Raw genomic sequence first — 55,410 nt, forward strand, 5'->3', positions numbered from 1 at the left:
CCAGCGCGCTGCTCGCCAATGGCCTCGACAACCTGTCGGACGCCGCCGTCTATGCGCTGAGCCTGATCGCGCTCAGCCGGGGCACGAAATGGAAGACCCGCGCCGCAGGTGTGTCGGGCGTCATGCTCCTGATCTTCGCCGGCGGCATCCTGCTCGATGTGGGGCGGCGATACCTTCAGGGAAGCGAGCCGATCGGCGGCACCATGATGGCGATGTCGGCGGTCGCGGCAGTCGTGAACTATATCTGCCTCCGGCTGCTGCAACGGCTGCGCAAGCCCGACGTCAATCTGCGCGCGGCGACCACATTCAGCTTCAACGATTTCATCTCGAACGGCGGGATTCTGGTCGCCGGACTACTCGTTTGGTGGCTGGGTTCCAACTGGCCCGATCTGCTGGTTGGCTTCCTCACCGCGATTATCGCCGTGAAGGGCGGCATCGAGATCCTGCGCGACACGCGAAAGGAAGCGCGTCAGGCCAAGGAAGAAACCCGATGAGCGCCAAAGTTATCGGTGGCCGCACAAAAATGGCGGGCCTCTTCGCTTCACCACAAAATCGCGCTCCGCGAAGGAGAACATCATGATCGAAAAACTTCGGCTCGATATTCCTGTCCTCCTCCCCGACGTTACGAACGCAGCCGACGCCTGTGTCAAAAGGCTCGTCGGCTCGTTGGAAGGACGTCCCGGTGTCGAACAGGCCCATGTGGTAGCGCCCGAAGCGGACGCTCCCGCAATGCTCTGCATCCACTTTGATCCCGAAGTGGTGTCGCTCTCGCGCATCCGTGAGCTAGCGCACGCTTCGGGCGCAGAAATTGGTGATCGCTTCGGACATGCGATCTGGCAGGTCGACGGCATGACCCATCAACGCCGCGCTCGCACGCTGGGCGATCGGCTGCGCGGCCTCCCCGGCGTCCTTGAGGCAGAGGCCAATGTGTCGGGTCTGGTGCGGGTGGAGTTCGATCGGTCGGCAACATCGCAAGAGTCGATTTTGAAGGCGCTGCGCGACGCTGGCGCTCGACCGACCTACGAGAAGGCTGCCAAGCTCGTGTCGACCGCGCCAGAGCGCGATTATGCAAAGGATCATGACCATCCTCCGGGGAAAAAGCATGACCATGATCACGGTCATGGCGGTCTGCTCGGGCCGAATACTGAACTGATCTTCGCGCTCGCCTGCGGCGCGGCGCTGGGCATCGGCTTTGCACTCGAAAAGCTGGTCGCCGGCGCACCAGACTGGCTGCCGTTCGTGCTCTACGTTGCCGCCTACGCGTTTGGCGGTTTCTACACGCTGCGCGAGGCGATCGAAAGCCTTCGCCTGAAACGATTCGAGATCGACACGCTGATGCTGGTGGCCGCCGCCGGTGCGGCGGCGCTGGGGGCATGGGCGGAAGGGGCGCTGCTGCTGTTCCTGTTCAGCCTTGGCCATGCGCTCGAACATTATGCCATGGGCCGCGCCAAGCGCGCGATCGAAGCGCTGGCGGAGCTGGCGCCGCGCACCGCGATGGTGCGGCGTCCCGACGGCGCCACGAGCGAGGTTCCAGTCGAGAACCTGAAGCTTGGCGATATTGTCATCGTGAAGCCCGATGAGCGGGTCGCCGCCGACGGCTTCATCGTTAAGGGCATAACCGCGATCAACCAGGCCCCCGTCACCGGCGAGAGCATGCCGGTCGATAAACGCCCCGTACAAGACGATGCGGCCGCCCGCCAAAATCCCGATAGCGTGGACGCGGCAAGCCGCGTTTTCGTCGGCACTATCAATGGCAGCGGGCTTGTTGAAATCGAAGTCACCCGCCTGTCCAACGAAAGCACACTTGCCAAGGTGGTGAAGCTGGTCAGCGAAGCCGAAACTCAGAAATCGCCGACACAACGCTTCACTGACCGTTTCGAGCGCTTCTTCGTGCCGGCGGTGCTGGTGCTCGCCTTTGTGTTGCTGTTCGCTTGGGTAGTGGTGGACGAACCTTTCCGCGACAGCTTCTACCGCGCCATGGCGGTGCTGGTAGCGGCGAGCCCCTGCGCGCTCGCCATCGCGACACCCAGCGCCGTTCTATCGGGGGTCGCACGCGCTGCGCGTGGCGGTGTCCTCATCAAGGGGGGCGCACCGCTCGAACTGCTCGGCTCGCTGGACGCGATCGCGTTTGATAAGACCGGCACGCTCACCAAGGGCGAGCCCCGGATACAAGAGATCATCACCGCCCCAGGGGTGACCAAGGAAGACCTCATGGCGGTCGCCGTAGCTGTCGAGAGCCTGAGCGATCATCCTCTCGCGCAGGCGATCGCGCGCGACGGCCGCGAGCATATTGGCGATAAGCCGATACCGCAGGCCGACAACCTCAAGAGCCTGACAGGTCGCGGCGTTTCGGCTCTCGTCGGCCAGGAGGAAGTCCTGATCGGCAAGGCGGAGATGTTCGGCGCCGACGGCATCGCGCCGCTGTCGGCCGAAATGACGGCCGCGATCGAGAGGCTCCGCGAAGGCGGGCAAACGAGCATGGTCGTGCGCCGCGACGACAAGGACATCGGCGCGATCGGCCTGCTCGACACGCCGCGCGAAGCGGCACGGACAGCGCTCGATGAGCTGCGCGCGATCGGCATCAAGCGAATGATTATGATTTCCGGTGATCACCAGCGCGCAGCCGATGCGATCGCCAGAAAAGTCGGAATTGATGAGGCATGGGGTGATCTTATGCCTGAAGACAAGGTAGACGCGATCAAGAAACTCCGTGCCGAAACCAAGGTCGCCATGGTGGGCGACGGTGTCAACGACGCACCTGCCATGGCGACGGCGACGGTCGGTATCGCCATGGGTGCTGCCGGGTCGGACGTCGCATTGGAAACGGCTGACGTTGCCCTTATGGCGGATGATCTTTCTCATTTGCCTTTCGCTGTCGGGCTCAGCCGGCGCACACGCTGGGTCATCCGTCAAAACGTCTTTGTGAGCCTTGGCGTGGTCGCCTTCCTCGTCCCCGCGACTATCTTCGGACTTGGCATTGGTCCCGCGGTCGCGATGCACGAGGGTTCGACATTGCTCGTCGTGTTCAATGCCCTCCGGCTGCTTGCCTACCGCGACCGCGCAGACGCGATCTCGTAGGCTAGATGGAGGTTGTTGACCGGATACAGCAATTTCCTGATAGTGATGGGAGCGGCGCGACACTGTCGGCCGATCCGCGGACCGGCTTCAACAGCCAAGCAACATATGGCTGAGGGAAGATCTATCCTCAGCCGGCTACCGCCCAGGGTTCTTTCTTAGACCAAGCGCGACGCCAAGTTTATTGGCGGCGTGGTCGGGGTCGTCGCAGTGCCGCGACTGAAGGAAACTGAATGCGGCGCGTAAGATCAGATCGACTGCTCGGCGGTTGGCATCGAATTTCCGATTGATGGCTTCGAGCTTCGCAGTTCCAGGCTCGCCTGACGGATGATTTGCGCACCCCCCCATAATCCCAAGGTCGCCATGATCCCTGCGACGATGATATCGGGAAATGCCGATCCCGTACCAAAAACGCCTAGCGCCGCGAACAGTACGGCGACATTGCCGATGGCATCATTGCGCGAACAAATCCAGACCGAGCGCATGTTCGCATCTCCGCTGCGGAAGCGATACAGCATGAGGGCGACGCCGCCGTTGGCCAGAAGAGCAACGAAACCGACGATACCCATCACCTCGGCATGAGGCACGGTGCCCTGTGAGACGGCCCAAAGCGCGCTCAGCAACACGTACAATCCAAAGCCGAAGATCGTCGCGCCTTTGACCAGCGCGGCACGGGCTCGCCAGCCAAGCGCGAGCCCGGCCACGCCAAGGCTGATCGCATAGTTCGCGGCATCGCCGAGGAAGTCGAGCGCATCTGCCTGCAACGCCTTGGAGCCCCCCAATATGCCGGCGGCCAGTTCTGCTGCGAACATCAGAGCATTGACGGCGAGCGCGATCCACAGCGCGCGCCGCCAGGCGGGGCTGTTTGTGGGGCCGCCTTTGTCAGCTGCGCAGCTGGAACATGCCATCGGTCGGGCTCTCGCATTCTTAGGACGGCCCTCTATATGCACCCTATAGCAACTACAGGGTCAAGAGGATTTCTGATGCAGATTGGTGAACTGGCCCGAACTACCGCGACGAAGGTCGAGACTATCCGCTTCTATGAAAAAATCGGGCTTCTTCCGGAGCCGGGCCGTACCTCTGGAAATTACCGCGACTATGGAGCGGCGCACCTCGCACGGCTTTCCTTCATTCGAAGGGCCCGCGACCTCGGATTCACGCTGGACCAGGTGCGCGAGCTGCTCACTTTGTCCGACGATCGTAGTCGGTCGTGTAGCGCAGTCGACACGGTTGCCCGGGCCCACCTTGCGCAGATCGACCAAAAGATCGCCGATCTTCGTGCGCTACGCCGGGAGCTCGACGAATTGATCGGCCAATGCAGCCAGGGTGCGATTTCCGATTGCCGGATTATCGAAGCGCTCGGTCCTTCGGCCCAGAACGGGCATTGACCCTGTAGCGACTAGAGGGTGCAGAATTCCGCTGCGACTCGCTGCGGAGACAATCGATGAGCGACTGTGGATGTGAAACGGACACCGCCCGCGCCGGAACAGATCCCGGCTACAAGCGTGCCTTGTGGATTGTTGTAATCCTCAATCTGGGATTTGGAATCTGCGAGCTTGTGGGCGGCTTTGTCGCAGGCTCTCAAGCTCTCAAGGCGGATTCGCTGGACTTCATCGGCGACGGATCGATCACCCTGGTGGGCCTTGTCGCGCTTGGTTGGTCTGCCGTGGCCAGGAGTCGGACCGCACTTATTCAGGGCCTGTTCCTCGCCACACTTGGGCTCGGCGTGATCGCGTCGGCGCTTTGGCGCATATTCAACGCCGTGCCGCCCGAAGCCGATCTGATGGGCGGGCTTGGCATTATTGCGCTCATCGTCAACGTGTCTGCCGCGCTGATCCTCGCCCGTTTCCGCGATCAGGGCGATGCCACCTCGCGGGCAATCTGGCTGTTCTCGCGCAATGATGCACTGGCCAATGTTGCGGTCATCGCGGCGGCGGCGTTAGTGGCGTGGACCGGGCAGGCATGGCCCGATCTGCTCGTCGCGGGAGTTATCGCACTGCTCTTCTTGCACTCCGCCTATGACATCATCCGCGATGCCCGTAAGGAGATGACGGAGCATGGCAGGCGGGTCGTGCAGTGAACGCGCGTGCTTACACCCCGCCGCTTGGAAAGGGCAGAACTGCCGATTACGACCGCGCGATCCGGCTCTGGACGCGCGAGACGCTCTGGCGCCGGGCTATGCTTGAGGAATTGGCAGCCCGGCCGGGCGAAACAATTCTCGACGTCGGCTGCGGTACTGGCAGTTTCGCTGTCAAGCTCAAGGCTTCCCAGCCCGCTGTGCGCGTGATCGGTATCGATCCCGATGAAGAGGCGCTGACCATTGCGCGCGCAAAGGCGGATGTTGCGGGCCTGAACGTTGAGTGGGAGCAGGGCTTCGCCCGCGATCTCGGCGTCAGAAGCGCCGATGCGATCGTGTCGAGCCTGATGTTCCACCAAGTCCCGATGACGGAGAAGCGGGCCGGCCTGAGCGCAATGTTTGCGGCAGTGCGACCCGGCGGACGGATCGTTATTGCCGATTATGGCCGGCAAAAAGGGTTGATGCGGGTGCTGTTCCGCCTGACTATTCAGCGGCTCGACGGTGTCGCCGATACCCAGCCCAATGCGGATGGGATCCTGCCCGAATTGGTCAAAGCTGCGGGCTTTCGCAAGGTGCGCGACGTCGCACGCTTCGACACCGTCACCGGCACGATCGGCCTTATCGTGGCGAGCCGGCCTGACTGAGATCGAGGCGAGGGTGATGGATCTGGCAGGAGAACAGCGGCAAATCCGGAAACGATCGGCGCTGGCGCTCCTGCTTTGCGGGGCGGTTTCGGCCGGGAGTGTGCTGCTTCTTCCAGAGGTTGTGTCCTTTCCGGAAGCGCTTGCCGAGCGTCTCGCCTTCGCAATCCAAGCCAGCAGCATCCATTTCCTGCTCGTGCTGGTGGCGGTGCGGCTTGTTTCGAGCGGACGCTATCGTTCGGAGGCCGACATTGGCGGTGCGGCCAAAAGCACGCCCAGCCCGGCGCTAGCGATCAAGGTCGCCTTCCTGCAAAATACGCTCGAGCAGTCCTTTCTGGGGGTCGGCGCCCATTTGCTCCTTGGTTCGATCGCGCAGGGCCGATGGCTGGGACTGTTGATTGCCTCGCCTGTGCTTTTCGTCATCGGCCGCGTGAGTTTCTATCGCTGTTATTCCAGGGGCGCTGGCGCCCGCGCCTTCGGGATGGCGACGACCGCGCTGGCTACGGTCACCTGCTATTCGGTCGCTGCGGTGTTGATCGCCGCTCGGCTATTTGGCGGGTGATGCTCGCGATCCGGCCGCCGCCGAACTGCGGCCGCTGAACCAGAAGCCGGCGGCAAGCACTACGATGGCGGTGACCTGCGCGAGCACGCTCTCCCTGGTCGGAAAGAGACCCAGTATCTCGATACGTGGCACGTCCACCAGCGGCCTCACGCCGAGGATACCGGCCTCCTGCAAACCGGCGATGCCCTTGCCGGCGAGTACGACGGCAAGGATCGCGATCAGGACCGAGCTCCAGGAGAAGAACTGGGTGATCGGCAGGCGAGCGCTGTAACGCAACATCATCCACGCGACGAGGGCGAGCAGACCCGCTGCGGCGCCTGCGCCTGCGAGCATCGCTGCGCCATTCCCTTCGGCCCAGAGAGCCGCGTAGAACAGGATCGTTTCGAAGACCTCCCGGTAGACGACGACGAACGATAGCAGGAACAAGAACCAACCCGAGCGGCGGGAGAGGGCGGCGCTGACCTTCGCCTTCACATAGCGTTGCCATGCTTCGGCATTGCTCTTGCCATGCATCCAGATGCCGACGCTGAGCAGGATTATCGCAGCGAAGAGGGAACCGAAGCCCTCGGTCAGTTCCCGCGATGCGCCGCTCACGGTAATGAAGTAGGTTGCCGCGAACCAGGTCGCGACACCGGCTGCGAGGGCGACCACCCATCCGCCGTGAACATAGCCGAGGACGTCCGGTCGATCAGTTTTCTTCAGAAAGGCCTAGTCGGCCCGAAGCTGCGATTTCGGCCAAGTCGGAGAACGTTTTGGGAACGTGGCATTCGGTATTGACGATGGAAATCATGGGAGAGGACAGTTCGCTCCATCATAGGGAGTGGGTTGATGGATCGGAGTATTTCGGGCGGGGATTTGATCGGACGATGGAGCCTGAGCTTTGCCGATATTGATTTTGTAAATTCGAAGCCGGCCCTGACGCGCCTCGGCCTCGCCGCGCAGCTGAAATTCTTCGCTTCCCTGGGGTTTTTCGCGACCGATCCCGGCTCAATCCCTACCGATGGCCTCTCGTATCTGGCCGAGCAACTCGGTGTCGAGGCTGGCGAGATAGCTGGTTATGACTTTTCCAGTCGGACAGCACGACGGCATTGTGCGGAGATCCTGATCCATCTTGGATATCACCGCATGAAGCGGGTGGATCGCGAGCAATTGACGGAATGGATTGCTGGCGAGCTGTGCCCGGGCGGCCAGTCGATCAATGCCATGCTTGAGCATGTTTTCCTGTGGTGCCGGGACCGGCGTATTTATGGGCCGTCGCGCAAGGAGCTTGAACGTGTCGTTCGCTCACAACGGCAAGATTATCTGGACACCTGGCTGATCGGAGCCAGTGACCGGCTTTCGTCAGATGCGGTGGCGTTATTGGAAGCCTCGCTTGCCGATCCGGACAGCTTGACCGGATTCAACAGGATGAAGGGTGACGCCGGACAGGCAACGCTCGACAACATTCTCGACGTGACCGAGAAACTCGCCTTTATCCAGAGACTTGATCTTCCCCATGATCTCCTGACGGCTACGGGCAAGCCATGGGTCGATCAGATTGTTCGCCGCGTTGCCGGTGAAAAGGCCTCGGAGATGCGCCGGCATGCGCCGGCGCGACAGCTCGGCCTTTATGCGATTTATCTAATGTCGCGGGAGGCGCAACTCACTGACGCGATGATCGACCTGCTGATCGAAACCGTTCACAAGATCGGAACGCGCTCGAAACGCAAGGTGGTGGGCGATATCGCGAAAGACATCGAGCGGGTCTATGGAAAGGAGCGCTTGCTGGTCGAGATCGCCAGCGCCTCGATCAATGAACCATCGGGGCGCATCTGCGATGTCATTTTCCCGATCGCCGGTAAGGACAGGCTGGCGGCGATCGTCAAGGAGAGCCATGCGAAGGGCGCTCTGGACCGGCGCATCTACAAGGTGATGCGTGGTTCCTGGGCCAATCATTACCGGCGCATGCTGCCAAGCCTGCTTTCCGTACTTGGGTTCCGGTCGAACAACGCGGTGTGGCGGCCGGTCCTGGCGGCCCTCGACTGGATCAGGAGCAAGGTGGATGACGGATGCCGCTTCGTGCCATTGCAGGATGTTCCGATCGATGAGGTGATTCCAGCGCGATGGCGCAGTTCCGTCATTGATGACGATGGGCGGGTAAACCGGATCAGCTATGAGCTTTGCGTCCTGACGCAACTGCGCGACCGCATCCGCTCCAAAGAAATCTGGGTGGTCGGGGCGGATCGCTACCGCAATCCCGATGACGATCTTCCCAAGGATTTCGAGATCAGGCGAGAGGCGTATTATTCCAGCCTCAGCCTGACGCCAGATGCGCGGGCGTTTTGCGCCTCGATCCGGGAGGAGCTTGAACAGGAGCTGTTGCTCCTCAATGCCAATATTCCACAAAACGACAAGGTTCGGCTCCTGTGGCGCGGCGACAACCGGATATCGATTACACCGTTCAAGCCCTTGCCCGAACCGAAGGGCCTCGCTTCGATCAAAAGCGAGGTCGGTCAGCGCTGGCCGATGACCGGACTGCTCGACGTGCTGAAAGAGGCTGCTCTGGACACGGGATTGATGGAGGCTTTCGAAACGTCGGCCTCGCGGGTTACTCTACCGAAAGCAGCCCTGGATCAGCGCCTTTTGCTGTGCCTCTATGGCTTGGGCACGAACGCCGGGCTCAAGCGGATCGCTGGCGCCACACCCGACGTGAGTTACGAGGAATTGTTGCATGTCCATCGCCGTTTCATTCACGCGCCAGCGCTGAGAGAAGCGTGCGCGCGGGTGGCAAACGCAACACTGGCAATCCGCAATGCCACAGTATGGGGAGACGCGGGCACGGCTTGCGCGTCCGATTCAACGAAGTTCGGCGCGTGGGACCGCAACCTGATGACGGAATGGCACGCCCGCTATGGCGGCCGTGGCGTCATGATCTACTGGCATGTGGAGAAGCGCGCGACCTGCGTTTATTCCCAGCTCAAGCGGTGCTCTTCCTCGGAGGTCGCCTCCATGATCGAGGGCGTGCTACGCCATTGCACCGACATGGAAATCCAGCGTCAGTACGTCGATAGTCACGGCCAGAGCGCGGTCGGCTTTGCGTTTTGCCGACTCCTTGGATTTGAGCTTGCCCCGCGGCTAAAAGCAGTCGCACGCCAGAAACTGGCCCTTCCCCAAGCCGGCATGCGCACGCGGCTTTCCAATTTGCTGCCGATCCTCTCCAGTCCGATCGACTGGGACGAGATCGAGCAACAATATGACGAAATGGTCAAATATGCCGCTGCCATGCAATCGCGCACCGCCGATCCGGAAGCGATCCTGCGCCGGTTTGCCAGAGCCGAAGTGATGCACCCGACCTACAAGGCGCTGAGTGAACTCGGCCGCGCGATCAAAACAATCTTCCTATGCCGGTATTTGCGTCAGGAGGCATTCCGCCGCGAGATCCACGAAGGGCTGAATGTGGTTGAGAACTGGAACGGCGCTAATGGTTTCGTGTTCTTCGGCAAGGGCGGCGAGATCGCCACCAACCGCATCCATGAGCAGGAAATCTCCGTTCTGGCGCTACACCTCCTGCAAGCGTCGCTGGTGTATGTGAACACCCGCATGCTTCAGACCGTACTGGTTGAGCCGAAGTGGGCGGGGCGGATGACGCCGGAAGATTATCGTGGTCTCACGCCGTTGATCTACAGTCATGTGAACCCTTATGGCCGCTTCGACCTCGACCTGAACGACCGGATTGATTTTGGACGGCTTGCGGCGTGAGGCGGCTGATCGGCATATAACATTTGGGTACACCCCAGAGTGATAGGGCCGAGTGACACCATTCGTCTGTCACAAAAGGGTGGGTTTGCGCTCAATGTGACGATACACTGCAAGAGCCACCCTAATGTGACGGATTTTGCACTTGGCTCGTATCGGATATGCCCGCGTCAGCACCACGGACCAGGATCTGGATATCCAGATTGGCCGCCTCAAGAATGCAGGTTGCGAAATTATCCGTTCCGAGACCGGATCGGGGGCCTCGCGGAGCGGGCGCACGGAACTGGAAACGATCATGCAGTTTATGCACACCGGCGACGAGCTGGTCGTGCTGCGGCTCGACCGGCTCGGCCGCTCCACGCGCGATGTCCTGAACCTGGTGCATGAGCTTGATGAAAAGGGAGCTTCGCTGCGCATCCTTGAGCCAGAGGTGACGACGGCGGGCGACATGGGGCGAATGGTCATCACCATACTCGGCATGGTCGCCGATATGGAGCTGAAGTTCATCAAGGATCGTCAGCGCGCCGGGATCGAAGCGGCGCGCGCCGAAGGCGTTTACAAAGGCCGGAAGAAGAACGTCGATGACGATGAAATCCGCCGTCGCCTTGCCGCCGGCGCCAGCAAGGCCCGCGTTGCCCGCGACCTGAAGGTCTCACGAATGACCGTCTATCGGGCGCTCGACATTATTCCGTCACAGACCAAACTGCCGGAAAAGCCGCCCACTGCCAGCATCGCCCTGCATCTGATTATCGAGAACTTCAACAAGCGTGGAAGAGGTAGAAAACCCGCTCGGGAGCGGATTGAGGCGATGCTGGAACGCGACTACGCCATGGTAAAAAACGGCAATTGTGATTACAAACTGACCGTCGCCTATGACCCCGATCCGGATGGCATTTCCCTTGATGAGGAAATCCAAAGCCTCCTCTCCGAGATGTTCAACATCGCAGAGAGCTACAATTGCTCCATGGAAGCCGATATCTACGAGGTCGGTGGTCAGCAACGGTCCTGGTAGAATCAATCAAGCGTTCAGTGTTCGTTCTTCAACCTGGCCAAAATCGCAGCTTCGGGCCGACTGGGCCAGAAAGGCGATCATCGCAACGACGATCAGAAGCGCTTCGAGCCCCTCGCGCAACAATACGCCGAACGCCCCCAGGAAGCTGGATGCTCCACTTGCTCGTTCCGGCGCCAGTACGGCCTCGGCCTCCGCAAAAAGATTGGCGAGGGAACGGTTCGCCGCTTCCACCTCGGCCGTAGGGCGCCCTTGCCCGATGGCCGCGCGAAGCTGCGCCATCCCTGTCTCGATCCGCGCCATGAGCGCAGCGTCGCGTGCGGACAGCACCGGCTCAACCGGCTCGAAGCCGTCGAGATAGGCCGAAAGAGCCAATTCGGCCGCGGCTTTGCGATCGCCGGCCCGATAGGCGGTCAAGCTTTCGGCGAGGCGTTCGCGCGTAAGCGCAAGCGAGCCGTCGGGACGAGCGGTGACGGCATCCGGATGTCGGCGCAGAAAGGCCGTGAGCATCGCAGCGTTTTTGGGGCCGAGGTCGCGGGCCAAGGCGGCCGGTGTCGTCCCGACCAGAGCCGCAAGATTGGGATATTTTGAACGTATGTCGGCGCGCTCCCGCCAAAGACGCTCGCCTTCGCTGGCGGCAGCGTCAGGATAGGCGAAATGGCCGGCATAGAATGCCAGGGCCCAGCGGTCTGCTTCCGGTAGCGCCTCGAAGCTCTGCATGGCGGTGCCGTCCAGACCCTGGCTGATGACTTGGTAGAGACCGAAGAGGCTGCGCTGGTCGGCACGTTCCTTGTCGGTGAAGGCGATGGGTGGCGGATCGAGCTTGGCCGCATCCCGCCCGCGCCCGTCGCCGTTCACGCCATGACAGCTCGCGCAATTTTCGGCGTACAGCTTAGCGGCCCGGTTTAGATCGGGGGGAGTGCCCGGTGCTAGCGGCACCGGATAGGCCGCCAGGAGTGCCGAGGCGAGAAGATGCGATTGCTCGGCGACGACCGCGGGTGCTGATTTCGCGGCGATCGCGCTTCGCAGCGTGGCCGATCGGCGGAGAAGGTCTGCCTTCGCCGGCTTTGCTGGCAGGGCCTTGAGCCGTGTCTCGACCTGTGCCGCGAACTCGGTCATTTCCCCATATTCGGCCGAGCTTATCACTTTCCCGTCAGCGACAGCCCCGGCGTAATCCACCCCGATATAATCGAGCAGCCGCCAGCTGGTCTGAACGTCCGCATCGCTCGCCAATGCTCGTCCTGGGAGCGAGACCATCACCAGGGCCAGTGCGAATGCAAAAAGATGCGCTGCCCGGCGCCAGTTGAGGGCAAGAGCGGCGAAAATGGCGGCAGGCGATCGAGGATACATTTGCGAGTCTCTGATAAGAATTGTTCGCAACTTGCACCCTGTAGTAGCTAGAGGGTCAAGTGGTATCAACGGGCGCGGCAGCGCGTCCAACACCCCGGCATGCTTGGTCGTTCATGAGCGTGATCCGACGGCGCGCGCAATGAAGCTCGAGGTTCCATGACGGGGCATCCGGCAAGGGCAAAAAAGCTGGAACTGGTAAGGGGTAGCTGCGTCGCGCATGATCGTGGCTCGGCATGATGTGCGCTTACGTCGTTGGCTGAGCTGCGGCCCAATTATGGTCTTGGGAAACTTGACTCAATTCGGCATCAGGCAGAGAATGCGGACATGAGACAAGCGCACAAATTTGCGCTGATCTTAGGCGTCCTTCTCGGCCTGTTTGGACAGATAGCCACAGTTGCCGCAAGTCCCGCTGTGGCAACCGCCATAAGCGAGAACGCGGCAGCAACGATGCCCATGGACTGTGTCGGGATGACGCAGGACGATGGCGAGAAACCACTCCTCTGCCAGGGGATGACGCTCGCTTGCCTGGCAGGTATGGGGTGTCTCCCCTTATATGCGCTCGAGAGCCGGGGACCCCTCGCGGCTGAAATAGTGAGCGCGGATGTGCTTGTTGTCTTTCCATGTTATCCGGCGCTACACGGACGGTCGGCCCCGCCGGAACAGCATCCACCCGACACCTTGGCCTGACAACTCGCCAGGCGAACCCTCCCAAGCGCTGGACGGCCATAGGCTGCCCAGCCCCTCGGAGCCAGTTTGCCCACGGCACCTTCAGTCCGAGGAGAGAAATCATGAAGACCTTGATATTCACCGCCGCCGCGGCCGCATTCACAGTGCTCGTCGCCACCCCGGTTCCGGCATTGGCGCAGGCTGATGTCGAGAAACCGGCCACCGTCAAATGCGAGTGGCAACCCCAAGCTCCTGGTCCGCGTGCACCGTTGAGTGCGAGGGTCTGCAAGAAGGTTGGCGACCAACGCGACCAGTGGACTGGCAAAGGCGGACCGGAATGCGATCCGGCCTATACCGGCAAGACCGGTCGCTATGTGTGGCGGATGCGGCCGCAATATGGTCCGCGCGCGCCGTTGCAGGGACCGGTCCGCGTTTGGGTCGACGGGAGCGATGTCTGCTGAGGCCGTGAAGTGATGGCGAGGGGCTAACTTGCCCTCGCCATCGATCATGGATCTGACGAAACATTTGCCTGTCCCAACTGTCGGAACTCTTCGGGAGGCGCTTCCACAGTGCCTCCCGACGCCTCATCGAATTATTTGTTGCTGATGCTGGTGACCTCGCCGGCATTGCCGTCGAGCTTCAGCTCGAAATTCACCTGATCGCCGACTTTCAGGCTGTCGATCATGGTCGCAGCGATGCCGCTCATGACCTCCACGCGGGGGCCGGACCCGAAGAGTATGGAGTTCGGCGTACAGAAGGCGTCGCCCAGGCGGAATTTAGCGAGCCGCAGATAATGTAGTGATCAGCGGGCACCCGAAATGGTCGCCGGAATTGCAGGCCCGCACGGTGTCGGCAAGGACCCGCTCCATGCGCTTCAAATCCGCGATCCGCGCGCGAATCTGCGTCAGATGCAAGGTCGCGATTTCGCGGGCATCGTCGCATGAGACATCATCGGCGGTGGCAATGCCGAGCAGCGCGCGAATCTCGTCGAGCGTGAAGCCCAGCTCCCGCGCGCGCCGAACGAAATGCAACCGCGCCACGTCCGCAGGGCCGAAGCTCCGATACCGGCCCCGCCGCGCCGCCTCGGGCAGGAGCCCGATCCGCTCATAATAGCGGATCGTCTCGATATTGCAGCGCGTGCGCCGCGACAGTTCCCCGATTGCGATAGTCTCCGATGTCGCCATTTGCTGCTCGAAATTGGGGGTTGAGTCTGTAGTGGCTACAGACGGTAGGATGCGATTCCGTTGATCACAAGGAGTCGCCCATCATGTCCGAACCGCCTGAGCTGCGCCGTTCTTTGGGAGCGGAGGGTGCTGCTCTTCTCACGGTCGGTGGAATCGCGGCGGCCTTCGGCGTGGCGTCCTGCTGTGCGCTGCCGATATTGCTCACCACCGCCGGCCTGGGCGCCGGATGGCTCGGCGGCATTGCCTTGGCGGCCAGCCCGTATCGGACGCTCCTGCTGTGCTTGAGCGCGCTCTTCCTGATCGGCGGCGCGATCATGCTCTGGCGGCAGCAGCGCATGGCGATGACCTGCGGACCCGGGGGCGTCTGCACACCGCCTGCCGTGCGCGCGGTCCTTCTCATCGGCTTGCTGCTGGGCGTGACGCTCCTCTGGCTTGGCTATTCCTATGTCTGAGGGTGTTTTCGTTCCTCAATCGGTCCTCACCTGTCCGCTGTGCGGCACGACGAAGACGGAGACGATGCCGACGAACGCCTGCCAGTTTTTCTATGATTGCACCGGTTGCGGAGCAGTCTTGCGGCCGAAGTCCGGCGATTGCTGCGTATTCTGCTCCTACGGGACCGTGCCGTGCCCACCGATTCAACTCGCCGGGCCGGACGCCTCCTGCTGCACCTGACAATCGTTGGCCATGGCGGGCCGCCGGCATTCCGGCGACCCGCCCGGAGCAGGTCTGGAACCGATTACTGCTTTGCGATCGCGGTCACCTCGCCGGCATTGCCGTCGAGCTTCAGTTCGAAATTCACCTCATCGCCCGCTTTCACGCTGTCGATGAGCGCCGGCGCGGCCTTGAACGCCATCGTCATCGCCGGCCAGTTGGCCTCGGCGATCGGGCCATGGTCGAGCGTGATCGTTCCGGCGGCCTTGTCGACGGCCGTCACTTTGCCGGTGCCCTTGGCCATCTTGGCTGTGGGGGACATCGCCATATTGCCCATGTCGCCAGCCATCGCGTTGGTTTCGGTAGCCGCCGGTGCCGCCGTATTCGTCGCTGCCGCCTCATTGGTCTCGGTCTTCGAGCCACAGGCAGCAAGGGTAGCGGTCAGGGCCAGGACGGACAGAGCGTGAACTTTCATTGCAGGTTCCTTTCGTGGTGCTTCATTGGGATAGAGGGTTGAGAAGACCGCCGCCTCAGAAGCAGATAGGCGGCGGGGATGACGAACATGGAGAGAAGCGGCGCGGTCAGCATGCCGCCGACCATGGGCGCGGCGATCCGACTCATGACTTCCGAGCCGGCGCCAGAACCAACAAGGATCGGCAAAAGCCCCGCGATAATGACGGCGACGGTCATCGCCTTGGGCCGGACCCTGAGCAGCGCGCCTTCGCGCACCGCTTCTGCAATATCTTCGTGCGACGGCCTCTCGCCCCGCGCCTCAAGGGCATCCCTGAGATAGATCAGCATCACGACGCCGAACTCGGCGGCCACGCCGGCAAGCGCAATGAACCCGACGCCAGTCGCGACCGACTGGTGATAGCCGAGCAGGTAGAGGATCCAGAAACCGCCGGTGAGCGCGAAGGGGAGCGTGCCCATGATGAGCACTGCCTCGTCGAGCCGCCGGAAGATGAGGTACAGCAGCAGGAAGATGATCGCGAGCGTCGCCGGCACGACGATCTTCAGCCGGTCGATCGCGCGCGCGAGATATTCGAATTGGCCCGAATAGGCGAGGCTGACACCCGACGAGAGCTTGACCTCGCGGGCCACCGCATTCTGCAGATCATCGACCACGGAGGCGAGATCGCGTCCCCGGACGTCGACATAGACCCAGGTCGATGGCCGTCCGTTCTCGGTCTTCAGCATCGGCGGTCCGTCGCTGATCGCGATCTGCGCGACGCTGCCCAGCGTGATTTGCTGGCCCGATGGCGTGAGCACCGGAAGAGCGCGCAGTGCGTCCGGACTGTCGCGCAACTCGCGCGGGTAGCGGACATTGATGGGATAGCGCGCCAGCCCCTCGACGGTTTGGCCGACATTCTCGCCGCCGATCGCGCCCGCGACGATCGCCTGGACATCGGAGATGTTGAGGCCATATCGCGCGGCGGCGATCCGATCGATCTGCACATCGACATAACGCCCGCCGGTCAGCCGCTCGGCGAGTGCGGAGCTTACTCCGGGCACTCCCTTCGCGACCCGTTCCACCTCGCGCGCGATATGGTCGATGGCGGCAAGATCCGACCCAGAGACCTTGACCCCGATCGGGCTCTTGATGCCGGTCGCCAGCATGTCGATCCGGTTGCGGATGGGCGGCACCCAGATGTTGGCGAGGCCGGGTACTTTCACGGTGCGGTCGAGCTCTTCGACCAGCTTCTCCGGGGTCATGCCGGGCCGCCATTGCTCGCGCGGCTTGAAGCGGATCGTCGTCTCGAACATTTCGAGCGGGGCGGGGTCGGTCGCGCTCTCCGCGCGCCCCGCTTTCCCGAACACGCTCTGGACTTCAGGCACCGACTTGATCATGCGATCGGTCTGCTGGAGCAGCTCCGAGGCCTTGGCGGCAGAGAGCCCCGGCAGGGCCGAGGGCATGTAGAGAAGATCGCCCTCGTTCATCGCCGGCAGGAATTCGCCGCCGAGCCGGGACAGCGGCCAAGCGGTCGTCAGGAAGACCAGCCCCGCGAGGACGAGGGTCGCCTTGGGTTTCTTCAACACCCAGTCGATGGCGGGACGATAGGCCCGCGTCAGCGCGCGGTTGACCGGATTGGCCTGCTCGGAAGGAATCTTGCCCCGGATGAGCCAGCCCATCAGCACCGGAACCAGCGTCACGGACAGGATCGCCGCGGCCGCCATGGTGTAGGTCTTGGTGAACGCGAGCGGCGCGAAGAGACGCCCTTCCTGTGCTTCCAAAGTGAAGACGGGCACGAAGGACAGGGTGATGATGAGGAGCGAGAAGAAGAGCGCGGGACCCACCTCGCGCGCCGCGTCGGTGATCACGGTCCAGCGCGCCGCCCCGGCCAGCTCTTCACCGGGATGGTCATGCTCCCATTGCTCGATCCGCTTGTGGGCGTTCTCGATCATCACGATCGCGGCGTCGACCATGGCGCCGATCGCGATCGCGATCCCGCCCAAGGACATGATGTTGGCGTTGACGCCCTGGAAATGCATCACGATGAAGGCGGCGAGGACGCCAAGCGGCAGCGTGACGATGGCGACAAGTGCCGAGCGCACGTGCCAGAGGAACAGCGCGCAGACGATCGCCACAACCACGAACTCTTCGGCAAGTTTGTGCGTGAGGTTCTCAATGGCGGCATCGATGAGGTGGGAGCGGTCATAGGTGGGCACGATCGCGACGCCGTGCGGCAGGCTCTTCTTTAAGAGCTCGAGCTTGTCCTGCACCGCCTGGATAGTGGCACGTGCGTCTGATCCCGAACGCAGGATGACGACTCCGCCCGCCACTTCGCCGTCGCCGTCGAGCTCGGCGATACCGCGGCGCATTTCGGGGCCAAGCTGGATGGTCGCGACGTCGCCGAGCGTTACCGGCACGCCGCCGGCCGCAGTGCGCAGCGGTATGGCGCGGAAGTCGTCGAGCGACTGCAGATAGCCCGAAGCGCGCACCATATATTCGGCCTCGCCCAGCTCGAGGACCGAGCCTCCGGTTTCCTGGTTGGCCTGCCCGATCGCCGCGACGGCCTGCGCGTGGGTGATGCCGTAACCGGCAAGCTTCACCGGATCGAGCACGACCTGATATTGCTTGACCATGCCGCCGATGCTGGCGACTTCGGCCACCCCCGGCAGGCTCTTGAGCTCGTAGCGGAGGAACCAGTCCTGGAGCGACCGCAGCTGCGCGAGGTCGTGTCCGCCGGTCCGATCGACCAGCGCATATTGATAGACCCACCCCACCCCGGTGGCGTCGGGGCCGATCGCGCTGCGCGCGGTGTCAGGCAAGCGGCCCTGGACCTGGTTGAGATATTCAAGGACGCGCGAGCGCGCCCAATAAAGGTCGGTCCCATCGGCGAAAATGACATAGACGAAGCTGTCGCCGAAGAAGGAATAGCCGCGCACGGTCTTCGCCCCGGGCACCGACAGCATCGTCGTCGCGAGCGGGTAGGTGATCTGATTTTCGACGATCTGGGGGGCTTGGCCCGGATAGCTCGTGCGGATGATGACCTGCGTGTCCGAGAGGTCGGGCAGGGCGTCGATCGGCGTGCTGCGCAAGGCAAGGAGTCCGCCGAGGACGAGCGCCAGGGCGCCGAGCACTACGAACAGGCGGTTGTTCGCCGACCAGTCGATGAGACGGCCGATCATCGCGCCGCCTCGCGGCTGAGCGTGCGAACGATGGGGCCTTCCGCCGCTTGGTCGAAGCCGAAGACGACGCGGTCGCCCTTTTTGAACCCCCGCGCGTGCGCCGGGCTCCCCAGCTTGAACGTCATCGTCATCGCCGGCCATTTGAGGGCGGGGACAGGAGCGTGACTGAGGGTAATCCGGTCGCCCGCGATGCTCTCGATCCGCCCGTTCGTACGATAGGCGCCGGTCGAAGGTGCTTCTGCTCGCGGCGTGGCGGCTGGCCCACTGATCGGGCGCGCTTCGATGCCGGAGAGGTTGGCCTCGGAATCGATCAGGAACTGGCCGGAAGCGACAATCTTCTCCCCCTCGGCAAGGCCGGCAAGGATTTCGGTCTGGCCTCCTGCTTCTGCACCGGTCTGCACCTCGGCAGGGCGGTAGCGCCCTTGCGGCAGCGCCAGCATGACGAGCGCGCGCTTGCCGGTGCGGATGATGGCTTCCGAGGGCACGAGCAGCGCCGAGCGGGCAGCGCGGCCGAGATCGACCGAGGCGAACATGCCGGGGCGCAGGCGCCCGGCTCGATTGGGAAGTTCGATCCGCACGGTGAGCGTCCGGCTTTCGGCGGCGACGCTTGGGAGAATCGCGGCAATCCGGCCCATGAAGCGTTCGCCGGGATAGGCGGCGAGGGTCGCGGTCGCGCTCTGCCCCGGCCGGAGCCTCCCGGCCATCGCCTCCGGCACTGCGGCATTCAGCCACACCGTACGCAGCCTAAGCTGCATTTATGGAAGAAAAGCACGAAAAAACAAATGCTTCAGTTGTGGAAGGTGGCGAGCAAGTTGGTGGTAGCCAAGGCTCAGTCGTAGCCTCGCGAAGACGCTCCCACCGCCTCAAACTGACCGGCTATGTCGCACGTCGAAAGTCGCTCCCGATCGGCATCACATGGGATACCGAGCTTCCCGGCTTCGGGCTGCGCAAGCGAAAGTCAGGACATCTCACCTGGATTGTGAAGCACAGGCCGCGAGGCGTTCAGCGAATGGTGACGCTGGGAAGCGCGGGAGTGGCGCCAGGCGCGCTGAGCGCTCCCGCCGCGCGCGCTGCCGCGCGCAGATTGCTAATCAGGGCAATGCTTGCCGATCTACCCACCGCTCCCGAGCAAAAGCGGGTGCCGCTCTTTGCCGACTACGCCGAGGAATTCTGGCTCGACTACTCGCCGCACTGGAAACCGTCCACTCGCCGAACCTCGCGCTCGCGTATCGACCAGCTGCTGGTGCCGCGCTTCGGCGACCTGCCGGTCGATACGATTGCGCGTGCCGACATCAACCGCTGGCGCGACAGCATGGCCGCCAGGGGAGGGGCCTTCAACCGCGCGATCCCGATCATGTCGGTGATGATGCAATATGCCGAGAAGCTCGGTTATCGCCCGAGAGGTAGCAATCCCTGTCGCGGCGTTTCGCGCTTCAAGCGCGATCTGCCGGAACGGTATTTGTCTGCCGACGAGTACCGGAGACTGGGGAGAGTGCTGGCCGAGCCCGAGGGTGCCAACCCGTTCATCGCCCCGGCCCTGTTGATGCTGATCTACACCGGGGCGCGTGTTTCGGAGATTGCGACGCTGCGCTGGCGCTCCGTCCAGCCACCCCGCCTTGCGCTGCCTGACAGCAAGACCGGTCCGAAGACGATCTATCTCAACTCGCAGGCGATCGCTGTTCTCGATGAGCTGGAGCGGCGCGGTGACGATCAGCTGGTTTTTCCGGCGATGCATCGCGAGGTGCCGATCAATCTCGGTCAGCACTGGGCCAGGATCAGGCGCAAGGCGGCGTTGCCCGATGTGCGCCTTCATGACCTTCGCCATAGCTTTGCCTCCGTCGCCATCGCGCGGGGCATCCCGCTCGCGACGATCGGCAAGCTGCTCGGTCACGCCCTTCCCGAAACGACCGCTCGCTACGCGCACCTTGCGGACGAGGTGATCTCGGAAAGCGCCAATCGCATTTGCTCCAGTCTCGCAAGTTCGATGGGGATCGCCGTATGACCAGCTACGACCTTAAGCAGATCCTGGCTGAGGAACTCGCGCGCGTCATTCCCGGCGAAGCTGGAAGGCGCCGCTCGAAATTCGACTATGTGCTCCCCGGCTTTGGCGAGCGCGTTCATCCCTCGGGCCGCAGGAGCTATGTTCTACAGCGCACGATAGGCGGGAAACAGCGGCTCATCACCATCGGCGATAGAGCGATCCTGACCGAGCGGATTGCCAAGGATGTGGCGCGCCGACTTATTCTTCGCATCGAGCTCGGACAGAACCCGGCCGACAAGAAGCAGCGCGGCAGGAAGATGCCGACCTATGCGGCGTTTCTCAAATCCTATTGGGATGTGGCGGCGCCGACCTGGAAACCGTCGACCCGCGAGATTCATGACATCTACCGACGCACTCATCTGGACCATGCATTCACGGGCAAGTTCATTGATGAAATCAGCCATGCCGATGCGGTTCGCTGGCATGCGGCGCTGACGCGCTCGGCTGGGCCGGGTGCCGCCAATCGCGCCATGGAGATCCTGAAAGCGATGTTCGGCAAGGCAGAGGCCTGGGGCTATCTACCCGAGCAATCGAACCCCTTCCGGGGCGTGAAACGGAACAAGGGGCGCAAGATCGAGCGCTTTCTTTGCGAAGCCGAAATGGCGCGGCTTGGCGAAGCCTTGGCCAGTTATCGCGCAGAGAAGCCCGTCGAGGTTGCTGTTGTTTCACTGCTGGCACTCACAGGATGTCGGCGAGGTGAGATCCTCAATCTCACTTGGGGCGAGGTCCAAGGGCGAAAGCTGAAACTGACGGACTCGAAAACCGGACCGCGCATCGTCTGGCTGGGTCAGGAGGCGAGGGCGGTGCTCGACAGTCTGCCGCGTGATAGAAAGGAGGCACGCGTATTTGCGTTTGAGGTACAGCCTGCCTCTGCGCTCGCTTGGTTCTGGTGCAAATTGCGAACCGATGCCGGCCTTGAGGATGTCAGGCTGCATGACCTGAGGCACAACTATGCCAGTCTCGCTGCCCGGTCATCCGAAACGTTACCGATGATTGGACGCCTGTTGGGGCACAAGGAAACTCGCACGACGGCCCGTTATGCGCATTTCGATGACGGCGCACTTATTGAAGCTGCCGCTGCGATCGGGGGGGAGCTTGCCGAACAGCTTTCAAGAGATTGAAAGGATTGATGCATCATGGCTTCCGGACCAGCCTTGCGGTGCAGTTCTTGTTGAAGTCTATCGAAGGGGGAAGCTAACAACTGTTCCATCCGACCGCTTTGCGCCCCAATTTCGGCCGCTAAAACTCGAACGGGCAACTCCTAAAAGCGGACGAACGGCATTTCGATAATTTCACGATCAAGAGATAGTCCGAATCTTTCCGGGCCCACCAAATGCCGCCGCATGCCGCTATTTCACGCCTAACGCCGCTTGGGCTACGCCCGCTCATCGTAGCTTTAGAAAACCACGGAACATCGGGTCAGATCTTTGGTCGCTGGACTGCTTTGCGTCCGGCTTTCCGAAGGTAGCGTCACAAGAAAACCAGTTGCGAAGGGCGAGTTGAGAATTCTCAGCGAAGTCCCTTCTCTTAGCCCAGCGCTTTCTTCCAGCGCTTCGCTTGGGTCCCGCAATGACAATCCAGCGGGGATGCTGTTTCCCCACAAGCCCGCCGGATTATCTCGCTATGAAGATTCAGGAATTCCTATGTTAGCGACAGCAGGCATCGTTCCTGGTTCACTCCAACCGAGACCCAACGACTTTTGGATTGCGATCCAGCTGTTGGTCATGGCGGCGATCGAACGATTTAAATCGACCGTCGCCTGCTGCCGTTGCCGCAAGGAGGTATTCAGGTCTGCCTGGGAAATTGCGCCAGCTTTGTATCGTTGTTGATTGAGTCCAGCCGCGGTGTCGGCCTGCCGCTTGACTTGCGCCAGAGCAGCCACGTTGGCGCGTTGCTGGCTGAAGCGGGCAAGCGATTGCTCTGCGTCCTGTAGCGCGCGCAACACAATCTCGCGATAACGCTGCAAGGCCTCTTCCCGCCCGGCCTCGGCCTGGTCGATCGAAGCTTCGGTTCGACCGAAGTCGAGCAGGTTCCACTGCAATTGCGGCAATGCTATCGCCGAGAGGTTGCCCAGATCGAAGATGTCATCGGGCTGGGTGCCTCCGAGGCCAAGAATTCCCATGAAGGAAAGCTTCGGAAACCGCGCTGCCTCGGCCACGCCAATACGGGCATTGGCTGCCGCGAGCGTCCGCTCGGCCGCGCGAATGTCGGGCCTCCTCGCGATCAGCGCGGCAGGGTCGCCCACAGCTACGCGCGTTGGAGGCAAGGGGATTGCCGAGTCTTTTGAGAGCAGCTGATCAAGACTGCCGGGTGCTTCTCCGGTGAGCACCGCCAAGGTGTCTTTCAGGACCGCAACATCGGCAGTCGCTTCCGCGATCTGTGACTTGAGCAGCTCAAGCTCGGCATTTGCGTTGCCGACCGGAAACAAGGCGAGCGCGCCTTGCGTATACCTCTGGTAAGTCAGCTCCAGGGTCTGCTGCTGCAATTCGCGCTGCTGCTCGACAAGGTCGAGGCGCGACTGGGCTTCCCTGAGACCGACGTATGCCCTGGCGACTTCAGCCGCGAGTTGGACCTGCGCATCCTCGGCGTTCGCAACGCTTGCCGCGGCCTGCGCATTGGCGGCTTCGATGCGCCTCCGCTGCCCTCCGGCAAAGTCTATTTCCCAGTTTGCATTGAGACCCACGTTGTAGACACTCAACGTTTCCTCATCCTCGGTTTGGCCGGGCGTCCCTGGCGTTCCGGACGGTGGACCGTTCTGAAGGTCGAGACCGGGTATTTTGGCTTGGATCGTAGTTGCCTGGCCAGCGGCCGAGGGAAGCCGGTTGGCGCGTTCCTGCCGCAGCGAGGCACGCGCCTGGTCGATCCTGGCGCGGGCGGCAGCGACGCCGGGATTTCCGGCAAGCGCGCGCGCTTCGAGGTCGTTAAGCACCGGATCGCCCAGCAGCAACCACCAGTCGCTGGAGAGCGGCGCTTGCGAATCCACATCGGAACCGGCCCGCAGGAAGCCATCCGCCCCGACCGAGGCAACCCGGGGCGGCCCGGCATAATCGGGACCGGCAGTGCACGCTCCGAGAAGAGCGAAAGTGAAAAGAAGCGGGATGAGCTTGCGCATGAAGGTCTCAGTGCATCGAGAGCGAGGCGTTCTTGGGCAGCGCCCGAAGAAACATCACGAGTGGAACGGTTGCGAGCGTGATCGCGCCCATCGCGAAAAAGACGTCGTTGTAGGTCATGACGAAAGCTTCGCGCTGGATTGTGCCTGAAAGCATTTGCAGAGCAGCTTGCGGGCTGCCCAGCGAGGTAGTGAGACCATCGATATAATCCTGCAGACGTCCACCGTTCGCATTGAGCGATTCTTCCATGCGTCTGCTGTGATGCCACAGTCGCTGGTCTTGGAACGAGGCAAGGCCGGCCAGCGCAAAAGACCCGCCCAGATTGCGTGCGGCGTTGAAGATGCCAGAAGCATCGCCAGCGTCTTCTCTTGCGACAGAAGCAACGGTCGCCTGATTGAGGAACATCATCGTTAGGATCATACCGACGCCACGCAAGAACTGGCTTTCAGTGAAAACGCCGCCACCTGACTCCGCGGTCAGATTGACTGATATGAAGCAGCTGAGCGCCATAATCAGCATCCCGGCTCCCACGGCGAAGCGGATATGAATCCTGCGGATCATAAACGGCAGGATGGGCATCAGCAAGAAAGCGGGCACCCCCATCCAGAAGATGACGAGACCGGTCTGCAAGGCGTTGTAGTCGGAAATGATCGTCAGAAACTGCGGGATGACATATGTCGAGCCATACATCACCATACCAAGCGCTAGGGCCATGACGACGACGCTGGCGAACTGTCGGCTCAACATCAGACGAAGCTTCAAGACCGGCTTCCGGGCGTAGATCTGTCCATAGGTGAGCAGCGCGAAGCCGATAACAGTGACAATCGTGAGCTGGACGATCAGCGCCGATTCAAACCACTCTTCGCGGTGCCCTTCCTCGAGCACGACGGTCAGACCGCCCAGACCGAGGATCATTCCCAGAATACCTGCCCAGTCCGCTTCTCGCAGGTAAACCCAGTCCGGCTTTTCGTGCGGCAGTCCAATGAATAGCAGCAGGAGAAGAAGGGCGCAGACCGGAACGTTGACGAAGAACGCATAGTGCCAACTGAGATTTTCGGTCAGCCAACCGCCGACCAGCGGCCCCATGACCGGCCCCAGGACCACCGTCATGCCGAACAGTGCCATGCCTATCGGCTGCTGCGATGGCGGCAGTCGCTTTGCGACAATGGTCATTGCCGTCGGTATGAGCGCGCCGCCCATGAAACCCTGGCCCACACGCCCGATGATCATGGTAGTTAGGTCTGTCGCCACGCCGCAGAGAACGGAAAACGCGGTGAATGAGCTTACCGCGACGATCAGGAGGGTGCGAAGCCCGAAAAGCCGCTCCAACCAAGCGCTAAGCGGGATGACGATGATCTCAGCGACCAGAAACGCCGTGGCGATCCAGGTGCCTTCGGTGCCGGTCGCGCCGATTTCGCCCTGGATCGTCGGCAAGGCTGAATTTACGATCGAGATGTCCAGCGTGGCCAGCATCGCGCCAAGGGCACCGGCAGCCACGGCAATCCACGCGGTTGCATCAGCGCGCTCGGGGGTACCGGTGACGCGTGTAGGCGAGGCCGCTTGCATTTCTTGTCAGCGCCCGCGCGTGCGGAGCGCGTCAAGTTCGCCCTTCGCGCCACGGGTATCGACCGTTGCCACCACTGACATGCCCGGAACCAGCAGGCGCTGGACCTCCGGCGTTGCCTGTATCGAGATGCGGACGGGGACGCGCTGCACAATCTTCGTGAAATTGCCGGTGGCGTTCTGCGGTGGCAGGATCGAGAACTCGGCACCTGTACCGGGTGCGATGCTTTCGACTCGACCCTCGATTTCGAGTTCGGGCAGTGCGTCGATTTCCAAAGCGACCGGCTGTCCTCGACGGATCAAGCCGAGTTGGGTTTCCTTGAAATTAGCCGTCACATAGATCCTGTCAGTCGGCACCACGCTCATGAGCCGTTGCCCCGGTTGGACGTACTGGCCGGCGCGAACAGTCAGATCGCCAATCCGCCCCGTGATGCTTGACCGCAATGTCGTCGCTGACAGGTTCAGACGCGCGGCCTCAAGCTGAGCGCGCGCTGCGCTAGCCTGTGAGACAGCCTGCTGGATTTGCTCGCCTAGAGTGCCTTGTCGCCTCTGTGCGGCCAGAAGCCCCGCCCTGGCGGCGGCGACCTGTGCCTGCGCTTCGCGGGCTTGCGCCTGTAGCTGGTCCAGCTTTTCCCGAGGTTCTGCCCCGCTCGCCGCAAGCGGACGATAGCGCGAAACCTGTTCCCCCGCGAGCGCCGCCTGCGCCGTCGCCGCTGCAAGCTGTGCGCGGGCTTGATTGATCGCAGCGTCCTGTTCCCGCTGCTGCGCACGAATGGTATCGGCGCCAGCCAGTGTCGCGGCAATCTGCGCAGTGACCTGATTCGACTGCGCGCGATAGTCACGAACATCGAGCTGAGCGAGGGCGTCGCCTTCCTTTACCGGCTGATTTTCCGTGACCAGCACGCGGTCGATGTAGCCAGCCACCTTCGGAGCGACCACCACGCTGTCGGCCGCGATATAGGCGTTGTCAGTCGACTGCTGGTATTTTCCATATGTCTCATGGCGATAATACCAAATGCCGGCCGCGATCAGGACGACGAGCCCAGCGAGAATCAGAGCGCGCCGAACCTTCGGATTGGAGAGCGCCTTGGGCTTGTCCCTTTCCTTCTCGGCTGCAGGATCGATTGCCTGCCCTATGCTATCGTCCATTTGCCCTCGTACTCCAAAGCTGCGCCCGCGACGCTTCCGCGCCACATAAGCCTTCTTCGGAGATATGAAAGCCCTTTACTAATTCCAAAGCGTAGGTAGCTTCCTTTGATGACTGGTAAGATGACCGGCCCCGATCTCCAAAACGTCGTAAACGATAATGATCGCGCCATTTTCCTGATGGACGAAATCAGCCGGGCGGCCCGAAGAGCATTCGACGAACGCACACAGCCGATTGGCCTGCACCGCACGCAGTGGAGGGTGCTGGCTCAGCTCATCAAGGACCCGTCGCTGAATCAATCCGACGTCGCCAGGCAGCTCGAACTTGAATCGGCTACGGTCGGTCTCGCTGTCTCGGCGTTATGTAATCAGGGGTACATCATCCGCCGCCGCGACTTGAGCGATGGCCGGGCTTGGCAGCTTGAGCTGACGAAGAAGGTCGAGGACATCCTCCCCGAACTCCGAAGGGCCGCGGACGCGACGCACGAAAAGTTGTGGGCAGGGGTATCGCCAGCACAAAAGAGGTCGCTCACCGACGTGCTGGCGATCATGAGCGCAAACGCACGTGGATTGCTTTCCGATGCCTGACCTCCATAATCTCACGTTGAGCGAGAGCCGACGCCTCGCGCAGGTGATTGGCATACTTGGCAGGCACGGTCTGAGCGGACTTTCGGCAAGTCTGGGGATCGGGGCGAGCCGCGGCGAACCGGTTTCTCCGCGACCGGACCAGCTCGTTACTGCGTTGCGCGAGATCGGCCCGGTCGCCGTCAAGTTCGGGCAGGTCTTGGCAATGCGGAGCGACATGCTCCCATCGGAATGGACCAGTGCGCTCGCGACCCTGCAGGATCGCGTGCCAGCCGTGGCATTTGCCCAAGTTCGACATTCGATAGAGGCGGCGTTGGGCGCGCCGGTGTCCGAATACTTCGAACGTTTCGACGAGACGCCGCTTGCTGCAGGTTCCATCGCGCAGGTCCACGCCGCGGTGCGCAAGGATGGTGTCCCGGTCATCGTGAAGATCAGGCGCCCAGGCATAGAGGAGATCGTAGACGCCGATCTTCGCCTGCTTCGGCGGGTTGCCCGTCTGGCGCAGCGAGTCAATCCGTCCGTCGCCCGCCAGCGCCCCGACGAACTCCTGCGTTTCTTCGCCGAAAGCCTCGACCGCGAAATGGACCTTTCAGCGGAAGGAAGCGCCAGCGAGGAGATCGGAACATTCCTTGCTGATTTCGGCGTGGAGACGGCCCAGTTTGACTGGGACGCGACGGGGCGTAGCATCAATATGCAGGAGCGCGTTGATGCGCTTCCTGCGACCGACCTGGATCGGCTCCGCGCCGCAGGGATCGACCTGTCCCAGGTGGCCCGCACCTACGCCCAGGCGGTCTTGCGAATGATCGTGATCAACGGCCGTTTTCATGCCGATCCCCATCCCGGCAACTTGTTGGTCAAAACTGACGGCACCCTCGTGTTCATAGATTTCGGCGCCGTTGGGACATTGTTGCCGCACCGCCGAGACGAACTCGTCGAGCTTTCCCTGGCGATCGCGGCCGAGGACACCGCTAGCCTCGCCGATGTGCTCCTTGGGTGGGCGGGCGATCCTGCCGTCGACCGGGAAGCACTCGTCCGGGCGCTGGCGGGCCTGATTGACCGGTTCAAGGCGTCCGTGCTGGCCCAGATCGATCTAGGTGAAATTTTCGCCGAGGTGTTCCGCCTGTTACGGGAGTTTCAGCTATCGCTGCCTCCGGATCTCGCGCTAATGTTGCGCACGCTCCTTACCGCGGAAGGATTCGTGCGGCGCATCGACCCGCGCTTCGACATCGGCGCGGAACTGGCCCCTATTGCGCGGCAATTGCTTCGTGAACGAGCTGGATTTGGAGAGCTGCGCGACAAGGCGCGTCGCACAGTCACGCTTCTGGGACGGGCAGCGCTGAATGCGCCCGAGCTGATTTTGGCGCTGGAGAAGATCGTGCGATCCGGCCGACTGCCGATCAACCTAGACCGGCGGGATCTAGAGTTGCTGGCGAGAGGTGGTCGCCAGCAGTCTCTCGCTGGTCATCATGTCATCTCTGCTGCCCTCATTATCGCGGCAGCGCTATTATTGGAGGGGCAGCCAACGTTGGCTGGAGGGTGCGCATTACTGTCGGGGTCTCTGATCGTGGTCAATTGGTTCCGTCGTGAATGAGAACGCGCGCCTGCCCGCCGTGAATCGCCCGATTAGGCGACGTATGCACCTCGGCCGCTGGCGAGTAGTCGCTTATCGGAGCCCTCGATTCTGGCCTCCGCAACGCTCAACTGCTTGCCCAATTTGACCACCTTGCCGATCGCGCGCAGCGGCCCGGACGTGGCAGGACGATGAAAATCGACACAGAGGTCTGCCGTGGCCCGTCCGATGCCGCCAAGAGCGTTGACCGTGTAGAGCCCGGTAAGGTCGATCAGCGTGGACAAAATACCGCCATGCGCCGCCCCGATTATCGGGTTTGAGACGATCTCATCCCGCCAAGGCATCTCGATGATTAGCTCGCGCTCGGTAAGATCAACAATATTGAGACCGAGCCAGCGATGAAACGGAGCTATGTGGAGCTTATTTCGCAGTTCGGCGAGATCGGGTCTTTCGGTGCGACTGCTCATCCTGCATCGCTCACGGCATGAGTAAGAGTCAAGAAATCGACAATCGCCGCTCCAAAGACATCGTTTTGGTCGCCGACCACCATGTGGGTGGCATCGGCGATGTCGCTGTAAGCGGCATGCGGGACCAGTTGCTTGAAATGCTCCGCCGCTTCCGGTGAGACGAGATCGCTGGAACCGCCTCTAACCAGGTGCACCGGGAGCGTTAGCTTCGTCGCGGCCTCGCTAAGCTCGCTACGCCCGTGATCACCCAAGTCGCCGTTCTGCGCTTGGCGACGCATTATTCCGTCGATGAAGGCCGGATCCCAGTGCCAGTAATAGCGCCCGTCAGGCTTCTCGCGTAAATAATGCGCGAGGCCTGCCGATGCCTTACGGCTGGGGCGATGCGTCAGATATTCGGAAATGACCCGCGCGGCTTCATCCGGGGACGCGAAGCCTTCGCGCGCATGGGCGGCCATGAACCCCACAACCCGCGCAACGCCGGTTGCTTCCATCTGCGGGGTAATGTCGACTAACGTTAGCGAGGCGAAGCTGCCGGGGGAAAGCTGCCCTTCGGCGACTATTCCGGCAAGCCCCCCCAGCGACGCGCCGATCAGCGCTGGCTTGCGATCCAGCCCGACGGATATGGCGACTAGGTCGCTGGCGAAGTCGACAATATCATAGGCTCCGTCGCTGGCCCAATCGCTGTCCCCATGACCGCGCAGGTCAATGGCAATTGCGCGGAAGCCTCGATTGGCGAGCAAGGTCGAAATCTTCTTCCAGGCCCGCCGGGTTTGCCCGCCTCCATGCGCGAGAATCACCGGCATGCCATTTGTCGCGCCCTCGATAGTTGCGACAATGGCGTGGCCGGACTGACCTTCCAGCTTGATCAAATCACTCTTCATCTAGACAGCGCTGCCGACGAGCAGAGGGCCGATCTTATACGACGCTAGTACAGGTCTGGATGATCGCCTCACTGCTGGCCCCTTGCTGAAAGTGGGCGCAGGATGGTGGCAAAACCGAATGTCCGCAATGGCGTCGTTGGCCGAATGTCGGCTTTTGCGCACCCAGGCTACCGATACCGGACAGACCGCTATCGGCCCTATTGTGTTGAAAAAGTCGGACCCGACCGCTGAGCGGCCAATTTTTAGCAGTAATGATTCAAAGCGCCCCTACTTTTTGAATCATTGCTGCGCCGAGCGCGTGATCCACGTTTCCCTTATTGCTGGCGAAACCTGGCCGCGGAGTTTTTCAACACAATAGGCCCAGGAGCGGCTGGACCGCTTTCAGACCGAGTTGCCGGTCAGCAACCGCCGACATCGCAGACGTTCACGGGGTCAATTCGAATCTCCGAAAGCCGCCGTCCGTTCACCATTGAAGGGCGTTCTCGAACTGGCATGCATGGCCCTCTCCTGCCCTGCCGGTTTTGGCCACGGAACTGGGAAAGCTGACACTCGGCCGAACCGATGAGCCGTCAGCAGCCGCCGACATAGCCGTCATTCCGCCTAGCTGCCTAATATCCTGCGGGCAGCTCAGCCAGTGGAGTGTGTTGATGGGAACTTGAGTCCCGGTGTTGATGTATAGGCTAAGACTGCTTCCTCTGCAGAGGAATGCACACCCGCCACCCAGGCATGTTCCGGCCACTCCCCGAGTGCAGAGCCTCGACCATTCATTCGCACGGAGCGTGTTACGATGCTGCTCATTGAACGACCCGATGCCGTTGTAGCCGCGTTCTACGACGAGAAGACCGGAAGCTGGCAGTACGTGATCCGGGACCGCGAAACAAAGTCCGCGGCCATCATCGATCCTGTCTGGGACTACGATGAAAAGGCTGGCGCGACGAGCACGAAGAACGCCGACGCAATCGCGGACTATGTCCGTTCGGAAGGATTGCGCGTCGAGTGGGTGCTCGACACCCACCCGCACGCGGACCACTTCTCCGCCGCGCCTTACCTCGCTGAGAAGTTCGATGCGCCAACGGCGATCGGGGAGAAGGTCACGCAGGTCCAGAAACTCTGGCGCGACATCTACTGTCTGGAGGATTTCCCAGCTGACGGAAGTCAGTGGGACCGCCTCTTCGCGAAGGGCGACACCCTGCGGATTGGCAGTCTTGAGGGTCGAGTTCTATTCTCCCCAGGCCACACGCTGGCTTCCATCACCTTCGTCTTCGGCTCGAACGCCTTTGTCCACGATACCTTGATGGTTCCGGACACTGGCACAGCCCGGGCAGATTTCCCGGGTGGCGACGCGCACGTCTTGTGGAACAGCATCAGGGAACTGCTGGATCTGCCGCCTGACACTGCGCTCTACGTCGGGCACGACTACTGCAAGAACAGGCGCGATCTCCAGTGCATGGCGACAGTCGCGGAGCACCGACGGAACAACATCCATGTAAAGGACGGGATTAGCGAGGAGGAGTTCGTCAAGGTCCGCAACGAACGCGACGCGACGTTGCCGCTACCCGTCCTGATGCTCGCGGCGTTGCAGGTGAACATCCGCGGTGGCCGGCTTCCGGAGCCCGACCCATGCGGCCGATCCTTCTTGCGCATCCCGATCAACCACTTCCAGCCTCCCGCGGACTAACACTCCATCGTCAGTCCGCGTCATCGCGGAACTGTCAGGGAGATCATCGGCGGACATCAGCCACCAGTTCCCTCAAGCTCGCGAGGTCCAGAGCGCCTTCGACCAGAGTATCTTCAATGATGAATGCAGGAGTGCCCTGAAGCCCCAGGGACCGGGCTTGGCTGGCGTTTCGTTGGAGCAGTTCCTCGATCTCGGTCTTGTGGCGCACCAGGTCGGATTGGAGCCGGCTCCAATCGATTCCGGCCTCGTCTGCTGCCGCTCTTATGGCCTTGCTGTTCAACGGTGCCGGACTGCTCATCAACGCATCGTGAAAGCGCGCATGCTTGCCCTGCCACTTACTGGCGATGACGAGGCGGGCGGCTTCTTCCGATGCAGGTCCGAAGATCGGCCAATCCCGGTAGATGATGCGGACTCGAGCGTCCTGTTCAACCAGACGGGCGAGGTCCCTGTGTGCCTTGCGGCAGAAGGGGCACTGGTAATCGGTGTACTTGACTATCGTGACGTCGAAGTTTGCCGGCTCGTGGCGCGGCGCGACCTCGTCTTCGGTGAAAGCCTTGCGCTGTTCTTCGACGCTTTGCTCGACCACATCGGCGGTAGAGGCGCGGGACTCGGGCGCTCCCGCGGCCAAGGTCGCAGCTGCGAGAAGCCCGCCGGCGAGCAATATTGACTTGGTCATACGAAACTTCCTCCGCCATCCGGCGGTTGAGAGGTGGCCAATGATCGACGGTGTCTGCCCGGTGGCCTGCGAACACCGTTGCGCTCTCCGCAGGTCCGAAGGTTTGCTTAAGGCGCACTTAAGCGGTGGAGCGCAGATGCAGGGCGAGGTGATTGATGCGCATATTGATCGTCGAAGACGACGAGGTCTTGCTCGAGGGGCTGCGCGCTGGACTGGCCATTGAGGGTTTCGTGGCCGACGCAGTCGAGACCATCGAGGACGCCCGCCATGCCATGGAGGTGGTGGAGTACGATGCCGTTGTCCTAGATATTGCTTTGCCCGACGGTTCCGGCCTGGACCTGCTGCACGAGTGGCGCCGCGCCGGGCTGGTGACGCCGGTCCTTCTGTTGACGGCGCGCAACGCGATACGGGATCGCATCGATGGGCTCGATCGCGGCGCTGACGATTATCTGGGCAAACCCTTCGATCTCGACGAACTCGCGGCGAGAATCCGTGCGATAGGTAGACGCGCAAAAGGGGTCACTTCCACCACGCTGATGTGGCGGGATGTCGAGATCGACATTCCTCTTCGCGAGGTGCGGCGAGGCAGTGAACCGGTGATGTTGTCGCGGCGGGAATTCGCCGTATTGCAGATCCTGATCGAGCAGCCGGGCCGGGTGTTTTCGCGCGCGCAGCTCGAGGACCGCCTCTACGGATGGCAGGAGGAGGTCGGGAGCAATGCGGTGGAAGTGCACATCCACAACCTGCGCGCGAAGCTCGGCCGCGACCTCATCGAGACCGTTCGCGGTGAAGGCTATCGAGTGCCCAGTCGATGAGATCGCTACGGTTACGCATCTTCCTCATGGTCGCGGCGGTCACGATGCTCGTGTGGTCCTCCGCTGCGGCATGGACTCAGCTGAGCACGCGGTCGGAGGTCCAGCAGGTGCTGGATCGGCGGCTGGTCGAGGCTGCGCGTATGGTTTCCTCGCTTATTGGCAACGTGCAGCAGCCGATTGCGCAGGACCAACCGTTCGAGGTGTTGCGCGGAGCTGGAAACTACAGCCGGCAACTGAGCTGCCAGATATGGACTGTCGACGGCGAACTGGTCGGGCGGTCGGGCGAGGCTCCGACGGCGCCGCTCGCGGTCGAGGGAACGGGCTTCTCGGAACGGGTCGTCGAAGGCGAAACGTGGCGCGTCTACACGCTGGCGGACCCCGAGCGCGGGATCCGCGTGATGGTTGGCGACAACCTCGAGGTTCGCGAGCGCCTCGTGGACGATTTGATGACCGGACTGCTGTTTCCGTCGCTCGTCGGGATTCTCGCGCTTGCTCTGCTCATCTGGACGGCGGTTGGCGCAGGCCTTGCGCCGCTTCGAGAGATAACGCGGCGGCTGAAGGCACGCGATCCCAATGATATCGGACCGCTCGGGATGGCGACCACCAGTAGCGAACTCACCCCCGTGGTCCACTCGATCGATGACCTGTTCCATCGCCTCGAGCAGATGCGAGCGAACGAGAAGCACTTCATTGCGAGCGCCGCACACGAGCTACAGACTCCGCTCGCGGGTCTTCGCGCGCATGCGCAGATTGCGCTTGTGGCTGAAGACGAGCAGGTCCGCGAGCAGTCGCTTCGCCACATCCAGACATCGGTCGATCGAACATCGCGGCTCGTCCACCAGTTGCTCGAACTGGCGCGCGAGGAAGCGGCGTCGGAGAGGGTTGTGGCTGCATGGGTGCCCCTCCAGCAGGTGCTCTCGTCCGTGGCCGAGGGATTGGGCACCCAGTTGCAGCGAGCGAGTGTAGAGCTCGCTCCATCGAGGCGCGCACTTGAAGGTGAAATATTTGTCGAGGAAGGAGCGCTGACGCTGGCACTGCGCAACCTGGTGGAGAATGCGCTCAATCACTCACCGGATGGAAGCAGGATCGAGATCGATATCGAAACCGGCCGCGGCACCGCGGAGGTCATCGTGCGCGACGAGGGGCCGGGTATTCCTCCCGAGGAGATCGAAAAGGTGAAGGGTCGGTTCGTCCGAGGTGCGCGGCAGAAGGCCGGTGGAAGCGGCCTGGGCCTTTCGATCGTCGAACTGGTAATGGCCCGTGCGGGCGCGCGGCTCGAACTGGCGAACCGGCCGGAAGGCGGCCTCCGGGCGGCGCTCTCATTCCCCGATGGCCGCATCCGCTTCGGCTCGAATACCGGCAGTTCAAAGACATAAGCTCCGCTTAAGCCAAGCCGACCATCCGTCCGATTGGACGGGCCAACGGTTTGGAGCTCTGAATGAAAGTGTTGAAGCGACGGATTTCCGCCAGCCGCACTCCGCTTCTGGTTTTCGCGGCCGCGCTTGTGACAGCAGTGCCGGCGTCAGCTACCGCTGCAGACAGAAGTGCGCAGCATCCGTTGGCTCAGGCGGTGTGGGAAAATGTCCGCGGAGATGAGGAGCTGCTCATCTTTTACCAGCAGCATCGGTTCCGGCCCTTGTGGATTGAAGCTGGACGGATCGGCCCTCAAGCCTTGGCGTTGCTCGATCTTCTCGGTTCGGCAGAGGCAGACGGGCTGGAGTCCAGCGATTATCTCTATCCGGCTCTGTCGAGCGCGATCAGCAATAGCGAGTTAGGAGCGAGCGACCACCTCGCGCGCCTCGAGATTGCGCTCTCGAGAGCATTCGTTGCCTACATGCGCGACGTTCGAGAAGTGCGCGATGCTGACATCGTCTACGGCGAACCGTCGCTTCGGCCGTTACCCGCCAGCGCATGGGAAGTCCTTTCCGCGGCTGCCGAGGCTCCATCGCTCGTCGATTACGTCCGCGAAATGGCATGGATGAACCCCATCTATACTGGTCTTCGCCAGTCGATTGCAGAGGCGATCGCAAAAGCGGGGACGACGCCGGACCTGGGCCTCCTTCAACTCAACCTTGAGCGCGCACGGGCGCTTCCCGCCCGGGAGGATCCGTACATCCTGGTCGATGCAGCCGCAGCCCAACTCACGGTTTTCGACGGCGGAGAAGCACAGGAGACCATGCGCGTGGTGGTCGGGGCGCCCGAGGATGCGACCCCGATGATGGTGGGCATGCTACGATATGCGACACTCAATCCATACTGGCATGTCCCGCCCGACCTCACGCGCGAACGGATCGCGCCGCGCGTGATCGACGAAGGGATGAGTTACTTCCGGGGCCGCGGATACGAAGTGGTGGACGATTGGGTCTCTGGTCAGGTGATCGATCCAAGGACGATCGATTGGCAGGCCGTGGCAGACGGCAGCATCGAGCTGTTCATTCGGCAGAAGCCGGGGCCGCGCAACGGCATGGGCAAGATCAAGTTCCAGTTCCCGAACAACCTCGGCATCTATCTGCACGATACTCCGGCCAAGCATCTGTTCGAACTCGATAACCGCAGCGCCAGCGCAGGCTGCGTGCGTCTCGAGGATGCCGATGCGCTCGCGGCCATTCTCTTTGGCGAACAACCGATGCCCCAGTCCACCGAGCCCGAACAGACGCTGCATCTGCCGGAACCGGTGCCCGTCTACATCACCTATCTGACGGCCGTGCCCGAGAATGGTCGGATTGTGCGGCGCGAAGACATTTACGGGTGGGATGATGAGGAGCCCGCTTCAGTGGCGGCCAAGGCGGAACAGGGTGAGGGGGCTCTGTGATCGAACGCAGAGCCGGAGACGCCTTCTAAGGTCCACTTAAGCGAGGGCCTGCAAGGGACCTAGCCGTGAGCAACATCGTTCAGATCGGGCCACTCGCGTTCGCCCCGGACCGCCTGCTGGCGGTGCTGTTGGTGCTCGCCTTCCTCGGCGGGATGGAGTTCATCGGGCGCTGGACGCAGCGGGATCTCGGCCGCAGCTCGATACTGGCGGTCGTGACAGGGCTGATAGTCGCCCGCGTGGTGTACGTCGCCACCCACCTCGACTCCTACGCGCGGGATTGGCTGAGCGTCCTCGCAATTTGGCAGGGCGGGTTCACGGCGTGGGCCGGCGCAGCTGGTGCCTCGGCAGTTCTGGTTTGGAGGCTGGGAACTCACCGCTCGGCGCAGCTATCGCTTGCGTTGACGCTCGTCCTCTCTTTGGCGTGGTTCACTGGGGAAAAGCTACTCGAGCCCGCTCCTCGTGCGTTGCCCAAGCTGCCGCAGCTGGCGCGGATCGACGGCCCCGCTCTAGAGCCCGAGAGCCTCGAAGGGCGGCCCTTCGTCGTGAACCTGTGGGCGACATGGTGCCCTCCGTGCCGCCGCGAGCTGCCGATGCTGGCTGAGACCGCGGCCAGCTCGCAGGTCCCCATCCTGCTGGTCAATGAAGGAGAGGATCCCGCGCAGGTTATGCAGTTCCTCGCCAGCCATGGGGTCACGCCAGAGGACGTCCTGATCGATGTGCAGGCTGCGCTTTCGCAGCAACTGGGTGACGGGGCGCTTCCGACAACTCTCTTCGTGAATGGCGATGGGAAAGTGGTGGCGAGCCACCTCGGCGAGATTTCGCGCGCAGCCCTGCATGACGAGATCCGACAGCTTCAACAAGGTGTGAAATGAAAACAAGACACTGGGTTCTAGGCGGAATGGCGGGTGCAGCCTTGCTGGCCGCAGGTCTCCTGGTGGCGCAGCAGCCATCCGGTCCCGGTACAGTGACGTCAGCGCCTGCCGCTTCATCTTCCGATGCGGCACGATCGGCTGAGGCGGTGGAAGAACGGCGCAAGATCACCGACGACCCGGTCGCGCCGAAGCATGAGCCGGAGGGCTACGATGTAACCATCGTTTCGTATTCCGATTATCAGTGTCCCTTCTGTCGCAAGATGCATCCGGTGCTCGAGCGACTGGCCGAGCAGGATGGCAAAATCCGCATCGTCTACCGTGATTGGCCGATTTTCGGCGCTGCCTCTGAGGAAGCGGCGAAAGCGGCAATAGCTTCGCAGTGGCAGGGGAAGCATGCCGAGTTCCACGATGCCCTGATGCAGATCGAGGGGCGGCTCGACCAAGCCAAGATCAAGGCCGCCGCCGAAAGTGCGGGCGTAAACTGGTCACAACTCGAAGCCGACCTCGATGAACGGCGGCGGGAAATTGGCGGCGCGATCGATCGGACCAACCGGCAGGCCGCACAGATGGGATTGCAGGGTACGCCTGCTCTGCTGGTGGGGCCTTACCTCATTCCGGGGGCGCTCGACGATCAAACGCTCGCCCGAGCGGTTCAACTCGCGCGTGAGTTCGAACAGGGCAGCTAGGCCGCGGGTACATCATGACCGCTTGTGACGATCCGAAATCCCTCCGCACGATTGGTCTGGTTTTCGCGGCTCTGCTCCTGCTCCTCGCATTGCCCTGGAGCACAGCGCAGGCCGCTCCGAGGTACATCAGCGCGTCCCTCGTCGCCGAAACGCTGGAGCCGGAGCCGGGCTCGACCGTTCGACTCGCCATCCGAATGGTGCCGAAGAAGGGCTGGCACGGATACTGGGTCAATCCGGGTGAGAGCGGTCTTCCGGTCGATGTCAGCTGGGAAGCACCGGAAGGGATTGAGTTTGGCGAGCTTCGCCACCCGGCTCCCACCCTGCTCGAAGTCCAGGGTATCGCAAGCTATGTGCACGAAGGCACGTTCACGCTGCTGACCGAGATGTCGGTCCCGGCCGGGATGCGCGCCGGAACGTCTCTTCCGGTCACCGCCCACCTTTCCTGGCTGGCGTGCTCCGACACTCTCTGCGTCCCCGAGCGTGCCACGCTGACCACCGAGCTGCGGATCGGAACGGGTTCGCCGAACCCGGAAGGAGCCTCCCTCATAAGCGAAGCCGCAACGCGCCTTCCCAGCCTTCTCACTGGCTCGACGATAGCCCGGGAGCAGGGGAAATGGGTCTTCACCGTCGCTGACGGTGGACGCCTGCGGGAGGCGAGCACGAGGCTGTATCCGGCCCAATCGGACTGGTTTGCGGCGGCAGCTCGGCAGTCGGTGGAGCGCACCGGTAATAGCCTGCGGATTGAAGTTGCAGCCCAGGCGGATGCACCCGGCGGAACTTTCGCCGGAGTGGTCTCGGACGGGAAGAACTCGTTTCGCATCTCGGCAAACAGGTCCGCGGCCACCGCCTCCGGCATGGGAAACCGAGGCGGCGAAGCCCAGCCGCAAGCGGAGGAAGCAGAAGAAGCTGTAATTGGAGCGGGGCCGGCCGATTCGATCGCTGCACCGCCACCTGCTGGCGAGGAGAAGACGGAGCAGCTCGCGGCTGCCAGATCAGATGTGCCGGAATCGATCGCAAGCGTACTGGCCGTATCGCTTCTTGCCGCCGTCCTTGGCGGCCTTCTCCTCAACCTGATGCCTTGCGTGTTCCCGATCCTGAGTCTCAAGGCGCTCAACCTCGCTCGGGCAGGCGGCGATAGGGCGACTGCCCGCAGCGAAGGCCTTGGCTACACTGCCGGAAGCGTGGCGACTGCGACGGCGCTCGGCGGAGTGGTTCTTGCGCTCAAGGCCGCGGGCGAGGAAGTGGGCTGGTCGTTCCAGCTACAATCGCCGGTGGTCATCCTGCTGTTGCTGATGCTCACCAGCGCGATCGCTCTCAACCTGGCCGGCCTGTTCGAAATGCGACTGGCTTTGCCTGGTGGTCGCGCCTCCCAACGCCATGGGTTCGCGGGAGGCTTCTCGACCGGCGCGCTTGCCGCGCTGATCGCAGCGCCTTGCAGCGGTCCGTTCATGGCGGGAGCACTCGGCGCTGCCCTGGTCCTTCCGCCCGGGCCGGCGCTCGCGATCTTTGCAGGATTGGGACTAGGCATGGCACTGCCGTTCCTTGCCGTAGCATTCGTGCCCGCGCTCCAGGCTCGCCTGCCGAAGCCGGGCGCCTGGATGAACACACTGCGGCGCGTACTCTCGCTGCCGATGTTTGCAACCGCACTGGCGCTTGCGTGGGTGTTGGGGCGGCAAGTGGGGGTGAACGGCATGGCGATCGGCATCGCCGTCACGGTCGTGCTGGGCGTGGGTCTCTGGTGGCTCGGCACGAGGCAGCAGACGGGTCGTACCAGCTGGTCAGCGCTGGCACCTGCCGTGCTGGCACTAGGCGCCATCTTCATTCTCGGCCTGCCGACCGAAGAGCCGGTGACTGCTAGGTCGGGAGAGAGTACACTCCATCAGCCCTTCAGTGAGGAACGACTTGCCGCGTTGCGCCGGGAGGGAACCCCCGTATTCGTCGATTTCACAGCCGATTGGTGCCTCACCTGCAAGGTGAACGAGAAGGTCGCGATCGACACCGACACGGCACAGGATGCCTTCGCGAGCGCGGGCGTGGTTACGCTGATCGGGGACTGGACCACGGCCGATCCAGAGATCACACGCTTTCTTGAGAAGCACGGCCGCAACAGCATCCCGTTCTACCTCTTCTATCCGGCCGAAGGCGACGCGAAGGTCCTGCCGCAAATCCTCACACCAGGCCTTCTTGCCGATCTGGCGCGGCAGGAGATGCGTTGAGAAACTCGCCCGACGCTCGGCTGGAAGCTTGTCGCGACTTCTAGATCAGCCCTCGTGCCAGCCACAGATCCTCGCTCTGAGGCGGCGCTTCGTCGCTGGAATTGAGTAATGTCGAGAACGCCTCGTCTTGCGAAAGGAATACCTGCCCGGTGAGTTCCTTGAGGAATGACGAGCGCTCGAGCCGGTCCATGACCGGACCTTTCACTTCCGAGAGATGCAGCTTGATCCCCGCATCGCAGAGGCGGTGATTGATCGCCTCGAGGCTCTCGAGCGCCGAGGCGTCGATCGAATTCACCGCCGAACTCATCAGCACGAGATGCTTCACCTCGGGCTGGTCGGCCACCGCCTCCAGTACGAACTCCTCCAGCCAGCGGGCGTTGAGATAGGTCAGGCTCTCGTCGACCCGAATGGTGAGAATCCGCGGATCGGTGATCACCTTGTGGCGCTTCACATTGCGGAAGTGCCCCGTCTCCGGGACCCGGCCCACGATCGCTGCGTGCGGTCGCGAGGTGCGCCAGAGGTATAGCGCGAGGCTGAGGCCGACGCCGGCGATCACACCGGGTTCCACTCCAAGCAGCAGGGTGACACCGATCGTGGCGGCCATCGCCGCGAAGTCGGCTCGCGAATAGCGCCAGATGGTGAGCGGCGTCCGCAGGTCCACGAGGCTGAGCACCGCGACGATGATCGTCGCCGCGAGTGTTGCGATCGGCAGCGAGTAGAGCAGCGGCGTGAGGAACAGCGCGGCGATGGCGATGCCGACGGCGGTGAAGGCGCCGGCCGCAGGCGTCTCGGCCCCTGCATCGAAGTTCACCACCGAGCGCGCGAAGCCACCGGTCACCGGATAGCCGCCAGAGAACGAGGCGGCGACGTTGGCGGCGCCGAGGCCGATGAGTTCCTGGTCGGGATCGATCCGCTGGCGCTTCTTCGCCGCGAGCGTCTGCGCGACAGAGACGGACTCGACGAAGCCGATGATCGACAGCAGGAGTGCGGGGATCGCGAGCTGCTGCCACAAGCCGGCGTCGAATAGCGGCACGGTGAACGGCGGCAAGCTCTGCGGGATCGCTCCGACCACTGCGACGCCGCGCTCCTCGAGATCGAGCAGCACGACCGCCAGCGCCGCTATCGCCACGGCGGCGATCGGCCCTGCCTTGGCGATCAGATCGGCAGGTCGCGACTGGAGCCCGGCCTTGGTCAGGAGCGGCTTGAGCCCCTTGCGAACCCAGAACAGGAACGCTGTTGAGACCACGCCGATAACGAGCGTCGGTAGGTTCGTTTCGGCAATGTTGGCGAGCAGGGTTCCAACAAGTTCAGGCATCGCCTCCCCTGAGGCCGAGATGCCGAAGATCGCCTTGAGCTGGCTGGTGGCGATGATGATGCCCGAGGCAGTGATGAACCCAGAGACCACCGGATGGGAGAGCAGGTTGGCAAGGAAGCCGAGCTTGAGCACGCCCATCAGCAGCAGGAAGAGCCCTGAAAGCAGCGCCAGCACGAGGGCTGCGGCGATGAACTCCGCGCTTCCGGGCGGAGCCACGCTGCTGGCGGCGGTGAGTGTCATCAGCGAGATTACCGCCACGGGCCCCACCGCCAGCGACCGACTTGTACCGAACAGCGCGTAGGCGATGATCGGCAGGATCGAGGCGTAGAGTCCCACTTCGGGCGGCAGTCCCGCGAGCATCGCATAGGCGAGGCTCTGCGGGATCAGCATGATCGTGACGATGCCGGCCGCGACGAGATCGTTCGTCAGCAGGGTGCCGTTATAGGCACGTCCCCATTCGAGGACCGGCAGGTAGCGGGCCAGGCGCGGCATGTGAGGGTCGCCTGCGCTTCAGCCTTCCAACCGGTCCCGCAGGGGCGCGATGTCGTAGCCGGCATCTGCCGCAGTTGCGATCAGTTCGTCGGCCGGACGCTTGTCCGCATTCGCGAGCGCCCACAGCGAGGCTGAACGCATGCCCGTCCGGCAAAAGCCGACCACGGGTCCGGGCAGCTCCTCGAGCGCGGCTCCGAAATGCGCGGCATCCTCGTCGCTGATCGCGCCCGGCGTCACCGGTATATGCCGCGCTTCCATTCCGGCATCGCGCGCGGCACGCTCGATCGTCGCCCAGTCGGGCTGCTCCGGTTCTTCTCCGTCAGGACGGTTGCTGATGACCGAGCGGAAGCCAGCATCGGCAAGAGCTTGCATGTTGGCCGGATCGATCTGCGGTGTGACCGAGAGACGATCCGAAAGGCGCTTAGGCTGTGTCATGAGGTGACCCTTCGTTCCATGGTGATCTTCTGAAGCAGCATGCCGGCGAGCATGGCCGCAACGAACGGAATGGCGTGAACGGGCGACAGGGCGAGCGATGCCACCGCGGGGCCGGGGCACAGTCCGGCTACGCCCCAACCGATGCCGAATACAATTGCGCCTGTGAGCAGGCGGGGATCGAGATCGGTGCGGCCGGGCAGCGAGAACCGTTCCCCGAAAACGGGCTTGGCCATACGCGTCTGGAGACGCCAGGCGATTGCCATGACGAGGACCGCGCCGCCCATGACGAAGGCGAGCGTCGGATCCCAGTCGCCGAACACGTCGAGGAACCCGCGCACCCGCTGCGGGTCGGTCATTCCCGAGACCGTCAGGCCCATCCCGAACAGAAAGCCCGAAGCGAGCGGCGGAAAAAGTCTGCGAACAAGCGGCATGTCAGGCTCCAACCAGAGACATGATGAAGACGGTGGCGATCCCCGCCGCCATGAAGGCAGTGGTGGCCACTATCGAGCGATGCGACAGCCGGCTGACGCCGCACACACCATGGCCGCTGGTGCAGCCGCTGCCCATGCGCGTTCCGAAGCCGACGAGGAACCCCGCAGCGACGAGCACCGGCCAACTGGCAAACACCGCCGGCTCCCAGTCGGTGCCAAAGCGAATTGCCAACGCGCCGAGAGGAAGCCCGACGAGGAATCCCCACGCGCTCGTGCGCGCCATGCTACCTTCGGCGATGGCCGTGCCGCGTGCGAGAATGCCCGACACACCGGCAATCCGGCCGGCGCCGAGCAGCATCAGCGCCGCCGCAAGACCGATCAGCACGCCGCCGATCAAGCCCTGCAGCGGAGCTGCTTCAGGAAATCCGGGCAGCATCACAGCTTGTTCACCGGGATCTTGAGATAGGACGTGCCGTCCTCCTCGGGAGGCGGCAGGCGCCCGCCGCGCATGTTGACCTGGATCGACGGGAGGATCAGCCGCGGCATCTCCAGCGTCGCATCGCGCTGGGTGCGCATCTCGACGAACTGGTCCTCGGTTACATCCTGATGCAGGTGAACATTGGCCGTTCGCTCAGCGAGCATGGTCGTCTCCCAGACGAACACCTCGCGGTTCGGCGCCTTGTAGTCGTGGCACAGGAACACGCGAGTCTTGTCGGGCAGGCGCATCAGGCGCCGCACCGAGCGATAGAGCTTGCGCGCATCGCCGCCGGGGAAGTCCGCCCGCGCGGATCCGTAGTCCGGCATGAACATGGTGTCGCCAATGAAAGCGGCGTCCCCGATGACGTAAGCCATGTCGGCCGGGGTATGGCCTGGGACATGCAGCGCGATCAGCGGAATATCGCCGACCATCAACTCATCGCCGTCCTCGAGCAAACGATCGAATTGCGAGCCGTTGCGCTCGAACTCCGTGCCTTCGTTGAAGATTTTGCCGAAGACGCCTTGGACGGTCACGATCTCGCGACCGATAGCCAGTTCACCGCCAAGTTTCTCCTGCAGGTAGGGCGCGGCCGACAAATGGTCCGCGTGAGCGTGAGTCTCGAGGATCCAGTCAACCGTGAGACCCTGCTCCTCAATGTAGGCGACGATCTCATCGGCCGCCTCGAAGCTGGTCCGGCCCGAGGGCTGGTCGAAGTCCCAAACACTATCGATGATCGCCGCGCGCTTGGTCGCATCGTCGCTCACCACATAGGTGGCGGTGAAGGTTGGCTCATGAAAGAAGGTCTTGACGTGCGGCGCCCGCAGCTTGCCTTCGAGCACGGCGTTTACCTGCTCGATTGCCTTCTCGATGTTCATGTCCTGGGTCATGCGTTCTCTCCTGTTCCGTTAGCTGCCCGCACGTCTTGGCCGAGTTCGGGGCAGTAGATCTGATGGAGTAGCGCGAGCACCTGCTCCGCCTTGGGATCGCAGACGCGGTAGAATACCGACTGGGACTCCTTGCGCGTGGCGACGAGCCCTTCTTCACGCAGCTTGGCGAGGTGCTGCGAGAGGGCGGATTGGCTGAGGCCAACCCGTTCAGTCAGCTCGCCAACCGAAAGTTCGCCCGCCTCTACAAGAAAGCAGAGAACGAGAAGGCGAGATTCGTTCGAAAGCGCCTTGAGTAGGCGGCTTGCCTCACCAGCTTGGCGGGTGAATTCCGAACCTCCAAGATCGACCTTGTCCACGTACCACTCCATTAGGTATGCCTAATGTAGGATAGCCTAATGGACTTGCAAGGGGTGCTAGCTCCCGCGCGCCTGCGAGACGCTGTCGATCGCCCGCTGGAGCTTGGCGCGAACCTCAGCCGCCGCAGAAGCCAACTCGCCGTTCTCGATCGCCTGCATGGAGGCGACGGGATCAATCGCGGCGATTTCGGTTTCTCCGGACCCCAAATCCTGCACGACCACGTTGCAGGGCAGCATCGTGCCGACCTTGTCCTCCAGCTGGAGAGCTTCATGAGCCAGCTTCGGATTGCACGCGCCGAGGATGGTGTACGGCCGGAAGTCAGCGCCGATCTTTGCTTTCAGCGTCGCTTGGATATCGATCCGGCTGATTACGCCGAATCCTTCCTCGGCAAGCGCGGCTTCCGCCGCTCCGATCGCTTGATCGAAGGGAAGCGAGATCGACGTAGCGATATAGTAGCTCATGAGCGTCTCCTGATCACCAAAAAGCGGCAGGGAGCGGCGATGGTTCCGACGAAGGTTGGCGTCCGAAGGGTTGCAACAGCTTAGATACCGTAGAGCAGCACCAGCGCCGAACGCATGTTGCCTTCAGGGGTTGTCTGAAGCCCGCACGGGGTGGGAAAGCGAGACCAACTAACGCTTCTCTTGGCGGACTGCCTCAGCAGGTAATCTACGATTGAAGTAGGGGGGCGTAGCTGACACGTCGGATGTGGCACGGTGCGTCCCGGTACCCCAGTCAGTACTTCTCTAAGCTGATGTTCCGGAGTCTCCGACAATGCGGCCGTTCCAGCGGCGTGCATTACGTCTGATTCTGGGCTCGTGAATGAAGCCTCGAGCGACTGAGAAGAGGGCGCTTAGCCGCCCTGTTCGAGGGCCAGTAATTTCACTCTTCTGAACCCTTTGGATCGCCCGCTCGCACTCCAACGCACATCCCTTTTCATGACCTGATCACCCCCCTGTCCGGCCGTGGCCAGGCCGGCAACCCGCACGCTATCAGGGCCGTGTTGGCGCGCTGACGCGCGCCCGCCCGCACCACCCCTTGGCGTGGGGTTTCCCTCGATTGCGCTCGGTGCAGCCCTGTCCCCGGCCAGACCTTCCGGGGCTCAGTCAAAGGGATGGTCCCTTGGGCGCAGACATCAGCTTCGAAAGGTCAGAACCATGAAGAACACCGTCACCCTCGTCGGCTTCGTCGGCAACACTCCCGAGGTCCGCGAGACTAGGGGCAACGCCACCATCACCACCGTATCGCTGGCGACCAGCCGCAGCTTCAAGGACAGCGAAGGCAACCGGCAGACCGAGACCGAATGGCACCGCATCACCTGCTTCAACGGGATCGGCAAGAGCGTCGCCGAGCACGGCACGAAGGGTGCGATGTTCATGGTCACCGGCCGCATCCACTACAGCAAGTGGACTGATGCGAACGGCACCGATCGGTACGGCTGCGAGATCATCGCCGAGCAGGTCGACTTCCTCGCCAAGGCGAAGGAAGCGACCAAGGAAGAACCCACGAAGCGGCGCTCGAAGTAGCGCCGCGACAACAGCAGCGCGGTTCCATCCGGGCGCTCCGGCAGTACCCGCCGGAGCGCCTTTTCTGTTGCCATGTCAGCGCATCGTTCGCCCCCCCGCCAAGGACGGGGAGTTTGCCTTGCCCGAGAATTCATGCGGCTCCTGAAGGCCGCAGAATTGCGCCAAAGACGGGCCGCAGTTTCCTCTGAACGAAGGCTATTTGGTAGCCAGACCGCGATTTAGGGGGCATTCCCGGCAGATCCCGAGAAAGCCCCATTGCTCTCGCTCCGAAAATAATCGCGCCCATTCAATGCTTTGAACGTTTTCCCGGCGGCCTCGAATCCGTCTCCGCACCTTGGGACTTGACGGCACACCGTACCCAGCCCGTTCACCTCTGCGAGTGTCTGGCCGCTCGCGACCGTCATCCCGGCCCGGACGCCGAGCGTCTTGATGGTGCCGCCGGTTGGCGCCGAGATCGTCACCACATTATGCGGTCGCCCGCTCCGCTCGACTGCTGCGACCGTACCCGCAGGCATGCCGAGCAGCAGGAGGCGCTGACGGGCCGCGTGAGCGAGGCCTGCATCGCCGATCCTTCGCACGGCCAGATATTCCGCCTGCGCGCCCGCCCATTCCGGCACCAGGATATCGGCGAGCGGTGCGCCTGCCCCGATCACATCGCCGGGCGCGCGCGCGTAGACCCGTTGGACGAAGCCACCGGTTCGCGCCTGGACGATGGCGACGTCGCGCTCGTTGAACTCGATCGTACCGGTCGCCGTGAGGCTCGATCCCAGTGTCCCGGTCCGCGCTTCCGCGATGCGCAGGCCAAGCGATTGGGTGCGCGCCGGATCGATCGCCACGCCGGTCTCGCCACTCGCTGCCTCGTCGGCATATTTGGGTACAAGCTCCATATCCATGAACGGCGACTTGCCCGGCTTGTCGAAATGCTGGCTCGGGACCATCGGGTCGTACCAGTAGAGGATCTTGCGCCCGCCCTGCGCCGTTGCGGCCGGTGGATCTTCATGGCGCCAAGTCGCCAGGCCATAGCCGAGGGCTCCCGCCGCCAGTGCGAGCGCCGCGGCCGCCGTGCCAAGCTGCGCGCGCGAGGTCATGTCGAATTTCATTCGCTGTTCCCCCCAAAGGTGAGGACGAGCCGCACGGCATCGCGCGCGAATTCGGCCTCCCTGTCGAGCAATTGCAGCTCGCTGTCGGCGAGCATGGTCTGGGCCTCGATCACGTCGAGCAGCCCGGCGCGTCCGGCGGCATAGCTCGCGGTCTCGAGGTTCGCGCGGCTACGCGCGAGCGGCAGCAGCGTGTCGCGGGCGCGCATCCACTGCTCATGGTGCATGGCATGGTCGGCAAGGCCGGCTTCGAGATCGGCGAGAAGGGACCGGCGCATGTCTTCCTGCTCGGCAAGCGCCGCAGCGGCGGTCGCCGCGCTGGCGGCGATCATCGGGTCCTGCCGCCGTTTGGCAAAAAGCGGCAGGCTGACAGTGACGCCGGCCGAAACCATGTCACCATAGCGATCCGCCCGGCGCTGATAGGCGACGTCGAAGCCCCAGTCGGGGCGCTTGTCGGCCCGGGCGATCCCGACGTCCGCCTCGGCCTGGGCGACCCGGGCACCGGCGGCGCCGAGATCGGGGTGGGTGGTTATGGCGGCGCGCAGGGCTGCGGCGTCGATAGTAAGCGCAGGGATATTACCGACCACCTCAGGCGCGGGCTCGCCGGTCCAGCGCGAGAGGATCGCGCGTTGGCGCGCCACTGCGGCGGCGAGCTCGCTCCGGCGGTCTTCCAGCACCGCGAGTGCTTGCCGCACCTGCAGCGTCTGTGCGGGGCGCGCGGTGCCGGAGGCGACGCCGCTCTTTGCCGCGGAGGGAAGGGGGGCGAGCTTGGAAAGTATGCCGTCGAGAGCGGCAAGACGCCGTTCCGCATAGGCGAGATCGATCCATGCCAGCGCGGTTGCGACCTCGACGCGGCGGCGTTCGGACAAAAGTGTCGCCTCGGCAGCTTCGACATCGGTTCGCGCCCGGCTCGTCCGAGCATGGCGCTTGGCGGCGTTGGGAACATCCTGAGAGATACCCACTCGCGCCATCGTCATGCTGTCTTCGACGAAGCTCCCAGCTGGCGGGCCCGATACGGGGAAATTGTCGATACCGAGCCCGAGCTTGGGATCGGGGAGCTGCCCTGCCGCCGGCAGTGCGGAGCGGCGCGCATCGACCTCCAACCCCTTGGCACGGAGCGACGGAGCTTGCGCCTCCGCTCGCGCAAGCGCCTCCTCGAAGCGGAGCGGCCCGGCGAGGGCTGGAGTCGGTAGCGCCAATAGCGGCACGGCGAGGAAAAGGGTGCGCATGAACATCTCCCGTTCGGGGGTTCCCGGCGCGGATCACAAGGCTGCCAACACGGCGCCGACGCGGGGGCTTGATGTCCCGCGCCGGCGCCGCGCGCCTGGCTCTGCTTTTCTGATCTGACGGCCGGGACCCGAGCTTAGCCGGCTGTAGGCTTGTCGCGGCCGTGATGCATCATGCCCATGCATTCATCCGCGCTCATCTTCATCATGTCGCAGTCGCAGTTCGCCATCTGGGCATGATCCGCGACCCAGACGCGCTGCCGGACCGGGCCGGTCGCACGCGGGCCGTATTGCGGCACCGATCGCCATTCATAATGGCCTTGGGTCGAGCTATGCGAGGCATCCGCCCAAGCAGGGGCGGCGACGCTCAGGGCGGCCGCCATAGCAGCCAGAATCATCTTCTTGTTCATCACGAATATCCTTGTCTGAATTGAAAGAGGTCACGGCGCCGCGCGGGAAAGCGCGCGTAAGCAATGGTTCAATCAGCCAAGGTTCGTGGGAGGATCCGGATCAGGACCGAAGGACTTCCCGGCCAGGACGGCGTTGGTCGGCCAGAAGCCGAGGGCGCCATGAATACGCGGCGTGGCAATATCGCCCGCAAGATCAGCGGCGGCCAATGGAACAACGCACCCCATGGCGGCAATGCAGTCGAGTGTAAGGCCCTTGCACGGCTTTTTCTCGGGCGCGGGCTGCTGCTTGGCCATCATGGCCATGCAGTCCGAATCCATCGCCATCGCCTTGGGCGCGCTCATCGCCATCGGAACGCTTCGCGCAGCCGCCATCTGGCCTCCGAAGAGACCCAACAGTGCTCCGACAAGGAGCAGCGAGGCGAAAAAGCGTTTCACGAAGATTGTTTCTAGCAAAAGCCCCTTAGGGAACCAAATGAAGATTAGCGTTAATGGCGAGCGAATACGCGTTGGCCCGAAGGTCCGAACGCAACCACGACATAAGGCTGCGCCCGCTGACCAGTCACTTCCATGCCGGGCGAGCCGATCGGCATCCCTGAAACCGCAAGGCCACTTACGCCGCGGGGACGCTGCGCCAGGAGCCGCTTCATGTCGGCGATCGGCACATGGCCCTCGAAGACCAGACCATCGATCACCGCGGTGTGGCAGGAGGACAGCTGTTGCGGGACGCCCCGCGCGCGCTGGAAGGCTGCGCGTGAGCGATCATCCACGATGGTTACAGGGCGCCGGAACTGCGCGCGGACCTGCTCAGTCCATTTCTGGCAGCATCCGCATCCGGGGTCACGGTGCACCAGAATGGGCGCCGCAGCGGTCGCTGCGTTCGCGATGAACATTGCAGTGAGCGCCGCGATCGATTGCTTTCTCAAGTCACCGTCCTCCAAACCTCAGCCCGGTCCCTGCGCGTGATTGCCATGCTCGTACACATCTCCTGGGTATACGCACCAGGAAGACGGAGCCCTCACATCTGCTCCAAAATTTCGCCGGTCGCACATTGACGGCCTTTTTCTAATGTCAGGGCGACCGTTTGGTTTGCGCGGCCGACGTCGAGGACGTGTTTCTGGTATATGAGGTCGCGAACCCCTGACCTCATTGTGGAATTCGCCGAGCTCCGATTCAGGTGTAGAGAGATCCGCGCCGACGAGCCTAATGGCTGCGCACACTACGTATATCGAGCTTGGACCAAGGACCATAGTCCTGACGACGAAGACCAGATCTTCCCCTCGAGAATCGAGCGGCAATATTCAACATTCTTCCAAGGAGTCGAGTATGACGAAGTTTCTCTCGATTGTGGCCATGAGCTTGCTCTCAATCGGTTCGACCGCGAACGCGCAGGTTCGCACGAATACGAATCCGGTCGCCCAGGCACACGTTGCGGCCGAGACGGCCAAGCATGCCAAGCACGACAAGTCCGAACATTGCGATGCGATGGAGAAGTCCATGGGGACCAACCAACTGCACAGCCACGCGGAGGAAAAGGGCACGATTGCTCAGACTCCGATGAATCGTCAGCATGCCGACTGCCGGAAGATGATGAGGAAGAACAAGAAGTAGGTCGATCGGCTGATGACCTCATCTGGTATCGGGCACCGAATGTGTGTCATGGATGTGCGAACGTCCGGCGCCCGAACCACTCTGTCGATCCACGCATCGATAGCCACCGATTTTCCCGCCGTCGCGAGGCCAGCGCAGAAACAGCAGCACAACGTCGGCGAAGGCGATCAACAATCCGCCAAAGGCGAAGGTGGCGAGCCAGGGCGTATTGAGGTTCTCATGCTCGCTCCAATCCATGATGCGGAGCCCCCCGGGAATCGTAGAGTTGCCATGTCCCGGTCCTCAATCCCGCGACCTGCCGAAGGTGGAAACATAAATTCCCGTGTTGTCTTCGCATTCGCCCCTTATTCGCCAGGCACGCAGCCGGCCCTCGTATCCGACACTTGTGGGCGTCGCGCTGTAAAGCGGCATCGGTGACGCGTTCTTCACGCGTGGATCGATCATCGACAGTGATGCGACTTCCGGGCAGTTGGCGGTGGAACAACGGCTCATCCACACGGATGATTTTAACCAGATCTGAACGGCCTTGCGACCATCTATTGGAAGCGGGCCTCTCCTATCGGCTGTAGAGGGCGGGCACATCTGAGCCTGCTTTACGGCGCGGTCACCAAATAGACCGATGGCTGCGAACACTACGTATACCGAGCTGGGACCCGGGACCATAGTCCTGTTGGCGAAAAAACAAAATCTTCCCCTCGAGAAATCGAGCGGCAGCTTCCAACACTTTTTCAAGGAGTCAAGACGATGATGAAGAAGTCCATCATGGTTGCGCTGGCAGGCATCTCGATGCTCAGTGCTTCGCCGGTATTGGCACAGGGTATCGGTCACACCTGGTTCATGCGCGGTTCGATCGTCGGAACCGATACCAACGGAACGATCGTCTGCATCGGCAAGGCCGACGGCGTTGAGGTCGGGCAGACGCTTGAAGTCTATCGGGTTATCAATCACCCCGGTCCTTCGAAAGGCGTGGCGCCGACCTATCATCGGCAGCTCATCGGCCACGTGACCGTCGACCACATCTACGACGATCACTTCGCGCATGTCTCGGTCAAGGACGGGGCGCCGGCCAAGCATGACATCGTCGAACTGCGCCGCAGCAACTGACACGTTCTCGGCGCCGGCCCGAGCTGTGGCCGGGGCTGAACCGTCCAAAGCTGTGAGAACGGCATTGCCGGCGGCGGCTTATGGGTTTGCACCAAGCTAAGACAGGAGTTCGATATGAAAGCAGTGATGCTTGCAGCAGCAGCGGGGTTGGCTCTGCTATCGGCAGTCCCGGCGGGCGCGCAAGGAATTGGCCACACATGGTTCATGCGCGGTTCGATCGTGGGTATTGATGAAGGTGGCCCGGTTGTATGCATCGGTAAAGCCGATGGTGCGGAAGTCGGTCAGGTTCTCGACGTGTATCGGAACGTCCCCGTACCGGGCGGCTCTTACAAGGGGACGGGACCCGCGTTCCGCCGGCAATTCGTGGGTCATGTGAGGGTCGATCATATCTACGACGATCACTTTGCCCATGTCAGCGTGGCCGACGGCAAACCCGCGAAGCATGACATCGTTGAGCTTCGTAGGGACTAACGAGTCCTTGCCTTCTCGCACTGCGGCCTGTCCCTGGCAGGTGTTCCACCATCGGGGCAGGTACGTAGTCGCCGCGGAGCAGCGATTGCTCTGCAACCGGGAAGAAAAAGGGCCGCAATTCTTCTTGACCCTGGACCACGGTCCAACCTGCAAGATCGAGCGGATGTCATGGGCACCTTTAAGATTGGCGAGCTCGCCGCGGCGGCGGGCGTGGGACGTGATACGATCCGATATTATGAACGGAGCGGACTGCTCCCTGCGCCGGATCGGACTGCCGCTGGCTACCGCCTTTACGGGGATGCCGACCTGGATCGGCTCAACTTCATCCGCTCTGCTCAGGAACTCGGCTTCACGCTGGAGCAGTCGCGGCAGCTCCTCACACTCCAGGCTTCGGATACCGCAACCGCGGCAGCCGTCCTTGAGATTACGCTTGCCAAGATCAGCGAAGCGGAAAGCCGCGTCAGACGACTCTCGCATATTCGGGATATCCTTCGCGAGCTCGCTGAGGAGTGCCCTGGCGAAGTTCCGGCGTCCGACTGTCCCATTCTCGTCTATCTCGCGGCGAAACGTAGTTCGCGCCGCGACGAAGCAATCAAGGAAAAATCGCTGCGGGAGCAGTAACCGTTATCAGGAAGGGAGCACCATGAAGACATGTATTTTCGTCGCAGCAGCGCCAATAATGTTCCTTGCGGCTTGCGTAACGACGCCGCCCACATCGGCGCAGATTGAAAGCTGCAGGGCCATGGAAGGGCAGATGGGCCTGCAGACGCTTCACGACCACAACGAGATGAAAGGGCAGGGGCGTAATCCCATGAACTTGTCACACGAGCGCTGCCAACAGATTCTGCACGACGCTCAATGAATTCATCCGGGTGACACATAGCCACTACGTCTTTCCTTCAAGAGGAGAAGCACCATGAACCTCAAAGACAATCTGCTGCCTCGCACGATCGGATGGAGCTTCGTGCTGACGGCCGCGCTCGCCTTGTCGGCGTGTGACCGCAAGAGCGAACAGACCTTGCCTGCAGCGAGCAACGCAGCGACCGACTCCGCCGTACTCCCCGCCGTCGTGACCGATAATGGCAGCGACGCCCCGACCGACGCGAACAGCGACTATCCCCGGGACGATCATGAAGCGATGGAACGCCATCATCGGCAGGCCATGGACCATGATGCAATGCGCGCCGGCGGCGCGAACCAGAGCGCTCCGGCGCCCGATCCGGCGCCGACGAATTCAGCGATGCCGATGAAGGACATGTAGGGCGCAAGAAAAAAAAGGGAAGAGAGGATGCGTAACCGGATGGGCCTTCGCCGCTGGAGCCTTTGGCTCGCGCTCGCCCTGAGCCTGTCCGCGAGCGCCCAGGCGCAGGAGGGCGAGGATCATGCCGCCCACCATGGCGGCGGAGGCGACGCCTCGATGTCGGCCGACGGGGCGATGTCCGCCCCCTCGGCGCCGGGTTCGTCCGACATGGCGAAGATGATGAACCCCATGATGGATCGCATGATCAACGGCGAGGGGGAAAATGAGCACGGCCACGACTCTCGCCGTGCGGCCTTCTTCTCCCAGCTGCTCGCCTTTCCGGTGCTCGATGAAGCCGCCCGGCAGCGTGTCGCGGCGCAGGCCCGCGACCGGGTGAGCACAGGCCTGGCATTGATCAATGCCGCATCCGCCGAAGGCGCGCGCGCAACGACGATCTCGGCCCGGCTGAATGCAGCTCAGCGTATGCGCGAGGGCACGGACCTGTTCCGCGCTGGCTCTGCCGCACAGGCCGCGATCGGGGGGCTCCAGCCGCCGCGCGAGGTCGCCCTCTCCTGGTTTCGCGATCAGCTTGACATCGACCAGGCCGCGCCCGGCCATGCCGATCACTGGTTCGGCATCTCGCCCTCGCACCTCCTTCTCATGCTGTTCCTGGGACTGGTCAGCGCGACGCTGATCGCGCTACAGATCTTCCGCCTTCGGCGTATCGCGGTGATCGCCGGTGCGGTCGCCAGCGGCAAGGCGTCGGCAAAGCCGGAGCCGACGGCTGCTCCCCCCACTGCGAAGCTCCCGCCCGCGCCTGCACCCATTGCCGACAGCGCAGGCCTCGCGCCGAGCAATGCCGCCGCGCCCGCCGGGGCTTCGCTGCGCAAGCCCAAAAGCTGGGCAGGGCAGCTGCGCGTGGTCCAGATCGTACGAGAGACGCCGACGGTCCTGACGTTCCGCCTTGCGGACCCGAGTGCCGACCGGCTGCCGTTCGACTTCCTGCCGGGCCAGTTCCTGCAGGTCGAGGTAGAGCCCGAAGCGGGCAAGACCGCGCGCCGTTCCTACACGATCGCCTCTTCGCCGACTCAGCGGGCCTATGTAGAGCTGACGGTTAAGCGCGAGGAGCAGGGCGTGGTCTCGCGACACCTGCACGACAAGGTCGTCGCCGACGATCTGCTGAAGGTCAGCGGACCGTTCGGCGCCTTCACCTTCACGGGAACGGATGCCGAGAGCATCGTGCTGATCGCGGGCGGGGTCGGCATCACACCGATGATGTCGGTGCTGCGCTATCTCACCGACACCGCGTGGAAGGGCGATATCTTCTTCTTCTACGGCGCACGGTCGACCGAGGAATTCGTGTTCCGCGACGAACTCGAGCGGCTCGAACGCCGTTTTCCCAACCTCCATGTCGTCGCCGCGATGCAGCGCGCGCCCGGCACCGTCTGGATGGGCCCCGAAGGGCCGATCACCCGCGAGATGATCCTGGCCGCGGTGCCGGAGATCGCGAGCCGGCGGATCCATATGTGCGGCCCGCCGGCGATGATGGGCGCGATGCGCGGCGTGCTGGCGGAGCTCGGCGTCCCCGAAGCGCAGCTGCACACCGAGGCGTTCGGTCCGGCCTCGCTGCCGGCCGACCCCGAGGGTCTCGAGGTCAAGCCCGCGCCCGCGCCAGCGGATAAGGCGTCCCCGACTGTTGAGGTGGCGCCGAGCACGGTGACCTTCTCCGTGTCGGGCGTGTCGGCGGCCTTGCCCGCGGACGAGACCGTGCTCGAGGCGGCCGAGGGCGCGGGCGTCGAGATCCCCTATGCTTGCCGTGCGGGCACATGCGGCGCCTGCGTGGTCAAGCTGTTGCAGGGCGAGGTGACGATGGAGGTCGAGTCCGGCCTTGCGCCCGCCGACAAGGCGCAGGGCTATGTGCTGGCGTGCCAGGCGAAGGGGACGGGCACGCCGCTCGTGGTCGAAGCCTGATGCGCGAACGCAGCGACATCGCCGTCGGCCTGCTGGTCGCGTTCCTGCTGCTGTTCCCGTTCGGCTATCTCGTGCACGTGTCGCCCCGCTTTCCGGGTAGCCTCGCTGGCGGGATCATCGGGATCGCAGCGCTCGTGCTGATGCTGCTGACGCTTCCCTATGTCGCGGCCAAGCACATCGCCTGGGTCGACAAAGTGCTCTCCCGGCTCGTCAGCAAGCCTACCCTGCTCGCCATCCACATCTATGCCGGCGTGCTGGCGCCGATCCTGGGTCTGGTCCACGCCGCGCACAAGCTCGAAAGCCCGGTCGGACTGCTTCTGACCGTCCTCCTGCTGATGACGGTCATCACCGGCTTCATCGGCCGCTACCTGCTTGCCCAGCTTGGTCGGGCGCTGCGCGGACGCAGGTCGGAACTGGCCTCGCTTCGCGCCGCCTTCCTCGAGGAGCCGGCGGCGCCGACGCAGGCCGATACCGCAGCCCCGCCGCTGTCGGGCTGGAAGCGCTATCTGTTCGTCGCCGGGGATGCGTCCGCGGGCCAGCGCCCCCAGGACAAGGCGGGGATCGCCGCAGCGCTGGCCGATACCGAATTCGCGATCCGCGCCGAAGAGGCGACCAACACCCTGTTCGTGCGATGGCGGATCCTGCACATCCTGCTGGGCTGTCTCAT

General features: G+C 62.9%; 55 protein-coding genes and 3 pseudogenes (2 of these 58 running past the window's edge). 31 read left to right on the top strand and 27 right to left on the bottom strand.

What is annotated here, in order from left to right; translation table 11 throughout:
- Positions 1-494: the 3' portion of a cation diffusion facilitator family transporter gene (locus TZ53_RS22925; RefSeq protein WP_022684346.1), read on the top strand. It extends 115 nt beyond the left edge of the window; the window shows 494 of its 609 coding nt (coding positions 116-609); the start codon falls outside the window, past its left edge; its stop codon occupies positions 492-494.
- 82 nt (positions 495-576) lie between these two features.
- Entirely contained in the window at positions 577-3,078 is a 2,502-nt protein-coding gene (locus TZ53_RS22930) for a heavy metal translocating P-type ATPase (RefSeq protein ID WP_022684345.1), read from the top strand.
- A 245-nt stretch (positions 3,079-3,323) separates the two neighbouring features.
- Here TZ53_RS22930 and TZ53_RS22935 read toward each other — a convergent pair whose 3' ends face one another.
- Positions 3,324-3,983 carry a cation transporter gene (locus TZ53_RS22935; RefSeq protein ID WP_022684344.1) on the bottom strand — a complete coding sequence of 220 codons (660 nt, stop codon included), beginning with the start codon at positions 3,981-3,983 and terminating at the stop codon, positions 3,324-3,326.
- A 75-nt stretch (positions 3,984-4,058) separates the two neighbouring features.
- Here TZ53_RS22935 and TZ53_RS22940 point away from each other — a divergent pair, with 75 nt between their 5' ends.
- The 4 genes from TZ53_RS22940 to TZ53_RS22955 are packed head-to-tail and all read left to right on the top strand — an operon-like array spanning position 4,059 to position 6,355.
- Positions 4,059-4,463, top strand: coding sequence for a MerR family transcriptional regulator (locus TZ53_RS22940; protein WP_022684343.1), 405 nt, complete (start codon positions 4,059-4,061; stop codon positions 4,461-4,463).
- Positions 4,464-4,519: 56 nt separating this feature from the next.
- Entirely contained in the window at positions 4,520-5,155 is a 636-nt protein-coding gene (locus TZ53_RS22945; protein ID WP_022684342.1) for a cation diffusion facilitator family transporter, read from the top strand.
- On the top strand, positions 5,152-5,796 hold the full coding sequence (locus TZ53_RS22950; RefSeq protein ID WP_022684341.1) for a class I SAM-dependent methyltransferase: 645 nt from the start codon (positions 5,152-5,154) through the stop codon (positions 5,794-5,796). The genes TZ53_RS22945 and TZ53_RS22950 overlap by 4 nt, the downstream gene beginning before the upstream one ends.
- A gap of 16 nt (positions 5,797-5,812) precedes the next feature.
- Entirely contained in the window at positions 5,813-6,355 is a 543-nt protein-coding gene (locus tag TZ53_RS22955; protein ID WP_022684340.1) for an MAPEG family protein, read from the top strand.
- Here TZ53_RS22955 and TZ53_RS22960 read toward each other — a convergent pair.
- Positions 6,341-7,063, bottom strand: a pseudogene (locus TZ53_RS22960) (FTR1 family iron permease); the annotation flags it as partial. The gene TZ53_RS22955 and the pseudogene TZ53_RS22960 sit on opposite strands and share 15 nt — an antisense overlap.
- Before the next feature lie 120 nt (positions 7,064-7,183).
- On the opposite strand from TZ53_RS22960, the gene TZ53_RS22965 reads away from it, so the two are divergent.
- The gene (locus tag TZ53_RS22965; RefSeq protein WP_044663210.1) at positions 7,184-10,093 is read left to right on the top strand and encodes a Tn3 family transposase; all 2,910 of its coding nucleotides are present in this window, start codon (positions 7,184-7,186) and stop codon (positions 10,091-10,093) included.
- A gap of 142 nt (positions 10,094-10,235) precedes the next feature.
- Complete coding sequence (locus TZ53_RS22970; RefSeq protein ID WP_006953933.1) at positions 10,236-11,102, top strand: recombinase family protein; 867 nt, start codon at positions 10,236-10,238, stop codon at positions 11,100-11,102.
- Positions 11,103-11,108: 6 nt separating this feature from the next.
- Here the strand turns inward: TZ53_RS22970 and TZ53_RS22975 are convergent, their stop codons facing one another.
- Positions 11,109-12,332, bottom strand: a complete 1,224-nt coding sequence (locus TZ53_RS22975; RefSeq protein WP_052628274.1) for a c-type cytochrome — start codon at positions 12,330-12,332, stop codon at positions 11,109-11,111.
- A gap of 905 nt (positions 12,333-13,237) precedes the next feature.
- Here TZ53_RS22975 and TZ53_RS22985 point away from each other — a divergent pair.
- Positions 13,238-13,576, top strand: coding sequence for a hypothetical protein (locus TZ53_RS22985; protein WP_022684337.1), 339 nt, complete (start codon positions 13,238-13,240; stop codon positions 13,574-13,576).
- Positions 13,577-13,707: 131 nt separating this feature from the next.
- Here TZ53_RS22985 and TZ53_RS27650 read toward each other — a convergent pair whose 3' ends face one another.
- Complete coding sequence (locus TZ53_RS27650; RefSeq protein WP_022684336.1) at positions 13,708-13,821, bottom strand: copper-binding protein; 114 nt, start codon at positions 13,819-13,821, stop codon at positions 13,708-13,710.
- 70 nt (positions 13,822-13,891) lie between these two features.
- Positions 13,892-14,299, bottom strand: coding sequence for a MerR family transcriptional regulator (locus tag TZ53_RS22990; protein WP_022684335.1), 408 nt, complete (start codon positions 14,297-14,299; stop codon positions 13,892-13,894).
- Positions 14,300-14,382: 83 nt separating this feature from the next.
- Here TZ53_RS22990 and TZ53_RS22995 point away from each other — a divergent pair, with 83 nt between their 5' ends.
- Together TZ53_RS22995 and TZ53_RS27655 are read left to right on the top strand one after the other, a co-directional pair.
- The gene (locus TZ53_RS22995) at positions 14,383-14,751 is read left to right on the top strand and encodes a mercuric transporter MerT family protein (RefSeq protein WP_022684334.1); all 369 of its coding nucleotides are present in this window, start codon (positions 14,383-14,385) and stop codon (positions 14,749-14,751) included.
- The gene (locus tag TZ53_RS27655; RefSeq protein WP_081643388.1) at positions 14,744-14,971 is read left to right on the top strand and encodes a GDCCVxC domain-containing (seleno)protein; all 228 of its coding nucleotides are present in this window, start codon (positions 14,744-14,746) and stop codon (positions 14,969-14,971) included. The genes TZ53_RS22995 and TZ53_RS27655 overlap by 8 nt, the downstream gene beginning before the upstream one ends.
- Positions 14,972-15,035: 64 nt before the next feature.
- On the opposite strand, the gene TZ53_RS23000 is transcribed toward TZ53_RS27655, so the two are convergent.
- The 3 genes and pseudogenes from TZ53_RS23000 to TZ53_RS23010 form a co-directional block, all read right to left on the bottom strand.
- Entirely contained in the window at positions 15,036-15,425 is a 390-nt protein-coding gene (locus tag TZ53_RS23000; RefSeq protein ID WP_022684333.1) for a copper-binding protein, read from the bottom strand.
- Positions 15,422-18,580, bottom strand: coding sequence for an efflux RND transporter permease subunit (locus TZ53_RS23005; protein ID WP_044663261.1), 3,159 nt, complete (start codon positions 18,578-18,580; stop codon positions 15,422-15,424). Before TZ53_RS23005 ends, TZ53_RS23000 begins: the two co-directional genes overlap by 4 nt.
- Positions 18,577-19,323 (bottom strand): annotated as a pseudogene (locus TZ53_RS23010) (efflux RND transporter periplasmic adaptor subunit); the annotation flags it as partial. The pseudogene TZ53_RS23010 and the gene TZ53_RS23005, both read right to left, overlap by 4 nt.
- Positions 19,324-19,337: 14 nt before the next feature.
- Between TZ53_RS23010 and TZ53_RS23015 the strand changes: the two are divergent.
- Positions 19,338-20,582 (top strand): tyrosine-type recombinase/integrase, encoded by a 1,245-nt coding sequence (locus TZ53_RS23015; protein ID WP_238320178.1) that lies wholly within the window; start codon positions 19,338-19,340, stop codon positions 20,580-20,582.
- Positions 20,579-21,742: a site-specific integrase gene (locus TZ53_RS23020; protein WP_044663263.1), complete on the top strand. Its 1,164-nt coding sequence runs from the start codon at positions 20,579-20,581 to the stop codon at positions 21,740-21,742. The genes TZ53_RS23015 and TZ53_RS23020 overlap by 4 nt, the downstream gene beginning before the upstream one ends.
- A gap of 500 nt (positions 21,743-22,242) precedes the next feature.
- On the opposite strand, the gene TZ53_RS23025 is transcribed toward TZ53_RS23020, so the two are convergent.
- The 3 genes from TZ53_RS23025 to TZ53_RS23035 are packed head-to-tail and all read right to left on the bottom strand — an operon-like array spanning position 22,243 to position 26,443.
- Positions 22,243-23,733 carry an efflux transporter outer membrane subunit gene (locus TZ53_RS23025; protein ID WP_044663264.1) on the bottom strand — a complete coding sequence of 497 codons (1,491 nt, stop codon included), beginning with the start codon at positions 23,731-23,733 and terminating at the stop codon, positions 22,243-22,245.
- 7 nt (positions 23,734-23,740) lie between these two features.
- Positions 23,741-25,297 carry an MDR family MFS transporter gene (locus tag TZ53_RS23030; RefSeq protein ID WP_044663265.1) on the bottom strand — a complete coding sequence of 519 codons (1,557 nt, stop codon included), beginning with the start codon at positions 25,295-25,297 and terminating at the stop codon, positions 23,741-23,743.
- 6 nt (positions 25,298-25,303) lie between these two features.
- Positions 25,304-26,443, bottom strand: a complete 1,140-nt coding sequence (locus tag TZ53_RS23035) for an HlyD family secretion protein (protein WP_044663266.1) — start codon at positions 26,441-26,443, stop codon at positions 25,304-25,306.
- 120 nt (positions 26,444-26,563) lie between these two features.
- On the opposite strand from TZ53_RS23035, the gene TZ53_RS23040 reads away from it, so the two are divergent.
- A complete protein-coding gene (locus TZ53_RS23040; protein WP_044663267.1) occupies positions 26,564-27,028 on the top strand; it encodes a MarR family winged helix-turn-helix transcriptional regulator in 465 nt (154 codons plus the stop codon).
- Complete coding sequence (locus tag TZ53_RS23045; RefSeq protein ID WP_044663268.1) at positions 27,021-28,616, top strand: ABC1 kinase family protein; 1,596 nt, start codon at positions 27,021-27,023, stop codon at positions 28,614-28,616. Before TZ53_RS23040 ends, TZ53_RS23045 begins: the two co-directional genes overlap by 8 nt.
- Positions 28,617-28,648: 32 nt before the next feature.
- On the opposite strand, the gene TZ53_RS23050 is transcribed toward TZ53_RS23045, so the two are convergent.
- Positions 28,649-29,062, bottom strand: coding sequence for a hotdog fold thioesterase (locus TZ53_RS23050; RefSeq protein ID WP_044663269.1), 414 nt, complete (start codon positions 29,060-29,062; stop codon positions 28,649-28,651).
- Positions 29,059-29,943 (bottom strand): alpha/beta fold hydrolase, encoded by an 885-nt coding sequence (locus tag TZ53_RS23055; protein WP_044663270.1) that lies wholly within the window; start codon positions 29,941-29,943, stop codon positions 29,059-29,061. Before TZ53_RS23055 ends, TZ53_RS23050 begins: the two co-directional genes overlap by 4 nt.
- Positions 29,944-30,730: 787 nt before the next feature.
- Between TZ53_RS23055 and TZ53_RS23060 the strand changes: the two genes are divergently transcribed.
- Positions 30,731-31,621: an MBL fold metallo-hydrolase gene (locus TZ53_RS23060; RefSeq protein ID WP_044663271.1), complete on the top strand. Its 891-nt coding sequence runs from the start codon at positions 30,731-30,733 to the stop codon at positions 31,619-31,621.
- A gap of 43 nt (positions 31,622-31,664) precedes the next feature.
- Here the strand turns inward: TZ53_RS23060 and TZ53_RS23065 are convergent, their stop codons facing one another.
- A complete protein-coding gene (locus TZ53_RS23065; protein ID WP_044663272.1) occupies positions 31,665-32,297 on the bottom strand; it encodes a DsbA family protein in 633 nt (210 codons plus the stop codon).
- Between the two features lie 155 nt (positions 32,298-32,452).
- Here TZ53_RS23065 and TZ53_RS23070 point away from each other — a divergent pair, with 155 nt between their 5' ends.
- The 6 genes from TZ53_RS23070 to TZ53_RS23095 all read left to right on the top strand — a co-directional run bounded on the left by TZ53_RS23070 (position 32,453) and on the right by TZ53_RS23095 (position 39,698).
- Positions 32,453-33,112 (top strand): response regulator, encoded by a 660-nt coding sequence (locus TZ53_RS23070; protein ID WP_044663273.1) that lies wholly within the window; start codon positions 32,453-32,455, stop codon positions 33,110-33,112.
- 26 nt (positions 33,113-33,138) lie between these two features.
- Positions 33,139-34,488 carry an ATP-binding protein gene (locus TZ53_RS23075; RefSeq protein WP_052628275.1) on the top strand — a complete coding sequence of 450 codons (1,350 nt, stop codon included), beginning with the start codon at positions 33,139-33,141 and terminating at the stop codon, positions 34,486-34,488.
- A 62-nt stretch (positions 34,489-34,550) separates the two neighbouring features.
- Positions 34,551-35,924 (top strand): L,D-transpeptidase family protein, encoded by a 1,374-nt coding sequence (locus TZ53_RS23080; RefSeq protein WP_084694416.1) that lies wholly within the window; start codon positions 34,551-34,553, stop codon positions 35,922-35,924.
- Positions 35,925-35,989: 65 nt separating this feature from the next.
- Positions 35,990-36,796, top strand: a complete 807-nt coding sequence (locus TZ53_RS23085; RefSeq protein ID WP_044663275.1) for a TlpA family protein disulfide reductase — start codon at positions 35,990-35,992, stop codon at positions 36,794-36,796.
- Positions 36,793-37,482, top strand: coding sequence for a DsbA family protein (locus TZ53_RS23090; RefSeq protein WP_044663276.1), 690 nt, complete (start codon positions 36,793-36,795; stop codon positions 37,480-37,482). The genes TZ53_RS23085 and TZ53_RS23090 overlap by 4 nt, the downstream gene beginning before the upstream one ends.
- A gap of 14 nt (positions 37,483-37,496) precedes the next feature.
- Complete coding sequence (locus tag TZ53_RS23095) at positions 37,497-39,698, top strand: protein-disulfide reductase DsbD family protein (protein WP_044663277.1); 2,202 nt, start codon at positions 37,497-37,499, stop codon at positions 39,696-39,698.
- 40 nt (positions 39,699-39,738) lie between these two features.
- Here the strand turns inward: TZ53_RS23095 and TZ53_RS23100 are convergent, their stop codons facing one another.
- Genes TZ53_RS23100 through TZ53_RS23130 form a run of 7 tightly spaced genes read right to left on the bottom strand, consistent with a single transcriptional unit; the run spans position 39,739 to position 44,554 of the window.
- Positions 39,739-41,505 (bottom strand): SulP family inorganic anion transporter, encoded by a 1,767-nt coding sequence (locus TZ53_RS23100; protein WP_044663278.1) that lies wholly within the window; start codon positions 41,503-41,505, stop codon positions 39,739-39,741.
- Between the two features lie 18 nt (positions 41,506-41,523).
- Positions 41,524-41,940, bottom strand: a complete 417-nt coding sequence (locus tag TZ53_RS23105; RefSeq protein ID WP_044663279.1) for a TIGR01244 family sulfur transferase — start codon at positions 41,938-41,940, stop codon at positions 41,524-41,526.
- Positions 41,937-42,371 carry a YeeE/YedE family protein gene (locus TZ53_RS23110; RefSeq protein WP_044663280.1) on the bottom strand — a complete coding sequence of 145 codons (435 nt, stop codon included), beginning with the start codon at positions 42,369-42,371 and terminating at the stop codon, positions 41,937-41,939. The genes TZ53_RS23105 and TZ53_RS23110 overlap by 4 nt, the downstream gene beginning before the upstream one ends.
- A gap of 1 nt (position 42,372) precedes the next feature.
- Entirely contained in the window at positions 42,373-42,807 is a 435-nt protein-coding gene (locus tag TZ53_RS23115) for a YeeE/YedE family protein (protein ID WP_044663281.1), read from the bottom strand.
- On the bottom strand, positions 42,807-43,736 hold the full coding sequence (locus TZ53_RS23120; protein ID WP_044663282.1) for an MBL fold metallo-hydrolase: 930 nt from the start codon (positions 43,734-43,736) through the stop codon (positions 42,807-42,809). Before TZ53_RS23120 ends, TZ53_RS23115 begins: the two co-directional genes overlap by 1 nt.
- Positions 43,733-44,092: an ArsR/SmtB family transcription factor gene (locus TZ53_RS23125; protein WP_044663327.1), complete on the bottom strand. Its 360-nt coding sequence runs from the start codon at positions 44,090-44,092 to the stop codon at positions 43,733-43,735. The genes TZ53_RS23120 and TZ53_RS23125 overlap by 4 nt, the downstream gene beginning before the upstream one ends.
- 57 nt (positions 44,093-44,149) lie before the next feature.
- Positions 44,150-44,554, bottom strand: coding sequence for a DUF302 domain-containing protein (locus TZ53_RS23130; protein ID WP_044663283.1), 405 nt, complete (start codon positions 44,552-44,554; stop codon positions 44,150-44,152).
- A 693-nt stretch (positions 44,555-45,247) separates the two neighbouring features.
- Between TZ53_RS23130 and TZ53_RS23135 the strand changes: the two genes are divergently transcribed.
- Positions 45,248-45,616: a single-stranded DNA-binding protein gene (locus TZ53_RS23135; RefSeq protein WP_044663284.1), complete on the top strand. Its 369-nt coding sequence runs from the start codon at positions 45,248-45,250 to the stop codon at positions 45,614-45,616.
- A 350-nt stretch (positions 45,617-45,966) separates the two neighbouring features.
- Here the strand turns inward: TZ53_RS23135 and TZ53_RS23140 are convergent.
- The 5 genes and pseudogenes from TZ53_RS23140 to TZ53_RS23160 form a co-directional block, all read right to left on the bottom strand.
- Positions 45,967-46,704: pseudogene (locus tag TZ53_RS23140) on the bottom strand (efflux RND transporter periplasmic adaptor subunit); the annotation flags it as partial.
- Positions 46,705-46,712: 8 nt separating this feature from the next.
- Positions 46,713-47,942: a TolC family protein gene (locus TZ53_RS23145; protein WP_028056251.1), complete on the bottom strand. Its 1,230-nt coding sequence runs from the start codon at positions 47,940-47,942 to the stop codon at positions 46,713-46,715.
- 134 nt (positions 47,943-48,076) lie between these two features.
- On the bottom strand, positions 48,077-48,349 hold the full coding sequence (locus tag TZ53_RS23150; RefSeq protein WP_022684328.1) for a hypothetical protein: 273 nt from the start codon (positions 48,347-48,349) through the stop codon (positions 48,077-48,079).
- Between the two features lie 72 nt (positions 48,350-48,421).
- Positions 48,422-48,697: a hypothetical protein gene (locus TZ53_RS23155; RefSeq protein WP_238320179.1), complete on the bottom strand. Its 276-nt coding sequence runs from the start codon at positions 48,695-48,697 to the stop codon at positions 48,422-48,424.
- Positions 48,698-48,834: 137 nt separating this feature from the next.
- Positions 48,835-49,239 carry a DUF411 domain-containing protein gene (locus TZ53_RS23160; RefSeq protein ID WP_022684326.1) on the bottom strand — a complete coding sequence of 135 codons (405 nt, stop codon included), beginning with the start codon at positions 49,237-49,239 and terminating at the stop codon, positions 48,835-48,837.
- A gap of 433 nt (positions 49,240-49,672) precedes the next feature.
- Between TZ53_RS23160 and TZ53_RS23165 the strand changes: the two genes are divergently transcribed.
- Complete coding sequence (locus TZ53_RS23165; protein ID WP_044663285.1) at positions 49,673-49,957, top strand: hypothetical protein; 285 nt, start codon at positions 49,673-49,675, stop codon at positions 49,955-49,957.
- Between the two features lie 18 nt (positions 49,958-49,975).
- Here the strand turns inward: TZ53_RS23165 and TZ53_RS25770 are convergent, their stop codons facing one another.
- Positions 49,976-50,194 (bottom strand): hypothetical protein, encoded by a 219-nt coding sequence (locus tag TZ53_RS25770; RefSeq protein ID WP_022684269.1) that lies wholly within the window; start codon positions 50,192-50,194, stop codon positions 49,976-49,978.
- A 507-nt stretch (positions 50,195-50,701) separates the two neighbouring features.
- Between TZ53_RS25770 and TZ53_RS23175 the strand changes: the two genes are divergently transcribed.
- From TZ53_RS23175 to TZ53_RS23205, 7 genes are all read left to right on the top strand, one after another.
- Positions 50,702-51,061, top strand: a complete 360-nt coding sequence (locus tag TZ53_RS23175; RefSeq protein ID WP_022684268.1) for a hypothetical protein — start codon at positions 50,702-50,704, stop codon at positions 51,059-51,061.
- Between the two features lie 114 nt (positions 51,062-51,175).
- Positions 51,176-51,532: a hypothetical protein gene (locus TZ53_RS23180; protein ID WP_022684267.1), complete on the top strand. Its 357-nt coding sequence runs from the start codon at positions 51,176-51,178 to the stop codon at positions 51,530-51,532.
- A 168-nt stretch (positions 51,533-51,700) separates the two neighbouring features.
- Positions 51,701-52,153: a heavy metal-responsive transcriptional regulator gene (locus TZ53_RS23185; RefSeq protein ID WP_022684266.1), complete on the top strand. Its 453-nt coding sequence runs from the start codon at positions 51,701-51,703 to the stop codon at positions 52,151-52,153.
- Positions 52,154-52,175: 22 nt separating this feature from the next.
- Entirely contained in the window at positions 52,176-52,394 is a 219-nt protein-coding gene (locus tag TZ53_RS23190; protein ID WP_022684265.1) for a hypothetical protein, read from the top strand.
- A 54-nt stretch (positions 52,395-52,448) separates the two neighbouring features.
- A complete protein-coding gene (locus TZ53_RS23195) occupies positions 52,449-52,793 on the top strand; it encodes a hypothetical protein (RefSeq protein WP_022684264.1) in 345 nt (114 codons plus the stop codon).
- A 27-nt stretch (positions 52,794-52,820) separates the two neighbouring features.
- Positions 52,821-54,743, top strand: coding sequence for a 2Fe-2S iron-sulfur cluster-binding protein (locus TZ53_RS23200; protein WP_044663286.1), 1,923 nt, complete (start codon positions 52,821-52,823; stop codon positions 54,741-54,743).
- Positions 54,743-55,410, top strand: partial view of a hypothetical protein gene (locus TZ53_RS23205; protein WP_044663287.1) — the 5' portion only. The gene runs 61 nt beyond the window's last position; the window shows 668 of its 729 coding nt (coding positions 1-668); it begins with the start codon at positions 54,743-54,745; its stop codon lies beyond the right edge, outside the window. The genes TZ53_RS23200 and TZ53_RS23205 overlap by 1 nt, the downstream gene beginning before the upstream one ends.

The organism is Sphingobium sp. YBL2 (assembly GCF_000943805.1).
GTDB classification, from domain to species: Bacteria; Pseudomonadota; Alphaproteobacteria; order Sphingomonadales; family Sphingomonadaceae; genus Sphingobium; species Sphingobium fuliginis.

Coding starts and splice junctions, on each gene's coding strand:
- TZ53_RS22995 (WP_022684334.1), top strand. CDS start 14,383: ATGTCCGAACCGCCTGAGCTGCGCCGTTCTTTGGGAGCGGAGGGTGCT.
- TZ53_RS23055 (WP_044663270.1), bottom strand. CDS start 29,943: ATGAAGAGTGATTTGATCAAGCTGGAAGGTCAGTCCGGCCACGCCATT.
- TZ53_RS23110 (WP_044663280.1), bottom strand. CDS start 42,371: ATGCCGCTTGTTCGCAGACTTTTTCCGCCGCTCGCTTCGGGCTTTCTG.
- TZ53_RS23005 (WP_044663261.1), bottom strand. CDS start 18,580: ATGATCGGCCGTCTCATCGACTGGTCGGCGAACAACCGCCTGTTCGTA.
- TZ53_RS23065 (WP_044663272.1), bottom strand. CDS start 32,297: ATGACCAAGTCAATATTGCTCGCCGGCGGGCTTCTCGCAGCTGCGACC.
- TZ53_RS23075 (WP_052628275.1), top strand. CDS start 33,139: ATGGTCGCGGCGGTCACGATGCTCGTGTGGTCCTCCGCTGCGGCATGG.
- TZ53_RS23175 (WP_022684268.1), top strand. CDS start 50,702: ATGATGAAGAAGTCCATCATGGTTGCGCTGGCAGGCATCTCGATGCTC.
- TZ53_RS23095 (WP_044663277.1), top strand. CDS start 37,497: ATGACCGCTTGTGACGATCCGAAATCCCTCCGCACGATTGGTCTGGTT.
- TZ53_RS23020 (WP_044663263.1), top strand. CDS start 20,579: ATGACCAGCTACGACCTTAAGCAGATCCTGGCTGAGGAACTCGCGCGC.
- TZ53_RS27650 (WP_022684336.1), bottom strand. CDS start 13,821: ATGAGCGGCATCGCTGCGACCATGATCGACAGCCTGAAAGTCGGCGAT.
- TZ53_RS22955 (WP_022684340.1), top strand. CDS start 5,813: ATGGATCTGGCAGGAGAACAGCGGCAAATCCGGAAACGATCGGCGCTG.
- TZ53_RS23190 (WP_022684265.1), top strand. CDS start 52,176: ATGAAGACATGTATTTTCGTCGCAGCAGCGCCAATAATGTTCCTTGCG.
- TZ53_RS23030 (WP_044663265.1), bottom strand. CDS start 25,297: ATGCAAGCGGCCTCGCCTACACGCGTCACCGGTACCCCCGAGCGCGCT.
- TZ53_RS23090 (WP_044663276.1), top strand. CDS start 36,793: ATGAAAACAAGACACTGGGTTCTAGGCGGAATGGCGGGTGCAGCCTTG.
- TZ53_RS23120 (WP_044663282.1), bottom strand. CDS start 43,736: ATGACCCAGGACATGAACATCGAGAAGGCAATCGAGCAGGTAAACGCC.
- TZ53_RS25770 (WP_022684269.1), bottom strand. CDS start 50,194: ATGGATTGGAGCGAGCATGAGAACCTCAATACGCCCTGGCTCGCCACC.
- TZ53_RS22945 (WP_022684342.1), top strand. CDS start 4,520: ATGAGCGACTGTGGATGTGAAACGGACACCGCCCGCGCCGGAACAGAT.
- TZ53_RS23015 (WP_238320178.1), top strand. CDS start 19,338: ATGGAAGAAAAGCACGAAAAAACAAATGCTTCAGTTGTGGAAGGTGGC.
- TZ53_RS23165 (WP_044663285.1), top strand. CDS start 49,673: ATGACGAAGTTTCTCTCGATTGTGGCCATGAGCTTGCTCTCAATCGGT.
- TZ53_RS23130 (WP_044663283.1), bottom strand. CDS start 44,554: ATGAGCTACTATATCGCTACGTCGATCTCGCTTCCCTTCGATCAAGCG.
- TZ53_RS23045 (WP_044663268.1), top strand. CDS start 27,021: ATGCCTGACCTCCATAATCTCACGTTGAGCGAGAGCCGACGCCTCGCG.
- TZ53_RS22990 (WP_022684335.1), bottom strand. CDS start 14,299: ATGGCGACATCGGAGACTATCGCAATCGGGGAACTGTCGCGGCGCACG.
- TZ53_RS23050 (WP_044663269.1), bottom strand. CDS start 29,062: ATGAGCAGTCGCACCGAAAGACCCGATCTCGCCGAACTGCGAAATAAG.
- TZ53_RS23105 (WP_044663279.1), bottom strand. CDS start 41,940: ATGACACAGCCTAAGCGCCTTTCGGATCGTCTCTCGGTCACACCGCAG.
- TZ53_RS23180 (WP_022684267.1), top strand. CDS start 51,176: ATGAAAGCAGTGATGCTTGCAGCAGCAGCGGGGTTGGCTCTGCTATCG.
- TZ53_RS22935 (WP_022684344.1), bottom strand. CDS start 3,983: ATGGCATGTTCCAGCTGCGCAGCTGACAAAGGCGGCCCCACAAACAGC.
- TZ53_RS23200 (WP_044663286.1), top strand. CDS start 52,821: ATGCGTAACCGGATGGGCCTTCGCCGCTGGAGCCTTTGGCTCGCGCTC.
- TZ53_RS23150 (WP_022684328.1), bottom strand. CDS start 48,349: ATGAACAAGAAGATGATTCTGGCTGCTATGGCGGCCGCCCTGAGCGTC.
- TZ53_RS23025 (WP_044663264.1), bottom strand. CDS start 23,733: ATGCGCAAGCTCATCCCGCTTCTTTTCACTTTCGCTCTTCTCGGAGCG.
- TZ53_RS23035 (WP_044663266.1), bottom strand. CDS start 26,443: ATGGACGATAGCATAGGGCAGGCAATCGATCCTGCAGCCGAGAAGGAA.
- TZ53_RS23185 (WP_022684266.1), top strand. CDS start 51,701: ATGGGCACCTTTAAGATTGGCGAGCTCGCCGCGGCGGCGGGCGTGGGA.
- TZ53_RS22940 (WP_022684343.1), top strand. CDS start 4,059: ATGCAGATTGGTGAACTGGCCCGAACTACCGCGACGAAGGTCGAGACT.
- TZ53_RS23155 (WP_238320179.1), bottom strand. CDS start 48,697: ATGGCGATGAGCGCGCCCAAGGCGATGGCGATGGATTCGGACTGCATG.
- TZ53_RS22965 (WP_044663210.1), top strand. CDS start 7,184: ATGGATCGGAGTATTTCGGGCGGGGATTTGATCGGACGATGGAGCCTG.
- TZ53_RS22985 (WP_022684337.1), top strand. CDS start 13,238: ATGAAGACCTTGATATTCACCGCCGCCGCGGCCGCATTCACAGTGCTC.
- TZ53_RS23160 (WP_022684326.1), bottom strand. CDS start 49,239: ATGTTCATCGCGAACGCAGCGACCGCTGCGGCGCCCATTCTGGTGCAC.
- TZ53_RS23100 (WP_044663278.1), bottom strand. CDS start 41,505: ATGCCGCGCCTGGCCCGCTACCTGCCGGTCCTCGAATGGGGACGTGCC.
- TZ53_RS23135 (WP_044663284.1), top strand. CDS start 45,248: ATGAAGAACACCGTCACCCTCGTCGGCTTCGTCGGCAACACTCCCGAG.
- TZ53_RS23115 (WP_044663281.1), bottom strand. CDS start 42,807: ATGCTGCCCGGATTTCCTGAAGCAGCTCCGCTGCAGGGCTTGATCGGC.
- TZ53_RS27655 (WP_081643388.1), top strand. CDS start 14,744: ATGTCTGAGGGTGTTTTCGTTCCTCAATCGGTCCTCACCTGTCCGCTG.
- TZ53_RS23040 (WP_044663267.1), top strand. CDS start 26,564: ATGACCGGCCCCGATCTCCAAAACGTCGTAAACGATAATGATCGCGCC.
- TZ53_RS23145 (WP_028056251.1), bottom strand. CDS start 47,942: ATGCGCACCCTTTTCCTCGCCGTGCCGCTATTGGCGCTACCGACTCCA.
- TZ53_RS23060 (WP_044663271.1), top strand. CDS start 30,731: ATGCTGCTCATTGAACGACCCGATGCCGTTGTAGCCGCGTTCTACGAC.
- TZ53_RS23080 (WP_084694416.1), top strand. CDS start 34,551: ATGAAAGTGTTGAAGCGACGGATTTCCGCCAGCCGCACTCCGCTTCTG.
- TZ53_RS23195 (WP_022684264.1), top strand. CDS start 52,449: ATGAACCTCAAAGACAATCTGCTGCCTCGCACGATCGGATGGAGCTTC.
- TZ53_RS23000 (WP_022684333.1), bottom strand. CDS start 15,425: ATGAAAGTTCACGCTCTGTCCGTCCTGGCCCTGACCGCTACCCTTGCT.
- TZ53_RS23070 (WP_044663273.1), top strand. CDS start 32,453: ATGCGCATATTGATCGTCGAAGACGACGAGGTCTTGCTCGAGGGGCTG.
- TZ53_RS22930 (WP_022684345.1), top strand. CDS start 577: ATGATCGAAAAACTTCGGCTCGATATTCCTGTCCTCCTCCCCGACGTT.